55 protein-coding genes and 4 tRNA genes (1 of these 59 only partly in view) are annotated in these 55,798 nt (G+C 63.4%); 14 read left to right on the top strand and 45 right to left on the bottom strand.

What is annotated here, in order from left to right; genetic code table 11:
- Positions 1 to 373, bottom strand: the 5' portion of a protein-coding gene (locus tag PQR08_RS15180; RefSeq protein ID WP_238215386.1) for an RlmE family RNA methyltransferase. Its footprint begins 290 nt before the window's first position; 373 of the gene's 663 nt are visible here — the first part of the coding sequence; the start codon lies at positions 371 to 373; its stop codon lies beyond the left edge, outside the window.
- Positions 374 to 657: 284 nt separating this feature from the next.
- Between PQR08_RS15180 and PQR08_RS15175 the strand changes: the two genes are divergently transcribed.
- Entirely contained in the window at positions 658 to 1,194 is a 537-nt protein-coding gene (locus tag PQR08_RS15175; RefSeq protein ID WP_408161700.1) for a YhbY family RNA-binding protein, read from the top strand.
- A 57-nt stretch (positions 1,195 to 1,251) separates the two neighbouring features.
- Here PQR08_RS15175 and PQR08_RS15170 read toward each other — a convergent pair whose 3' ends face one another.
- From PQR08_RS15170 to gloB, 7 genes are all read right to left on the bottom strand, one after another.
- On the bottom strand, positions 1,252 to 1,767 hold the full coding sequence (locus PQR08_RS15170; protein ID WP_035501636.1) for a DUF4149 domain-containing protein: 516 nt from the start codon (positions 1,765 to 1,767) through the stop codon (positions 1,252 to 1,254).
- A complete protein-coding gene (gene greA, locus PQR08_RS15165) occupies positions 1,767 to 2,243 on the bottom strand; it encodes a transcription elongation factor GreA (RefSeq protein ID WP_035501637.1) in 477 nt (158 codons plus the stop codon). The genes PQR08_RS15170 and greA overlap by 1 nt, the downstream gene beginning before the upstream one ends.
- Before the next feature lie 113 nt (positions 2,244 to 2,356).
- Complete coding sequence (gene carB, locus PQR08_RS15160) at positions 2,357 to 5,611, bottom strand: carbamoyl-phosphate synthase large subunit (RefSeq protein ID WP_187605765.1); 3,255 nt, start codon at positions 5,609 to 5,611, stop codon at positions 2,357 to 2,359.
- Between the two features lie 30 nt (positions 5,612 to 5,641).
- Complete coding sequence (gene carA, locus PQR08_RS15155; protein WP_408161697.1) at positions 5,642 to 6,784, bottom strand: glutamine-hydrolyzing carbamoyl-phosphate synthase small subunit; 1,143 nt, start codon at positions 6,782 to 6,784, stop codon at positions 5,642 to 5,644.
- 344 nt (positions 6,785 to 7,128) lie between these two features.
- Positions 7,129 to 8,376 carry an MFS transporter gene (locus tag PQR08_RS15150; RefSeq protein ID WP_408161696.1) on the bottom strand — a complete coding sequence of 416 codons (1,248 nt, stop codon included), beginning with the start codon at positions 8,374 to 8,376 and terminating at the stop codon, positions 7,129 to 7,131.
- Between the two features lie 109 nt (positions 8,377 to 8,485).
- Entirely contained in the window at positions 8,486 to 10,141 is a 1,656-nt protein-coding gene (locus PQR08_RS15145) for a transglycosylase SLT domain-containing protein (protein WP_408161694.1), read from the bottom strand.
- A gap of 161 nt (positions 10,142 to 10,302) precedes the next feature.
- Positions 10,303 to 11,136 (bottom strand): hydroxyacylglutathione hydrolase, encoded by an 834-nt coding sequence (gene gloB / locus PQR08_RS15140; RefSeq protein WP_408161693.1) that lies wholly within the window; start codon positions 11,134 to 11,136, stop codon positions 10,303 to 10,305.
- 27 nt (positions 11,137 to 11,163) lie between these two features.
- Here gloB and PQR08_RS15135 point away from each other — a divergent pair, with 27 nt between their 5' ends.
- The 4 genes from PQR08_RS15135 to PQR08_RS15120 all read left to right on the top strand — a co-directional run bounded on the left by PQR08_RS15135 (position 11,164) and on the right by PQR08_RS15120 (position 13,358).
- Positions 11,164 to 11,997 (top strand): class I SAM-dependent methyltransferase, encoded by an 834-nt coding sequence (locus PQR08_RS15135; protein WP_187605770.1) that lies wholly within the window; start codon positions 11,164 to 11,166, stop codon positions 11,995 to 11,997.
- The gene (gene rnhA / locus PQR08_RS15130; RefSeq protein WP_408161691.1) at positions 11,997 to 12,458 is read left to right on the top strand and encodes a ribonuclease HI; all 462 of its coding nucleotides are present in this window, start codon (positions 11,997 to 11,999) and stop codon (positions 12,456 to 12,458) included. Before PQR08_RS15135 ends, rnhA begins: the two co-directional genes overlap by 1 nt.
- 18 nt (positions 12,459 to 12,476) lie before the next feature.
- Entirely contained in the window at positions 12,477 to 13,214 is a 738-nt protein-coding gene (dnaQ, locus tag PQR08_RS15125; protein ID WP_187605772.1) for a DNA polymerase III subunit epsilon, read from the top strand.
- A 69-nt stretch (positions 13,215 to 13,283) separates the two neighbouring features.
- Positions 13,284 to 13,358 (top strand) — tRNA-Val (locus tag PQR08_RS15120).
- Between the two features lie 91 nt (positions 13,359 to 13,449).
- On the opposite strand, the gene PQR08_RS15115 is transcribed toward PQR08_RS15120, so the two are convergent.
- The 3 genes from PQR08_RS15115 to PQR08_RS15105 form a co-directional block, all read right to left on the bottom strand.
- Positions 13,450 to 13,923 carry a DUF2214 family protein gene (locus tag PQR08_RS15115; protein WP_238215400.1) on the bottom strand — a complete coding sequence of 158 codons (474 nt, stop codon included), beginning with the start codon at positions 13,921 to 13,923 and terminating at the stop codon, positions 13,450 to 13,452.
- Positions 13,924 to 13,986: 63 nt separating this feature from the next.
- Positions 13,987 to 14,817 (bottom strand): hypothetical protein, encoded by an 831-nt coding sequence (locus PQR08_RS15110; RefSeq protein ID WP_187605774.1) that lies wholly within the window; start codon positions 14,815 to 14,817, stop codon positions 13,987 to 13,989.
- Positions 14,818 to 15,036: 219 nt separating this feature from the next.
- Positions 15,037 to 16,101, bottom strand: a complete 1,065-nt coding sequence (locus tag PQR08_RS15105; protein ID WP_238215405.1) for a glycosyltransferase family 4 protein — start codon at positions 16,099 to 16,101, stop codon at positions 15,037 to 15,039.
- Between the two features lie 835 nt (positions 16,102 to 16,936).
- Between PQR08_RS15105 and PQR08_RS15100 the strand changes: the two genes are divergently transcribed.
- The gene (locus PQR08_RS15100) at positions 16,937 to 18,817 is read left to right on the top strand and encodes an ABC transporter ATP-binding protein (protein ID WP_408161688.1); all 1,881 of its coding nucleotides are present in this window, start codon (positions 16,937 to 16,939) and stop codon (positions 18,815 to 18,817) included.
- A gap of 56 nt (positions 18,818 to 18,873) precedes the next feature.
- Here PQR08_RS15100 and otsA read toward each other — a convergent pair whose 3' ends face one another.
- Together otsA and otsB are read right to left on the bottom strand one after the other, a co-directional pair.
- Positions 18,874 to 20,259: an alpha,alpha-trehalose-phosphate synthase (UDP-forming) gene (otsA, locus tag PQR08_RS15095; protein ID WP_408161687.1), complete on the bottom strand. Its 1,386-nt coding sequence runs from the start codon at positions 20,257 to 20,259 to the stop codon at positions 18,874 to 18,876.
- Positions 20,256 to 21,008, bottom strand: a complete 753-nt coding sequence (gene otsB, locus PQR08_RS15090) for a trehalose-phosphatase (protein WP_187605778.1) — start codon at positions 21,006 to 21,008, stop codon at positions 20,256 to 20,258. Before otsB ends, otsA begins: the two co-directional genes overlap by 4 nt.
- A gap of 264 nt (positions 21,009 to 21,272) precedes the next feature.
- On the opposite strand from otsB, the gene PQR08_RS15085 reads away from it, so the two are divergent.
- Entirely contained in the window at positions 21,273 to 21,902 is a 630-nt protein-coding gene (locus PQR08_RS15085; protein WP_408161685.1) for an SCO family protein, read from the top strand.
- Positions 21,903 to 21,904: 2 nt separating this feature from the next.
- A complete protein-coding gene (locus PQR08_RS15080; RefSeq protein WP_408161683.1) occupies positions 21,905 to 22,783 on the top strand; it encodes a cytochrome c oxidase assembly protein in 879 nt (292 codons plus the stop codon).
- On the opposite strand, the gene PQR08_RS15075 is transcribed toward PQR08_RS15080, so the two are convergent.
- From PQR08_RS15075 to uvrC, 6 genes are all read right to left on the bottom strand, one after another.
- A complete protein-coding gene (locus PQR08_RS15075) occupies positions 22,778 to 23,272 on the bottom strand; it encodes a GNAT family N-acetyltransferase (protein ID WP_408161681.1) in 495 nt (164 codons plus the stop codon). The genes PQR08_RS15080 and PQR08_RS15075 overlap by 6 nt on opposite strands.
- Positions 23,273 to 23,388: 116 nt before the next feature.
- Positions 23,389 to 23,462, bottom strand: a tRNA-Cys gene (locus PQR08_RS15070).
- A gap of 78 nt (positions 23,463 to 23,540) precedes the next feature.
- Positions 23,541 to 23,616: transfer RNA gene (locus tag PQR08_RS15065), tRNA-Gly, on the bottom strand.
- Positions 23,617 to 23,702: 86 nt separating this feature from the next.
- Positions 23,703 to 23,778: transfer RNA gene (locus PQR08_RS15060), tRNA-Gly, on the bottom strand.
- Positions 23,779 to 23,932: 154 nt separating this feature from the next.
- The gene (gene pgsA, locus PQR08_RS15055) at positions 23,933 to 24,529 is read right to left on the bottom strand and encodes a CDP-diacylglycerol--glycerol-3-phosphate 3-phosphatidyltransferase (protein WP_035501650.1); all 597 of its coding nucleotides are present in this window, start codon (positions 24,527 to 24,529) and stop codon (positions 23,933 to 23,935) included.
- 110 nt (positions 24,530 to 24,639) lie between these two features.
- Positions 24,640 to 26,733, bottom strand: coding sequence for an excinuclease ABC subunit UvrC (gene uvrC / locus PQR08_RS15050; protein ID WP_408161679.1), 2,094 nt, complete (start codon positions 26,731 to 26,733; stop codon positions 24,640 to 24,642).
- A gap of 103 nt (positions 26,734 to 26,836) precedes the next feature.
- Here uvrC and earP point away from each other — a divergent pair, with 103 nt between their 5' ends.
- The 4 genes from earP (at position 26,837) to PQR08_RS15030 (ending at position 30,973) form a co-directional block, all read left to right on the top strand.
- Complete coding sequence (earP, locus tag PQR08_RS15045) at positions 26,837 to 27,994, top strand: elongation factor P maturation arginine rhamnosyltransferase EarP (RefSeq protein ID WP_408161677.1); 1,158 nt, start codon at positions 26,837 to 26,839, stop codon at positions 27,992 to 27,994.
- A 253-nt stretch (positions 27,995 to 28,247) separates the two neighbouring features.
- Complete coding sequence (efp, locus tag PQR08_RS15040; RefSeq protein WP_035501653.1) at positions 28,248 to 28,805, top strand: elongation factor P; 558 nt, start codon at positions 28,248 to 28,250, stop codon at positions 28,803 to 28,805.
- 263 nt (positions 28,806 to 29,068) lie between these two features.
- Entirely contained in the window at positions 29,069 to 29,419 is a 351-nt protein-coding gene (locus PQR08_RS15035) for a BON domain-containing protein (RefSeq protein ID WP_187605784.1), read from the top strand.
- 159 nt (positions 29,420 to 29,578) lie between these two features.
- Positions 29,579 to 30,973 (top strand): sigma-54-dependent transcriptional regulator, encoded by a 1,395-nt coding sequence (locus tag PQR08_RS15030; protein WP_035501655.1) that lies wholly within the window; start codon positions 29,579 to 29,581, stop codon positions 30,971 to 30,973.
- 54 nt (positions 30,974 to 31,027) lie between these two features.
- Here PQR08_RS15030 and nagZ read toward each other — a convergent pair whose 3' ends face one another.
- The 22 genes from nagZ to PQR08_RS14920 all read right to left on the bottom strand — a co-directional run bounded on the left by nagZ (position 31,028) and on the right by PQR08_RS14920 (position 50,963).
- Positions 31,028 to 32,056 (bottom strand): beta-N-acetylhexosaminidase, encoded by a 1,029-nt coding sequence (gene nagZ / locus PQR08_RS15025; protein WP_408161675.1) that lies wholly within the window; start codon positions 32,054 to 32,056, stop codon positions 31,028 to 31,030.
- Between the two features lie 39 nt (positions 32,057 to 32,095).
- Complete coding sequence (gene acpS / locus PQR08_RS15020; RefSeq protein WP_238288555.1) at positions 32,096 to 32,500, bottom strand: holo-ACP synthase; 405 nt, start codon at positions 32,498 to 32,500, stop codon at positions 32,096 to 32,098.
- 7 nt (positions 32,501 to 32,507) lie between these two features.
- Entirely contained in the window at positions 32,508 to 33,281 is a 774-nt protein-coding gene (gene pdxJ / locus PQR08_RS15015) for a pyridoxine 5'-phosphate synthase (protein ID WP_408161673.1), read from the bottom strand.
- A complete protein-coding gene (gene recO, locus PQR08_RS15010; RefSeq protein ID WP_238288553.1) occupies positions 33,278 to 34,168 on the bottom strand; it encodes a DNA repair protein RecO in 891 nt (296 codons plus the stop codon). Before recO ends, pdxJ begins: the two co-directional genes overlap by 4 nt.
- 3 nt (positions 34,169 to 34,171) lie before the next feature.
- On the bottom strand, positions 34,172 to 35,071 hold the full coding sequence (gene era, locus PQR08_RS15005) for a GTPase Era (RefSeq protein ID WP_408161670.1): 900 nt from the start codon (positions 35,069 to 35,071) through the stop codon (positions 34,172 to 34,174).
- Positions 35,072 to 35,130: 59 nt separating this feature from the next.
- Entirely contained in the window at positions 35,131 to 36,252 is a 1,122-nt protein-coding gene (gene rnc / locus PQR08_RS15000) for a ribonuclease III (RefSeq protein WP_408161668.1), read from the bottom strand.
- Positions 36,253 to 36,415: 163 nt separating this feature from the next.
- Entirely contained in the window at positions 36,416 to 37,309 is an 894-nt protein-coding gene (lepB, locus tag PQR08_RS14995; protein ID WP_408161667.1) for a signal peptidase I, read from the bottom strand.
- Between the two features lie 45 nt (positions 37,310 to 37,354).
- On the bottom strand, positions 37,355 to 39,145 hold the full coding sequence (gene lepA / locus PQR08_RS14990) for a translation elongation factor 4 (RefSeq protein WP_035501666.1): 1,791 nt from the start codon (positions 39,143 to 39,145) through the stop codon (positions 37,355 to 37,357).
- Between the two features lie 134 nt (positions 39,146 to 39,279).
- Positions 39,280 to 39,540 (bottom strand): glutaredoxin family protein, encoded by a 261-nt coding sequence (locus tag PQR08_RS14985; protein WP_408161666.1) that lies wholly within the window; start codon positions 39,538 to 39,540, stop codon positions 39,280 to 39,282.
- 4 nt (positions 39,541 to 39,544) lie between these two features.
- Positions 39,545 to 41,089 (bottom strand): DegQ family serine endoprotease, encoded by a 1,545-nt coding sequence (locus PQR08_RS14980; RefSeq protein ID WP_408161665.1) that lies wholly within the window; start codon positions 41,087 to 41,089, stop codon positions 39,545 to 39,547.
- 22 nt (positions 41,090 to 41,111) lie between these two features.
- Positions 41,112 to 42,155: a MucB/RseB C-terminal domain-containing protein gene (locus PQR08_RS14975; protein ID WP_187605794.1), complete on the bottom strand. Its 1,044-nt coding sequence runs from the start codon at positions 42,153 to 42,155 to the stop codon at positions 41,112 to 41,114.
- A 4-nt stretch (positions 42,156 to 42,159) separates the two neighbouring features.
- Positions 42,160 to 42,795, bottom strand: coding sequence for a sigma-E factor negative regulatory protein (locus PQR08_RS14970; protein ID WP_238215444.1), 636 nt, complete (start codon positions 42,793 to 42,795; stop codon positions 42,160 to 42,162).
- A gap of 79 nt (positions 42,796 to 42,874) precedes the next feature.
- Positions 42,875 to 43,474, bottom strand: a complete 600-nt coding sequence (gene rpoE, locus PQR08_RS14965; RefSeq protein ID WP_035501673.1) for an RNA polymerase sigma factor RpoE — start codon at positions 43,472 to 43,474, stop codon at positions 42,875 to 42,877.
- Between the two features lie 95 nt (positions 43,475 to 43,569).
- A complete protein-coding gene (locus PQR08_RS14960) occupies positions 43,570 to 44,037 on the bottom strand; it encodes a protein YgfX (RefSeq protein ID WP_408161663.1) in 468 nt (155 codons plus the stop codon).
- Positions 44,038 to 44,068: 31 nt separating this feature from the next.
- Complete coding sequence (gene fabF / locus PQR08_RS14955) at positions 44,069 to 45,307, bottom strand: beta-ketoacyl-ACP synthase II (protein ID WP_408161661.1); 1,239 nt, start codon at positions 45,305 to 45,307, stop codon at positions 44,069 to 44,071.
- A 140-nt stretch (positions 45,308 to 45,447) separates the two neighbouring features.
- A complete protein-coding gene (gene acpP, locus PQR08_RS14950; protein WP_004197638.1) occupies positions 45,448 to 45,687 on the bottom strand; it encodes an acyl carrier protein in 240 nt (79 codons plus the stop codon).
- A gap of 249 nt (positions 45,688 to 45,936) precedes the next feature.
- Entirely contained in the window at positions 45,937 to 46,677 is a 741-nt protein-coding gene (gene fabG, locus PQR08_RS14945) for a 3-oxoacyl-ACP reductase FabG (RefSeq protein WP_408161659.1), read from the bottom strand.
- Between the two features lie 11 nt (positions 46,678 to 46,688).
- On the bottom strand, positions 46,689 to 47,621 hold the full coding sequence (fabD, locus tag PQR08_RS14940; RefSeq protein WP_408161657.1) for an ACP S-malonyltransferase: 933 nt from the start codon (positions 47,619 to 47,621) through the stop codon (positions 46,689 to 46,691).
- Between the two features lie 131 nt (positions 47,622 to 47,752).
- Complete coding sequence (locus tag PQR08_RS14935) at positions 47,753 to 48,742, bottom strand: beta-ketoacyl-ACP synthase III (protein ID WP_035501680.1); 990 nt, start codon at positions 48,740 to 48,742, stop codon at positions 47,753 to 47,755.
- Entirely contained in the window at positions 48,742 to 49,902 is a 1,161-nt protein-coding gene (gene plsX / locus PQR08_RS14930) for a phosphate acyltransferase PlsX (RefSeq protein WP_187605798.1), read from the bottom strand. The genes PQR08_RS14935 and plsX overlap by 1 nt, the downstream gene beginning before the upstream one ends.
- Before the next feature lie 138 nt (positions 49,903 to 50,040).
- Positions 50,041 to 50,220: a 50S ribosomal protein L32 gene (gene rpmF / locus PQR08_RS14925; RefSeq protein WP_035501683.1), complete on the bottom strand. Its 180-nt coding sequence runs from the start codon at positions 50,218 to 50,220 to the stop codon at positions 50,041 to 50,043.
- Between the two features lie 119 nt (positions 50,221 to 50,339).
- Positions 50,340 to 50,963, bottom strand: a complete 624-nt coding sequence (locus PQR08_RS14920) for a DUF177 domain-containing protein (RefSeq protein ID WP_187605799.1) — start codon at positions 50,961 to 50,963, stop codon at positions 50,340 to 50,342.
- 299 nt (positions 50,964 to 51,262) lie between these two features.
- Here PQR08_RS14920 and PQR08_RS14915 point away from each other — a divergent pair, with 299 nt between their 5' ends.
- Positions 51,263 to 51,880, top strand: a complete 618-nt coding sequence (locus PQR08_RS14915; RefSeq protein WP_250483880.1) for a Maf-like protein — start codon at positions 51,263 to 51,265, stop codon at positions 51,878 to 51,880.
- The gene (locus tag PQR08_RS14910; RefSeq protein WP_250483881.1) at positions 51,877 to 52,596 is read left to right on the top strand and encodes an SAM-dependent methyltransferase; all 720 of its coding nucleotides are present in this window, start codon (positions 51,877 to 51,879) and stop codon (positions 52,594 to 52,596) included. The genes PQR08_RS14915 and PQR08_RS14910 overlap by 4 nt, the downstream gene beginning before the upstream one ends.
- On the opposite strand, the gene PQR08_RS14905 is transcribed toward PQR08_RS14910, so the two are convergent.
- Genes PQR08_RS14905 through rluC form a run of 4 tightly spaced genes read right to left on the bottom strand, consistent with a single transcriptional unit; the run spans position 52,597 to position 55,627 of the window.
- Positions 52,597 to 53,559: a S49 family peptidase gene (locus PQR08_RS14905; protein WP_187605802.1), complete on the bottom strand. Its 963-nt coding sequence runs from the start codon at positions 53,557 to 53,559 to the stop codon at positions 52,597 to 52,599. It abuts the gene before it with no gap.
- A 26-nt stretch (positions 53,560 to 53,585) separates the two neighbouring features.
- The gene (locus PQR08_RS14900; protein WP_035501689.1) at positions 53,586 to 53,972 is read right to left on the bottom strand and encodes a Rieske (2Fe-2S) protein; all 387 of its coding nucleotides are present in this window, start codon (positions 53,970 to 53,972) and stop codon (positions 53,586 to 53,588) included.
- Positions 53,969 to 54,628 carry an HAD-IA family hydrolase gene (locus PQR08_RS14895; protein WP_187605804.1) on the bottom strand — a complete coding sequence of 220 codons (660 nt, stop codon included), beginning with the start codon at positions 54,626 to 54,628 and terminating at the stop codon, positions 53,969 to 53,971. Before PQR08_RS14895 ends, PQR08_RS14900 begins: the two co-directional genes overlap by 4 nt.
- Positions 54,629 to 55,627, bottom strand: coding sequence for a 23S rRNA pseudouridine(955/2504/2580) synthase RluC (rluC, locus tag PQR08_RS14890; protein WP_250483882.1), 999 nt, complete (start codon positions 55,625 to 55,627; stop codon positions 54,629 to 54,631).
- Between the last annotated feature and the right edge of the window lie 171 nt (positions 55,628 to 55,798).

Genomic DNA, 55,798 nt, shown 5'->3' with positions numbered 1-55,798 from the left:
GCTCGCCGACGATTTCAGCGAGTTGCGCGAGCACCTCGTCCTCGCGGAAGTCGCCCTGAATGAACGTGACGTCCGCAATCGGGTCCATCGGCAGAATATCCAGCGCGATGATCGTGCCGTCGATGCCGCCCTCGCGTTCGGCGTCCCGCTTCGCGCCCTGCGCAAGCTTGTTGCGCGCGTACTGGCTCCAGCTGCCGGGCGTCGAGCCGAGATCCACGATGACCTGCCCCGGCTTGATGAGCTTGTCCTGCTCGTCGATCTCCTTCAACTTGTATGCGGCGCGCGCGCGGTAGCCCTCGCGCTGCGCCATCTTCACGTAAGGATCGTTGATGTGGTCGTGCAACCACGAATGATTAAAACGGTTCTTTGCCATTCAAACTGAGCTCATGTGGCGCGCTGACAGCGCGCCCGGTGCGGATTTTGCTGCATCGCGCGATGCTTTTAGCGGATAATACGCGTCTTGTCGGCCGGACCGGCCCTCGGACGCTCATGTGCGCCGAAACCCGGCATCCGGCCTGTTCTGTTTCTGGTGGGCGGTGGCGCGATCGATGCGCCGCAGATCCGGCGCGAAGCCATGCGCTTTCGCTTCAGCGTGTTCAAACCGCCTCGCGAGCTCACCTCACGCCGCCCACATTTTAGTCGAGTCACAAATTTCTCATGCCAGCTCTTAAACTCTCCCCCGCCGAGCGCGCCGATCTGCGCTCCCAGGCCCATGCGCTCAAGCCCGTCGTGCTCGTCGGCGCGGAGGGTCTGACCGATGCCGTGCTGAAAGAGATCAACGTCCACCTCGAAGCGCACCAGCTCATCAAGGTTCGCGTATTCGGCGACGAGCGCGAAGCGCGTGTCGAGGTCTACGACGAAATCTGCGATCGCCTTAACGCCGCGCCCATCCAGCATATCGGCAAGCTGCTCGTGATCTGGAGACCCGAGGGCGCCGCGCCGAAAAGAAGCGCCACCCGCACGCGCAGCACGATGCCGCCGAGCGCGGGCGAAGCCGCCGAACATTCGGCCAAGGGCCGCGCGCCTCGCACCGTCAAGGCCGTGAAGATCACGCGCGATGCGCCCGCCTTCAAAAAGCCGAAGAAGACCACGCTGAAAGTGCTGGGTAACGAACGCGTGACGGCCGGCGGTAACGTGAAGCGCGCGAAGAAGCGTCAGACCGGCTCGAAGCGCCAGCATCAAGCCGTGAAATGATCGAACGGCGCGTGCGTTGCCGACGTAACGCACGCGCCGTTCCGTAACCACCGCGATTCAGCTGCGCGCTCGTTTCGCCGCCACCTTGGCAGATTTGCCCTTCGGCACGACCTTGACCGGCGCCGCACCCGGCAGGCGCCAAACCAGCGCGATACCGAACAGGCATTCGATCAGATAGATCGCGCTCGATATGCCGTGCAGCACCCCGAACTCCTTCGCATACGGAGAGCTGGCGAGATCGGTGCCCGCTTCCTGCGCGGCCATGCGCAGCGAGTTCATGAACGGCTGCAGCGCGAAGTAGCCGACCAGCACGCACAGAAGCATCACCGCGACGATCCACCGAACGCGCTTGTAATCGACGATGCCGCTTTTCACGAAGCGATTGCCGATCAGAATCAGCACGAGCGCACTGACCACGCCGATGATCGCCTCGATCCTGAAGAGTTGCGCCGCCACCGAGCCCGCCGACGTGCGGTCGAGCATCGAGAAAAGGACGGGCGCGGCGACGAGGCCCAGGGTCAGCAAGCTGCCGACCCAGACCATGCTGATGGTGCGAAAGAGCCGGTGCTCCATCAGACGTAACGTACCGCGATGATTTCGTATTCGCGCGCGCCGCTCGGTGCCTGCACCGACGCCACGTCGCCTTCCGATTTCGCGATGAGCGCGCGCGCGATCGGCGAGCTCACCGAGATGAGACCGTGATCGATATTCGCTTCGTCATCGCCGACGATCTGATACGTCACCATGTCGCCCGACTCCAGATCCTCCAGTTCGACCGTCGCACCGAACACCACGCGGCCTTCGGCCTCGACTTGCGTCGGATCGATCACTTGCGCGGCGGCGAGCTTCGACTCGATCTCGGCGATGCGGCCCTCGATGAATCCCTGCTTTTCTTTTGCGGCGTCGTATTCCGCGTTTTCCGACAGGTCGCCTTGTGCGCGGGCCTCCGCGATCGCAGTGATGACCGCCGGACGCTCCACGGCCTTCAGGCGTTGCAATTCGTCGCGCAGCAACTCCGCGCCGCGCTTCGTCAAAGGAATCGTGCTCATAGACCACTCACAAACAATTTCGTCAAAAAAATTACCGCGGTTAAGCGCATCTCCCGATCAAAGGAGACGCCGCTTAACCGCGGCTCGTGATGCTTAGACTTGTAATCGAAGCCTTAGTTTAGGCGAGCATGCAGCCCTTGTAAATCATAGACTTCCAGATCGCGGAGATAACGCAGGCCCTCGACGGCCGCGCGCGCGCCCGACATGGTCGTGTAGTACGTGACCTTGTTGGCCTGCGCGCTCATGCGGATCGAACGCGAATCGGCGATGGCGGCGCGCGTTTCATCGACGGTCGTGAAGACGAGCGCGATCTCGCCGTTCTTGATCATGTCGACGATGTGCGGACGGCCGTCCTTCACCTTGTTCACGACCTTCACCGGCACGCCCGCCGCCGCGATCGCGGCCGCCGTGCCCTTGGTCGCGACGATCGGATAGCCGAGTTCGTGCAGCATCTGCGCGACTTCGACGGCCTTCGGCTTGTCCGCGTCCATCACCGTCAGCAGCACCGTGCCCGATTCCGGCAGACGCGAGCCGGCCGCGAGTTGCGACTTGAAGAGCGCTTCGCCGAAGGTGCGGCCCACGCCCATCACTTCGCCGGTCGAGCGCATTTCCGGTCCCAGCACCGGATCGACCGCCGGGAACTTGACGAACGGGAACACGGCTTCCTTCACGCTGAAGTACGGCGGAATGACTTCCTTCGTGACGCCTTGCTGCTTCAGTTTCTGACCGACCATCGCGCGCGCGGCGATCTTCGCGAGCGGCAGGCCCGTCGCCTTCGACACGTACGGCACCGTGCGCGATGCGCGCGGGTTCACTTCCAGCACGTAGATGACGTCCTTCTTCGAACCATCGTCTTGCGGTACTTGCTGAATCGCGAACTGCACGTTCATCAGGCCGACGACGTTCAGCGCCTTCGCCATCGCGGCGGTTTGCCGCTTCAGCTCGTCGACGGTTTCCTTCGACAACGAATACGGCGGCAGCGAGCAGGCCGAGTCGCCCGAGTGCACGCCCGCCTGTTCGATGTGCTCCATGACGCCGCCGATGAACACGTCATCGCCATCGGAGATGCAGTCGACATCGCATTCGATCGCGTCGTTCAGGAAGCGGTCGAGCAGCACCGGCGAGTCGTTCGATACCTTCACGGCCTCGCGCATGTAGCGTTCGAGATCGCGCGGCTCGTGAACGATTTCCATCGCGCGGCCGCCCAGCACGTAGGACGGACGCACGACGAGCGGATAGCCGATCTCTTCGGCGAGCTTCAACGCTTCATCTTCGGCGCGCGCCGTGCGGTTCGGCGGCTGGCGCAGGTCGAGATCTTTCAGAAGCTGCTGGAAGCGTTCGCGGTCTTCGGCGGCATCGATCATGTCCGGCGACGTGCCGATGATCGGCACACCGTTCGCTTCGAGATCGAGCGCGAGCTTGAGCGGCGTCTGTCCGCCGTACTGCACGATCACGCCGACCGGCTTTTCGAGATCGACGATCTCGAGCACGTCTTCCAGCGTCAGCGATTCGAAGTACAGACGATCGGACGTGTCGTAGTCGGTCGACACGGTTTCAGGGTTGCAGTTGACCATGATGGTTTCATAGCCGTCCTCGCGCATCGCGAGCGCGGCATGCACGCAGCAATAGTCGAACTCGATGCCCTGCCCGATCCGGTTCGGGCCGCCGCCGAGCACCATGATCTTCTTCTTGTCCGTCGGATTCGCTTCGCACTCTTCCTCGTAGGTCGAGTACATGTAGGCGGTCTTCGTCGCGAACTCGGCCGCGCACGTGTCCACGCGCTTGTAGACCGGGCGCACTTTCAGTTCGTGGCGCTTCTTGCGCACATCGTCCTGCGTCGAGCCAGTCAGCTTCGCCAGACGGCGATCCGAAAAGCCGCTCTTCTTCAGATACAGCAGTTCGTCTCGCGTGAGGCTCGCGAGCGTGCGGCCTTCGAGCGCCTTTTCCTTCAGGATGATCTGTTCGATCTGCGCGAGGAACCAGGGATCGATCGACGTCTCTTCGAAGATCTCTTCCATCGTCAAGCCGAGACGGAACGCGTCGCCGAGATACCAGATACGGTCCGGGCCCGGCTCGCCGATTTCGCGGATGACTTCGTCGCGGCTCGCGGTCTTTTCATCGAGACCATCGACGCCCACTTCCAGACCGCGCAGCGCCTTCTGGAACGATTCCTGGAACGTGCGGCCCATCGCCATCACTTCGCCGACGGACTTCATCTGCGTCGTCAGGCGCGAATCGGCTTCGCGGAATTTTTCGAACGCGAAGCGCGGCACCTTCGTCACGACGTAGTCGATCGTCGGCTCGAACGATGCAGGCGTCTGTCCGCCGGTGATTTCGTTCTTGAGTTCGTCGAGCGTGTAGCCGCACGCGAGCTTCGCGGCGACCTTCGCGATCGGGAAGCCCGTCGCCTTCGATGCCAGCGCCGACGAGCGCGACACGCGCGGGTTCATCTCGATGACGACCATGCGGCCATCGACAGGGTTGATGGCGAACTGCACGTTCGAGCCGCCCGTATCGACGCCGATCTCGCGCAACACCGCGAGCGACGCGTTACGCAGCACCTGATACTCCTTGTCGGTGAGCGTCTGCGCGGGCGCGACGGTGATCGAATCGCCCGTGTGCACGCCCATCGGGTCGAGGTTTTCGATCGAGCACACGATGATGCAGTTGTCCTTCTTATCGCGGACGACTTCCATCTCGTACTCTTTCCAGCCAAGCAGCGATTCTTCGATCAGCAGTTCGCGCGTCGGCGAAAGATCGAGGCCACGACGGCAGATTTCTTCGAACTCATCCTTGTTGTACGCGATGCCGCCGCCCGAGCCGCCCAGCGTGAACGAAGGACGAATGACGGTCGGATAACCGCCGCTGCCCGTCGCCTCGGCGATCTGCGCCTGCACGGCGAGCGCTTCTTCCATCGAATGCGCGATGCCCGACTTGGCCGAACCGAGGCCGATCTTCGTCATCGCGTCCTTGAACTTCTGGCGGTCTTCCGCCTTGTCGATCGCTTCGGGCGATGCGCCGATCAGTTCGACGTTGTACTTCTCCAGCACGCCGTGATGGAACAGGTCGAGCGCGCAATTGAGCGCGGTCTGTCCGCCCATGGTCGGCAGGATCGCATCCGGGCGCTCCTTCGCGATGATGCGCTCGACCACTTCCCACGAAATCGGCTCGATGTAGGTGACGTCGGCCGTGTTCGGATCGGTCATGATCGTCGCCGGATTGCTGTTGACGAGGATGACCTTGTAGCCTTCCTCACGCAGCGCTTTACAGGCTTGCGCGCCCGAATAATCGAACTCGCACGCCTGGCCGATGATGATCGGACCCGCGCCGATGATGAGGATGCTCTTGATGTCTGTGCGCTTCGGCATAACTGCTCTCGATATATATGTTCGGTACTTTTAAGCGGCGACCTTCGCCGCCTCCATCAGCTTGATGAAGCGGTCGAACAGATACGCGATGTCGTGCGGGCCGGGCGACGCTTCCGGGTGACCCTGGAAACAGAACGCGGGCTTGTCCGTGAGCGCGAAACCTTGCAGCGTGCCGTCGAACAGCGAGACGTGCGTGACCTTCGCGTTGGCGGGCAGCGTCGATGCATCGACCGCGAAGCCGTGGTTCTGCGACGTGATCACCACGCGGCCGTCTTCCATGTCCTTCACCGGATGGTTCGCGCCGTGGTGGCCGGTCTTCATCTTCATTGTCTTCGCGCCAACGGCGAGACCCATGATCTGATGGCCGAGGCAGATGCCGAACGTCGGAATGCCGCGCTCGATGAACTCGCGCGTGGCGCGGATCGCGTAGTCGCAGGGTTCCGGATCGCCCGGGCCGTTCGAGAGGAAGATGCCGTCCGGATTGAGCGCGAGCGCGTCAGCGGCGCTCGATTGCGCCGGCAGCACCGTCACGTGGCAACCGCGCTCGGCCAGCATGCGCAGGATGTTGAACTTCACGCCGTAGTCGAACGCGACGACGCGAAACTTCGGCGCTTCCTGCTTGCCGTAGCCGCTGCCGAGACGCCATTCGGTCTGCGTCCATTCGTAGTTCTCTTGCGTCGACACGACCTTCGCGAGGTCCATGCCCGCGAGACCCGGAAACGAGCGCGCGAGGCCGAGCGCCTTCGCTTCATCGTCGGTGCCGGCGAGAATGCATCCGTTCTGCGCGCCCTTCTCGCGCAGGATGCGCGTGAGCTTGCGCGTGTCGATGCCCGCGATGGCGACGACGCCTTGCGCCTTCAGATAATCGGAGAGCGATTGCTCGGAGCGGAAGTTCGAAGCGAGCACCGGCAGATCACGAATGATGAGGCCGGCGGCATGGACTTTGGTGGCTTCGACGTCTTCGGCGTTCACGCCGTAGTTGCCGATGTGCGGATAGGTCAGCGTGACGATCTGGCGGGCGTAGCTCGGATCGGTCAGGATTTCCTGATAACCGGTGATGGCGGTGTTGAACACCACTTCGCCGATCGTCGAACCGGGCGCGCCGATCGATTGACCACGAAAGACCGTGCCGTCGGCAAGTGCGAGGAGTGCGGGGGAAAATGACGGCAACACGGGAAGCTCCTTGGGGAACACCCTGTTACCGACCTGTCTGTCCGAAATTCAGGCTTGGCCTCCCGTCGCTCGAAGAACGAGGGTTTCCTTCGCAGTGAAAGCGGCGGCTCGCTGTGCGCGCATCGTGGCTCGAACCGGCACGCTTGCGCGTGGCATCGACGAATTCAAGCGGGCGATCGGCACCGTGCGGCGCGCAGTTCATGCGCAGCGAACGACGGTGAATGGGAGGTAGGCGCTAGGGTGCGGGTTGATATGCTCAAACCTTCGAATTATAGCGCGAAAACGTCGCATTCGCCAGATTTCGGAAGCGTCCGCTTGCGTACCGCCTGCCTCGCGCGTGCCGGTCAGTGCGCCGTGCGCTCTACTTTTCGATCGGACTTGTGCAGCACGCGGCTCGGAAAAACGTACCAGACTGCACTCGCGACTTGCAGCCCAATCAGCACGATCCACACCGTCAGATGCGCCGACGCCGGGTAGCGTCCGCCATCCGACGGCCAGAGCGAAAGCATCGCACCGACACCCACCTGGAAGCCGAAAATCAACAGGAAAATCACGAGCGTGAGCGTCGTGTGCGCGCGTCCGATCATGTGCGACGGAAAATACTCGGCGGCGACTGCGTAGCTCAGAATGCCCGTCCCGCCGAAAATCCCGTATGCGGTAATCAGCACGGACGGCGGCAGCGGCACGCGCAGCACCATCAACACTTGCGTCACGACGAACAGCACCATGCCGGCGCCGCAGAACGCATACACCGAAACGCCGCGCCGCTCCATGCCGCGCGCCGCGGCGCCGAAGCCGACGCAGCCGAACATCATCGCGAACCCGAGAACCGACACGAGCGCTGCGGCGTGAGCGGGCGCGAGATTCATTACATCGAGCAAATAGGGGCGAATCCATAGCGATTGCATCGCATAGAAAACGCCTTGCGTGACGACAGAAAACGAAGCGATCTTCCAGAACACGCCGCTTTTCAGGATGAGCCACGTACCCTTGAACTGGGTGACGACGTCCGCCCGATGATGCGGCTCGGCCTCCGCCTTGCGCGGCGCGAACAGGACGATCGCGGCAGCGACGGCGAGCGTGAACACGCCCAGTCCCACGCACACTTGCCGCCAGCTCGCGACATGCAAAAGCGATGCGAGCGGCGATCCGACCACGACGCCGCCCAGTCCGCCGACGGCCATCGTGAGTCCGTTGATGAGCGGCAGGCGCGCGAGCGCGAAATGTTGCGCCGACGCCTTGAAGGCCGCGCTCAGACACACCGATACGCCGACGCCGATCAGGAACCGGCCGATCATCAGCCCCGCGAGCCCGTGGGATGCGCCGAACACCCAGATGCCGGCCGCCGCGAACAACAGCATGCTGGCCGTTACGCGGCGCGGGCCGAAATGATCGAGCAACACGCCCACCGGAATCTGCGCCAGCGCGAAGCCGATGAAGTACAGCGAGGTGAGAAGACCCAGATCGGCCGCGGACAGACCCAGCTCGTGCGTGATGAGCGGCGCGAAGCCGAGATTGACCCCGCGGAACACGTACGAGACGAAGTATCCGGCGGCGAACAGGAGAAAAACACGGAGACGTGTGGAAGGCATGTGAAACGGACGCTTCATTCTTATGGACCGCCAGTTTAGCGGCGTCGCCAAAAGAAAACGCCGTCACCTTGGTGACGGCGTGGGATAGCGCTTCGCCGAAACGCCGGGCTTATTTCTTCTTGCTGGTCTTCGTCGATGCGGCCGGCTTCACGGTCTTGGCCGTGGCGGCGGGCTTTGCCGCATGCGATGCCGTCGAAGCCGACACTTTCGTCACCTTGCCCGACGAATGCGCGGTTGCCTTGCCACCGCGCGAAGACTTCGATTCCGGCACGCGCGTGCCGATCTTCGACACGCCGCCCGACGAACGGCTCGACGCCGCCACCGTCTCCAGGCGCGCCGGACCCGGCTCGGCCGGCACCGGACGGCCATAAGGCACGTGCAGGACAACCACCTGGCCCGGCATGATCATATCGCCGTGAGTACGGTTCCACGCGCGCACCTGCGCCGGCGACACGTTATAACGGTCCGCCAACGTGCTGACGGCCTGCTTGCGGCGCACGCGTATCACGAGTCGGCGCGTGTCGGGCACGTCGCGCTCGATCGCGAGCATCGCGTTTGCGGCGACGTCGGCGCTGATGTCTTCATCGTCGTCGTCCGTACGTGGCACGACGATCGTCGAGCCAGGCTTCAGACGCATGCCCGCCGGAATGCGATTGACCGACATCAGCGTGTCCGCGTCCACGCCGATTTTCTCGGCGATCGCCGCCGGGCGTGATCGCTCGGTCACGGTGTACGTGGTCCACGACGACAATGCGCCCGAATACGACGAGAGATTGCGCTGGAACGAAGCCGCGTTGTCGAACGGCAGCAGGATCTGCGGATTGGTCGCGCCGAGAATCACCGGCTTCGAGAACGACGGATTGAGCGAGCGGAATTCTTCCACGCTCATGGCGGCGAGCTTGGCGGCCATCGTCACGTCGATGTCGCGCGCGGTCGTGACCGTCACGAAATACGGGTGATTCGGGATGTCCGGCAGCGCGAGGCCGTACATCTGCGGATTGCTCACGATGTTCTTCACGGCCTGCAGCTTCGGCACGTAGTTACGCGTCTCGTTGGGCATGCGCAGATTTTCGTAGTCGGTCGGCAAGCCCGCCGCCTCGTTGCGCGCGATCGCGCGCTGCACATTGCCCTCGCCCCAGTTGTAGGCAGCGAGCGCGAGATGCCAGTCGCCAAACATGTCATGCAGACGCGAGAGATAGTCGAGCGCGGCGCTCGTCGATGCGAGCACGTCGCGGCGCTCGTCCTGCCACATGTTCTGCTTGAGGTTGTAGTCGCGGCCCGTGCCCGGCATGAACTGCCACATGCCCGCGGCCTTCGCGACCGACAGCGCCTGCGGGCTGTAAGCCGATTCGATGAACGGCAGGAGCGCGAGCTCGGTCGGCATGTGCCGCTGCTCGAGTTCCTCGACGATGTGATAGAGGTACTTCTGCGAGCGCGTGGTCATGCGCTCGACGTAGTCCGGGCGCTGCGCGTACCAGTTGACCTGCATGTCGACGAGATCGCTTTGCAGATCGGGAATCTGGAAACCGCCACGAATGCGGTTCCAGAGATCGGACGATCCCGCGAGCGAGGTCACGGGCGTCTTGTCGACGTCGATGGTTTCCTTGGCTGCTGCGGTGCGGCGGATGGTGTCGGCGACTTGCTGCTGCTGTTGCTGCGAAGCGGCGGTAGTGGCTGAAACTGATAAAGGATCTGACGCTGTAGGTCCCTGGCTCGCGCACGCGGCGAGCATCAGGACGGACAGCGCGCTAAGGGTTAGTCGCATGGAACGTCTCTGCTTCCACAAAATAATGCTTGGAAATTTGCAGCCGATAGTACGGAACAGCACCTAAGACGTCAATAAGAATGCGCGCAAAACCCCTGCAAAATCCTGCATCTAACGGCGATTCCAACGTTTCGGTTGAAGTTATCCCTAAAAGCGTTCGGTTAGCGGAACTTATCCTTCCAGCCTCGCATCATTCGAAACGCTTCGAGACGGTCGGAAATCGGGGTGCCGAACTGTGACGAAAGTGTCGCGTGAATCGCCGGAACGTCCGAGCGCAAGAACGGATTTACCGCCTTTTCGTGGCCGATGGTCGTCGGCAAGGTCGGCTTGCCTGCGGCGCGCAGCGTCTGCGCGTCGTCGCTCCAGCGCACGAGCGCGGCGTTGTCCGGCTCGCATACGCGCGCGAATTTGATGTTCGACAGCGTGTATTCGTGCGCGCAGTGAACCTGCGTGTTTTCGGGCAACGCGGCGAGCGCGTCGAGCGAGGCGAGCATCTGCTGCGGCGTGCCTTCGAAAAGACGGCCGCAGCCACTCGCGAACAGGGTGTCGCCGCAAAAGAGATGCGGCGTGCCGCCCGGATCGCCTGCCTGAAAGTAAGCGATGTGACCGGCCGTATGTCCCGGCACGTCAATCACGGAAAGTTCGAGCGCCGGATGCGCGATGCGCACCGTATCGCCGCCCGTGACGCGCTGGGTCAGATGCTCGATACGCTCGCTGGCCGGGCCGTAGACGGGAATGCCGCCCTCTGCCGATCGGCTATCGAGGAGCGCTTTCACGCCGCCGACGTGGTCCTGATGATGGTGCGTGAGTAAAATAGCGGTCAGTCGCCAACCGCGCCTGGCGAGATACGCCTCCACGGGCGCGGCGTCACCGGGGTCGACCACGACCGCATCGCGCGAGTCCGATACGAGCCAGATGTAGTTGTCCTCGAACGCCGGAACCGGCACGTATTCGAGTGCATCCTGAGCAGATAGATTCTTGGCAAGCGAATTCATGGCGATTTTCTATGCGGCAATTCGAACATGTCTGACCGACCGATTATAGACTGGCCCACCTGGACGAGCTCGGCGCCCGGACGCTACGTGCTCGAATGGGAGCAGGCGCAGCTCGATCACGTGGTGTCCGACATCTTCGGCTATCACGCGCTGCAGCTCGGCATGCCGCAACTCGACGCGTTGCGTGAAAATCGCATGACCGGCCGCGCGCTCGTGCTCGACGCGGAAAGCGCATCGAGTGCGCCCTACACGCCGCCGCGCGCCACGACGCCCGGCGTGAGCGCGCTACCCGCGGCGAGCGCACCTGACGGCCGCAGCACCGTGTGGTGCGATCTGCTCGACCTGCCCTTCGAAGCACAAAGCGTCGATCTGCTCGTACTGCCTCACACGCTCGAATTCTCGCCGGACCCGCATCGGCTCTTGCGTGAAGCCGAACGCGTGCTCGTGCCCGAGGGCCAGTTGATCATTCTCGGCTTCAATTCGCTGAGTCTGTGGGGCGCGCGGCAATCGCTCGGCAAGGTGGCGGGCCGGCCGTTCGTCCCATCGGCGCACGAAATGATTGCGTTCACGCGTATCAAGGACTGGATCAAGCTGCTCGGATTCGATCTTGAACGCGGGCGCTTCGGCTGTTATCGTCCGCCGCTCGTCACGGACAAGTGGCTGCAACGCTATGAATTCATGGAAGCCGCCGGCGACCGCTGGTGGCCCATCTTCGGCGCGGCGTACATGATCACGGCGGTGAAGCGCGTGCGCGGCATGCGCGTCATCGGCCCCCGCAAGCTGAAAAAAACCGCGCTCGCGCCTGGCCTCGCGCCGGTCGCGGCTCCGCACACGCGCAACGAGACTCGCAACGAGCATTGATGACTCAAGAACCCGCATCGAACAAGGTAATCGACATCTACACGGACGGCGCCTGCAAAGGCAATCCCGGGCCCGGCGGCTGGGGCGCCCTGCTTCGCTTCGGCACGCAGGAAAAGGAACTGTTCGGCGGAGAAGCCGCGACTACCAACAACCGCATGGAACTGATGGCCGTGATCTCCGCGCTCGAGGCGTTGAAGCGCCCGTGCCACGCGATCATCCACACCGATTCGCAATATGTGCAAAAAGGCATCAGCGAATGGATCCACGGCTGGAAGAGAAAGAACTGGATGACCGCCGCGAAGACGCCCGTCAAGAACGCCGATCTCTGGAAGCGGCTCGACGGCCTCGTCGCTCAGCATGAAATCGAGTGGCGCTGGGTCAAGGGCCACGCCGGACATCCCGAGAACGAACGCGCCGATGCGCTCGCCAATCGTGGCGTGACCTCGCTCGCGGACAGCTAATCAAACTACACGTCATCTATGCGCCAACTGATACTGGATACCGAAACTACCGGCCTGAACGCGAGGACGGGCGACCGGATCATCGAAATCGGCTGCGTCGAGCTGATCAACCGCCGGCTCACCGGCAACAATCTGCATCTCTACGTGAACCCGGAGCGCGACAGCGATCCCGGCGCGCTCGCCGTGCACGGTCTCACGACCGAGTTCCTGAGCGACAAGCCGAAGTTCGCGGAGATCGCCGCCGAGTTGCGCGATTTCATCGCGGACGCCGAGTTGATCATCCATAACGCGCCCTTCGACGTCGGCTTTCTCGACACGGAGTTCGCGCTGCTCGGATTGCCGAAGGTCTCCGAAACATGCGCTGGCGTCATCGACTCGCTCGCGCAGGCCAAGCAGATGTTCCCCGGCAAGCGCAATTCGCTGGACGCGCTGTGCGACCGCTTCGGCATCAGCAACGCGCATCGCACGCTGCACGGCGCGCTGCTCGACTCGGAGTTGCTCGCGGAGGTCTATCTCGCGATGACGCGCGGCCAGGAAAGCCTCGTCATCGACATGCTCGGCGATCAGCCCGCGTCGGGCTCGGTCTCGACGTCGCGCATCGCGCTCGACGATCTGGATTTGCCGGTGATCGTCGCGAGCGTTGAAGAGCTCGCCGCGCACGAAGCCGTGCTGACCGATCTCGACAAGGCGCTCAAAGGCACGAGCGTATGGCGCACGGAACCGGCGCCGGCCGAAGGCGATGCCGTTCCCGCATAATTTTTTCGAATTCGGCTTAACAGGGTCTTTACGAAACGCGAAACGCCTGACATAATCTCGTTTCTCTTCGGGTGGTTAGCTCAGCGGTAGAGCACTGCCTTCACACGGCAGGGGTCACTGGTTCGATCCCAGTACTACCCACCAGAATTCTGGTGTTGGTAAAGACAAGCACCGAAGAACAAAGGGCCCAAGTCTCACGACTTGGGCCTTTTTCATTTTCCGTCACCGAATGCGGTTACGACGCCCATACGCCCCGCGCCATCCCGCTCGCGGCGATCACCATCACCATCACGAGCCCAGCTTCCAGATCGCTCATCCACGCAAAACGCCGCGCGCGCGTCAGATCGATCGCCCCGCCCTGCGCGAGCGCGATGCGCCAGCGAATCAGCGCGAGCATCGGTGAGACTTCGATCAGCAGAATCGCGACGAGCACCGTCATCTTCAAATGGAAAAGCGGCTCGTGCAAATAATACGCGGCCCCTTTTTCGAACCCGCCGAACGCGCGCGTCACGCCTGTCACGATCAGCACGATCGCGGTGACGCCCCACACCGAATCCGAGCGGAACACGTCGCGCAACCGCAGTTCGTTCGCCTGAATGGACTGCGTGGCATCGAGATGCCGCAACGCGCGGGCGCGCGCGAGCACCGAGCCGAGCGCGAAACCGAAAGCAAGAAGATGAAGCGCGGCCAGCGTCCAACGTATCAGCATCCTTTCCTCCCTGAAGAGACAGGAACGACGTGCACGGCAGTTCGGCTTGCGAAGGCGAACGATTCAGATCTGACGCAGCGTCACATCGAGCGCGCGCGCCGCGTTGCGGTCGCCCTCGCTGGCGAGCGGCGCGCGGAACACGGTGGTGCGATTATGTCCGGCCGCGGCGGGCGAGTCCCACAACAACTCGACTTTCGGCGGCCGCGCGAACACGCCCCGCCGCACTTCGCCGCTTGCGCGAATCGACGGGCCGGCGGGCTCGGTAGCCGGCGTGAGCATCGTCGTTGACGGCGATACATCCGGCGACGGCGCCGGCCATTTCACCGACAGCTCACGCGCATCGTACTGGCCGAGCTTGCGGCTCTCCGCCCAGACGACCGCGGTCCGCGTGACGGGATCGAGCGAGATCGCATAGCGGCCGATCGCGAAACGCCGCGCGGCGACGTTGGTGCGCCAGAGCGCGCGCGGCCTGCAGATCCACATGACGACCGCATAGAGCGCCGGGCCGACGACAAGCCAGCCGTTGGTCTCGGCGAGCGCTTGCGTAAAGCGCCGCCATCCGGAACTCCAGATGAACGCGCCGACGGAAAACATCGCAAAGCCGAATGCCAGGAGCGCGATGAAGCGCAAGGCCTGCCGCAACCACTGCGGCAGCGGATGCAACGGGCGCTCCATGCGCGCCTTCGCGCCCGGCAGCACGATCAGGAGAAAAATCAGGACGAGGTTCACGCACGCCCACGGCGACGACGTCATCGCGCGCAGCGAGGACAAATAGCCCATCTGCGACATCGAGAACGCCCAACGCGCCGCAAGCACCAGTCCGATCGCACGCAATGCGAACACGGTGCCGGCGCCCGGAACCGGGCTCGCGCTGATTTGCTTGGGTCTCGCCAAAAGAACACTCCTGTCCACGAACATTGCATGCCGCTCCGCGCATCGCGAAGCCCGGTCATTATAGGGAGATTACGGATGTCGTCAGAGGTTTGACAACCGTAGCGCGGCCTGGCGCGCGAAAGGCAGACCCAAGTGTGCTATTACGACAACGCCCCGCGTGCCTTGAGGCACGCGGGGCGTTGTTTTACAGCCGATGCCGCGCGACGCGGCAAGACTTACTTAGCTCGCGTTGACTTCGCGCAGAACGGTGCGGCGCTTCTGGCGCAGCAATTCTTCGTACACGTTGACGTAATTCTTCGCCATCACCTTCGACGAGAACCGCGATTCGAACGCGCCGCGGACCTTCTCGCGCGACAACGTGTCGAGTCGCTTGACGGCGGCGATCGCCGAGAGTTCGTCTTCAACGACGAAACCCGACACGCCGTTTTCGATCACTTCCGGCACCGAGCCGCGGTTGAACGCGATCACCGGCGTGCCGCAGGCCATCGCTTCGATCATCACGAGACCGAAGGGCTCCGGCCAGTCGATCGGGAACAGCAGCGCGTGCGCATTGCCGAGGAACTCGGTCTTTTCGGCTTCGCTGATTTCACCGATGTATTCGACGTGCGGCAGCGCGAAGAGCGGCTTGATCTCTTCTTCGTAGTACGCGCGGTCGGCCTTGTCGAGCTTCGCAGCGATCTTGATCTTCATGCCCGCGGCCTGCGCGATGCGGATCGCGCGGTCAACGCGCTTTTCCGGCGAAATGCGGCCGAGGAACGCGAGGTAACCGGGCTTCACGTTCGGGATCGGCTTCAGCAGGTTTTCCGGCAGACCGTGGTACACCGTCGAGAGCCAGTGCGCCTGCGGCAACGGCTGACGCTGGTTGTCCGAGATCGAGATGACCGGCACGTCGTTGAACGTGTTGAAGATCGGCTGGAGCTCGGGCAGGTCGAGACGGCCATGCATTGTCGTCAGGAACGGCACCGGCTGGCGCGCGAACAGCGAGAACGGGTAGTAGTCGATGTGGAAGTGCAGCACGTCGAACTCGTCCGCGCGGCGGCGAACTTCTTCCAGCAGAAGCATGTGCGGCGCCATCGTGTCGCGGATGGTCGGGTCGAGGCGCAGTGCCTGCGGCCAGAATGCTTCGAGCTTGGCGGACGTCTGCGAATCACCGCTCGCGAAGAGCGTGACATCGTGTCCAGCATCCACGAGTGCCTCGGTCAGATAAGACACCACGCGTTCCGTGCCGCCATACAGCTTCGGCGGAACAGCCTCGTGGAGGGGCGCGATTTGAGCGATTCGCATGTCGTGAAACTCCTAATGAAAGATCAGGCAAGTACTACAGTCATGTTGACGTTGGAGAGCGAATCGCTCGGCTCGGGCGAAGCTTCCCGCGGCGCGGTGGCCGCGGCGCTATGGCTGATGCTCGAGTGAAAAAGCGGGGTCGCTGATCACCGGTTTGTCGCGCTGGCGTTCGGACCAAGCAAGTGCGGTTCCACATCTCGAAAATCGCCGCGCGCCAGCAATTAACGCGCGTCTGCTTCGGCGGTTGACGGGAACTTGCAAAAACCTGTCGGAAACCTAAGGGCAAACCCGGATCGGATTATGGAGCTTTTTACAGAGTCACAAGGGCAGTCATTTCAACTTATTTACCTTGTTACACGGGGGATACATTTTGCAAACCCCTGTTTATTAAGGTTGTTCTACATTGGAGCACGGGCTTGTCGCGGCATGCGCCCGTCGCCGCGGCAAACAATGGCGTCTGATCGATTGCGCCTGCCAAGCCCGAAGGCTGGCGCGTCGCGTGCTCTTCTGACTGCTGCCGGATTGCAGTAGCGGAGATGTCCGCCTGCCCGGCGAGCGTTTCATCGCAAAAAGGTGCGCAATATGCTTACAATGCGCGCCCATGCCGTCAGCCGTGCGTCCGGCAGGCCTGAAGGCCGGGCGGCAACCCAATTTTCGCCACGGGCGACGTTCGGATGACCACATAGGCCGAACGTCATATGCCCGAGAACGCGTTGCCCCGCCGCGATACTGGCTACAATTCGTGATGGAGACGGCGCAGCGTCGCCTCGCTTGACGTCAGTCGCGCCGGATCGGGCGACGCATCGCATGCCGGTTGCCGCAGTCGACACCGCGCATGGCACTGCCCGAAGGCGCAACATACGCTCAACCGCTCTACGACCAAAAAAGACCATTGGACCAACTCACCGTCTCCCAGCGTAACGCGCACAACGCGAAGCTCTCGAGCTACGCGCATCGGCCGCTCGCGTTTCTGCTCCGCTACATTCGCCGGCATCCCGTCGCGCATGCCATCGTGCTCTTCAGCGTATTCGCCGCCGTCGGCTGCGCCCTCGCCTCCCAGTACGCGATCAAGCATCTGATCGATGTCCTCGGGCAAGGCCGCGGGCATCCTGGGCCGCTCTGGGGCGCGTTCATGATCCTCGTCGGACTGATCGCCGCCGACAACCTGCTCTGGCGGGTCGGCGGCTGGGTCGGCGCGCACGTATTCGTGATCGTCACCGGCGACTTGCGCAAGGATCTGTTCTCGTACCTGTCCGGCCATTCGCCGACCTACTTCTCCGAGAAACAGCCCGGCATGCTCGCGAGCCGGATCACGGCCACGTCGAACGCGATCTACACCTCCGAAAACGTGATGGCGTGGAACGTCCTGCCGCCGTGCATCGCGGTGCTGGGCGCGATCGTGATGATCGTTTCCGTCAATCCGCTGATGGCCGCCGGCCTGATGTCGGCGTCGGTGATTCTCGCGCTGATCCTCTATCGCCTGGCGAAGCGCGGCTCGGCACGGCATCACAGCTTCGCGTCGAAGGCGGCGTCGGTCGATGGCGAGCTCGTCGACGTGATCGGCAACATGGCGCTCGTGCGCGCATTCGGCATGACGTTCCGCGAGCAAAAGCGCTTCGGCTCGACGGTGAAGGCCGAAATGGTCGCGCGCCAGCAGAGTCTTCTGTACCTCGAAAAACTGCGCCTGTTCCATGCGGTCGTCACGGCAATTCTCTCCGCCGGCCTGCTCGGCTGGGCGCTGTGGCTGTGGTCGCAAGGGCGCGCGACTTCGGGCGATATCGTGCTCGTCAGCTCGCTCGGCTTCACGATTTTGCATGGCACGCGTGATCTGGCGGTCGCGCTCGTCGATGTCACCCAGCACGTCGCACGTCTTGCCGAAGCCGTCCAGACGCTGCTCGAGCCGCACGGCATGCCGGATCGCTCGGACGCGACCGAACTCGTGCCGCAAGGCGGCCGCGTCGACTTCGACAACGTCACGTTCGCGTATCCGCGCCGCCGTCCGATTCTCGACAACTTCCATCTGCATATCGAGCCGGGTCAGCGCGTGGGTCTGATCGGCAAATCGGGCGCGGGCAAGTCGACCGTGCTCGCGCTGCTGCAACGGTTCTACGAGACGCAGAAAGGCAGCATCAAGATCGACGGCCAGGATATCGGCGCGATCACGCAGGACAGCCTGCGCCACGCGATCGCGCTCGTACCGCAGGATATTTCGCTGTTCCACCGCACCGTGTTCGAGAACATCGCTTACGGCCGTCCTGAAGCGAGCCGCGAGGAGGTGCTCGCCGCCGCGCGCGAGGCGCGCTGCACGGACTTCATCGAAGCGATGCCGGAAGGTTTCGACACGATCGTCGGCGACCGGGGCGTGAAACTGTCGGGCGGCCAGCGCCAGCGGATCGCGATCGCCCGCGCGATCCTGAAGAACGCGCCCATTCTCCTGCTCGACGAAGCGACCTCTGCACTCGACAGCGCATCCGAAGAAGCGATCCAGCAGGCGCTCGACCGTCTGATGGTCGGCCGCACGGTGATCGCGATCGCGCACCGTCTGTCGACGCTGCAGAACTTCGATCGCATCATCGTGATGAGCGCGGGCAAGGTCATCGACGACGGCTCGCCGCAGGAATTGCGCGATCGCCCGGGGTTGTATCGCGAGTTGCTGGCGAAGCAGCACGGCAAGCTGCCGTCGACCGTCGCGACGCCGCACAAGCAGCCCGCCTGAACGCAACACCCGTCGAGAAAGCCGTGTTTTCGTGAGGAAACACGGCTTTTTTGCGTCTACGCGCCGGCTTTCAGATCGCGCAGAAAGTTGTCGCGCCAGACGGAGACGTTGTTCTCGCGAAGCTGCTGCATCATCTCGCCGTAGCGCGCCTTGCGTTCGTCGAGCGGCATCTTGAGCGCGGTGGCGAGGGCATCGGCCATATCGTCGATGTCGAGCGGATTGACGATGAGCGCGGCCGTCAGCTCGCGCGCCGCGCCCGCAAACTGCGACAGCACCAGCACGCCGGGATCGTCCGGATCCTGCGCCGAGACGTATTCCTTCGCGACGAGATTCATGCCGTCGCGCAACGGTGTGACGAGGCCGACGTGCGCCTCGCGGAACAGCGCCGCGAGCACCGGCCGCTCATATTGACGATGGATATACCGAATCGGCGTCCAGTCGAGCTCGGCGTATCGGCCGTTGATGCGGCCCGATTCCGCTTCGAGCTGGAAGCGCATGTCGCGATAGGCATCGACATCGGAACGTGTCGGCGGCGCGATCTGCAGAAACGACACGTTGTTGCGCTGACGCGAATCGTGCTCGATCAGCCGCTCGAACGCGCGAAATCGCTCGACGAGGCCCTTCGAATAATCCAGGCGATCGACGCTCATCACGAGCTTGCGATGATGCAGCGTCGCCTTGACGATCTCGACGTCACGTCCGCTTTCGCCGTCTTTCGCGAGCGCGGCGATCTCGTCGGGATAGACGCCGATCGGATACGCCGCCGCGCGCAGCGTCTGGCCGAACGCGCGCACCTCGACCGGCTTCGCGCCGTCGCGCCGTAGCGAGCCGCCCGCTTCGGTTTCGATGTAATCGCAGAACGCGCGCAGATCGGGCTCCGTCTGAAAACCGAGGAGATCGAACGCGCACAGCGCTTCCACCAGTTCGCGATGGCGCGGCACGCTCAACAGGATCTGCGCCGCCGGAAACGGAATATGCAGAAAGAAGCCGATGCGATTTTTGACGCCCAGCGCGCGCAACGCCTGCGCGAACGGAATCAGATGATAGTCGTGCACCCAGATCACATCGTCGGGTCTGAGCAGCGGCGCGAGCTGCTCCGCGAGCCAGCGGTTCACGCGGCAATAGCCGTCGTATTCTTGGCGATCGAACTCGATCAGATCAGGCCGATAGTGAAACGCGGGCCACAAGGTCGCGTTGGAAAAGCCGCGGTAGTACTGGTCGTAGTCGCGCCGCACGAGGCCGATGGTCGCGAAGGTCACCGGCCCGTGTTCTTCCAGCTTGATGCCTTCGGGATGAGACGTGAGCACGTCTCCGCTCCAGCCGAACCACATGCCGCCGGTTTCCTTCAACGCGTCGTACACGCCGACCGCGAGACCGCCCGCCGCGGGGCCGCCTTCGGAAATCGGCGCGACGCGGTTCGAAACGATGATCAGCCGGCTCACGCGTGCTTCCCGGCCGTGCCCGCGATCACCTGCAGCCAGTCCAGCAGCAATTCGACCGATTCGATACGCGAGCGCGCCACCGTGTCGCCCGGACCGATCTTCACCGAAAGCCCGTCGAATTCGTTGACCACCGCGAAGCCCTTCTCATCGGTGAGATCGTCGCCGATAAACACCGGTTTGCGGCCCGTGAACGGCGGCTCGCTCATGTACGCGCGCACGGCGCGGCCCTTGTCGACGTCCTTCGGCTTGATCTCGTAGACCATCTTGCCGGGTTGCAGCACGTAGGCGTCGGCGTATTCCGCGACCAGCTTCTCGGTGGCCGCGCGCGCGGCCGGCTCGCGGTCGGGCGCGTTGCGGTAATGCAGCGCGAGCGCTGCGCCCTTGATTTCGAGCAGCATGCCCGGATTCGCGCTAACCACCTTCTCGAGCGCGTGCTCCATTCGCAGCAGGCGCTCATCGTTGAAGCCAATGCGCTGCACGTCGCCGTTCGAATCGCGCCGTTCCGCGCCGTGCATGCCCGCGACGGGCAGATCGGGCATCTGCAGGAACGAGTCGATATTGTCGATGCCGCGCCCCGATACGACCGCCACCGCGCCGTTGGTCGCGCGCCTGAGCGCGGCCAGGATGTCGGGCACCGAGCGCGGCACGAAGATGCCGTCGGGCGTGGACGCGAGCTCGACGAGCGTGCCGTCGAAATCGAAGAAGAAGGCGGTCTCGGCAAGAGACAGGGAATCGGGAAGATTTGGCATCGATCTTGGGCCTGTGGTTTGCCTGTGATGTGGCGCGCGCCCGCTTGGGACGTCGCAATGCGTGCGCATCTTACCGCGCGAACGCTTTCGGGTAAGAAAGCTCCTAGCTTACAACCTTCGCTCCAAGCCCTTTCAGCGCGCCCGAGTCATGCGGCAAATCGTCTCAAAAATAGTCTAATGGCGACATGATGCGCTGGCAGCGCAGCAAAAGGCGTGTATTTTGCGACGGAGTTCATATCGAATCATCCTGCAACGCAATCTCCGATGCACGCTTCGTTCCTCCATCTCGCCGCGCGGTCCATGCGACTCCGGCGCTTCATCGCCCTTCTCTCGCTGTGCGCGCTCGCCGCGTGCTCGAAGCCCGCCGAGCCGTGGCAATTGACCGATATATCGGGCCATTTGCCAGACCTGGACTTCTCGCTCGTCGACGATGGCGGCGCGCCTGTTACCGGACAATCGTTCGCGGGCAAAACAACGCTCGTCTACTTCGGATACACGCATTGTCCCGACGTCTGCCCCGAAACGATGGCGCGGCTCATGCAGGTGCTCCAGCGCGTGGGCGCGGACGCGGACAGGACGCGCATCGTGTTCGTCTCGGTCGATCCGGCGCGCGACACGCCCGCGCTCCTGCGCTCCTACGTGCGCGCGTTCGACGACAAACACGCCGTCGGCCTGACCGGCACCGAGCGCGCGATCGAATCGGTCGCGCAGCGCTATCGCATCGCGTATCAGATGGAAAAGCGCGACCCGAACGGCGAATACGAGGTCACGCATAGCTCGGCCGTCTATATCTTCGATGCCGCCGGTCACGCGCGCCTGCTCGCGACCGACCACGACTCCATCGACGCCATCGCGAACGATCTGAAGCGCGTGATCCACGCGAAGGACGCGTGACGATGAGCGCGCTTCTTTACTGGCTCGATCCGTGGGAGCCGTCGCCGACGGTCGTCATCGCCGTGCTCGTCGCGGGGATTCTGTTCGCGCGCGGCGCGCGACATGCGCGCGTGTCGATGTCGCGTCGCATCGCGTTCTGGTTCGGCCTGATCGCCCTTTATGTCGCGCTCCACACGCGCCTCGATTATTTCTTCGAGCATGAATTCTTCATGCATCGGCTGCAGCATCTCGTGCTGCATCATCTCGGACCGTTCCTGATCGCATTGTCGTATCCCGGCGCGGCATTGCGCGCGGGCGTTCCGTTCGCATGGCGGCAACGCTGGCTGCGCCCGGCCGCGCAGAGCCGCGTGGCGCGCGTGTTCTTCGATATCGTGTTCAATCCCGTGATCGCGGTCGCGCTGTTCGTCGGGCTGATCTACTTCTGGCTGCTTTCGCCGATCCACTTCAAGGCGATGCTCGATTACCGGCTCTACCGCGTGATGAACTGGAGCATGGTGATCGACGGCCTGCTGTTCTGGTGGCTGATTCTGGATCCACGCCCGGCGCCGCCCGCGCGGCTCGCGCCCGGTCGACGCGTTCTCGTCGTGATCGCCGCGATTCCGCCGCAGATCATTCTCGGCGCTTATATCTTCTTCACGCCGCACGAGTTGTATCCGATCTATTCGATCTGCGGCCGCGCGTTCACGTGGATCACGCCGATGCGCGATCAGCAGATCGGCGGTCTCTTGCTGTGGATTCCGGGATCGATGATGAGCGTCATCGGCGCGCTGATCGCGCTACGCCACTGGTTGCGGCTGTCGGCGCGATCGCGGCTGAGAAAGGAACGTGTCGGACGCGGCGCGGGTGCGCCGGTCAACGGCCCGAAGGCCACGACTTCATGAACCGAAGCCGGGGCGGCGCATCCATACGTGCGGAATGCCGTCTTCGTCATGCAGACCCGACGACGGCACGAAGCCGAACGCGCCGTAAAAGCGCTGCAGATGCGCCTGCGCATGCAGGCTGACCGGCTGATCCGGCCATTGCTTCAGGATGTGCTCAAGCGCGCGCTCGAGCATCGCGTTGCCGAGCTTCAGACCGCGAAAGTTGGCCGTCGTCAGCACGCGGCCGATGCGTACTTCCTTCTCGCTCTCGTCCGGGTGTCCCGGCAACAGCACGCGCAGGTAGCCCGCGAGCGCGGGACGCTTCTCGCCCTTGCCGTAAGCGAAAAGGTGCCACGCATCGACATCGAGTCCGTCGATGTCGCCATACACGCAATTCTGCTCGACGACGAACACGGCGCTACGCGCGGCGAGCATGTCGTAGACCTCGGTGGTCGTCAGGTCGTCGAAGCGCTTCCAGCGCCATTCGAGTTCGGAGCGTTGGTCGGTCATTTGGATTTGTGTGGCAGAAGTATGGCAATTATGCCGTGCCGCGACGGGGACGCAGAATCGGCTGGATGCCGGCGTGCCGAAAAGAAAAAAGCCCTGACGGATCAGGGCTTTTCAAGTGGAGGCGCGGACCGGAGTCGAACCGGTCTAAACGGCTTTGCAGGCCGCTGCATAACCGCTTTGCTACCGCGCCACAAGCGGTTTTGGTGCTTACCGGCATGATGCCGGCTGAATCACCAAACAAAAAGGGAAGCTTGGCTTCCCCTTTGACTGGAGCGGGAGACGAGTCTCGAACTCGCGACCTCAACCTTGGCAAGGTTGCGCTCTACCAACTGAGCTACTCCCGCAATATCCTGCAATGCTGAAACTGCCGGTTCCGATGCCCCGTTGCGCTTCGCCAATTCAGCGCCGATGACATCAAACCTTCAAAATCTGGAGCGGGAGACGAGTCTCGAACTCGCGACCTCAACCTTGGCAAGGTTGCGCTCTACCAACTGAGCTACTCCCGCATTTACTGCTGCTCTTTTGCTGTTGCTTCGCTTATTGCGTCGCGCCGTGCATCAGAGAAACGAGATTATGTAGAAGCCAAAGAGGGCTGTCAACTGTTTTGTGAGAGGAATTTTTCGGCTCGGCGCAATTTCTGCAATGTGCCGTTCGCTCGTCTCAAAGCATGCCGCCGCGCTCGCGAATCTGGGGCCACGCGAGCTTCATGTAGTAGAGCATCGACCAGACGGTGAGGAACGCCGCGACGTAGATGAGCCACAAGCCCCACACGCGCGTGTCGATCATCCACGGCGTGCCGGCGATCTTCAGCGGCCCGTAGAAAAGCAGCATCGGAATCGCGACCATCTGACATACGGTCTTGAACTTGCCGAGCTGATTCACCGCGACGCTCTTCGATGCGCCGATCTGCGCCATCCATTCGCGCAGCGCGGAAATCGTGATCTCGCGTCCGACGATGATGAGCGCGATCACCGCATTCAGCCGCGACAGCTGCACGAGCACGAGCAGCGCGGCCGTGACCATCAGCTTGTCGGCGACCGGATCGAGGAACGCGCCGAACGAAGACGTCTGATTGAGCTTGCGCGCAAGAAAGCCGTCGAACCAGTCGGTGAGTGCGGCGAGCACGAAGATAAGCATGCCGAGCAGGTTGCGATGCTCCGGGCTCATCATCATGTCCGGCAAATAGAACACGCCCACCACGAGCGGAATCAGCACGATTCGCAGCCACGTCAGGAAGATCGGTAGATTGAACGGCATGGGCGAAAGCGCTTGATGGACGTGTAAGGAAGCCGCCATTGTGCCGCGTCGACTCCGCGCTCACAAGGCGCGCCGCCCGCGCAGCGCGCCTCGCAGCCGGCTCTCGCGGCTCAATGCAACTGACGATAAATCTGCTGCGCGAGCGCAAGCGAAATGCCTTCGACGCTCGCCAGGTCCTCGACGCTCGCCGCCTGCACGCCGCGCAAACCGCCGAAGCGCGACAGCAGCCGCTGACGCCGTTTCGCACCGACACCTTCCAGCTCTTCCAGTCGCGAAGTCTGTCGCGCTTTCGCCCGCTTCGCGCGCATGCCGGTGATCGCGAAGCGGTGCGCCTCGTCGCGGATCTGCGCGACGAGCATCAGCGCCGCGCTTTCCTTGCCGAGCTCGAGCGCGCTGCGGCCGTCGGCGAACACCAGCGTTTCGAGCCCCACCTTGCGCCCTTCCCCCTTCGCAACACCGACCAGCATGCCGTGATCCAGCCCGAGCTCGGAGAAAACCTGCCGCGCGATCTCGACCTGCCCCTTGCCGCCGTCGATCAGCACGATGTTGGGCAGCGTGCCGCCCGCGGCCACGGGTTCGGCGGCATCGGGCGTGACGTTGGGATCGGCGGCATCGTCGGGTTGCAGGGTCGCCGCTTCGTCGTTCGCGTTCGCGGCTGCCTGCGCGACCATCTTCTCGTAGCGGCGCGTGAGCACCTGGCGCATCGCCGCGTAGTCATCGCCGGGCGTGATGCCGTTGATGTTGTAGCGCCGGTATTCGCCCGACTGCATCTTGTGATGGTGATACACGACGCACGACGCCTGCGTCGCCTCGCCCATCGTATGACTGATGTCGAAGCACTCGATGCGCAGTTGCGCGAGATCGTCCATCTCCATCGAGAGCGTCTCCGCGAGCGAGCGCGTGCGCGCCTGCTGCGAGCCTTGCTCCGACAAAAGCCGCGCGAGCGCGAGCTTCGCGTTGTTTTCGGCCATCGAGAGCCACGCGCGTTTCTGGCCCTGCGGCTGACGCAGCAGCGTGACCTTGTGGCCCGCCTGTTCCGTCAGCAAATCGACGAGTTCGCGGCTCGACGGCGCATGACTCACGACGAGCACCGGCGGCACGCGATTGCCGATGTAATGCTGCGCCATGAAGGCTTCGAGCACTTCGGATTCGAGCGCGCCTTCGCGCGGCTCGGGTTCGGTTTCCGGATCGGCTTGCACCGGCTCGACGCTCGTCTGCGCGGAAGTCTCAACTGCAACGGGCGCGCCCGATTCCGCTTCGTCGACTTCGGGGAGATCGACGACATCGGGGAGATCGTCTTCATCGTCCAGCGCTATCGCGCTTTCGACGTGCGCCGGGAAATACGCCTTGTCGCCGAGATGCCGGCCGCCGCGCACCATCGCGAGATTCACGCAGACCTTACCGCCGAGCGCGACGACCGCGAGGATATCGACGTCGCTCTCGCCGCCGACTTCGATCGCCTGCTGGTGCAGCACCGTCGACAGCGAGCTCATCTGATTGCGCACCGCCGCGGCCTGCTCGAATTTCAGATCGGCGGCGAACGCGTGCATCTTCTGCTCCAGCTCCTTCATCACTTCGCCCTGACGCCCGAGCAAAAAGCGCGATGCGTTCGACACATCGCGCGCGTAGTCCTCTTCCGTGATGAGTCCCGTGCACGGCGCCGTGCAGCGCCCGATCTGATGCAGGAGGCACGGCCGCGTGCGGTTGTTGAAGACCGAGTCCTCGCACGTGCGCAACTGGAATACGCGCTGCAGGATCTGGATGCTCTCGCGCACCGCCCACGCGCTCGGAAACGGGCCGAAGTACTGGTTTTTCTTGTCGACCGCGCCGCGATAGTAGGCCATGCGCGGAAACTTGTGGCCCGTGAGCTTGAGAAACGGATACGACTTGTCGTCGCGAAAGAGAATGTTGTAGCGCGGCGCGAGCGCCTTGATGAGATTGTTCTCGAGCAGCAGCGCTTCGGCTTCCGAACGCGTGACGGTCGTCTCGATCTTGCGGATGCGCGTGACCATCATCGCGATGCGCGGCGAATGCAGCGTCTTCGTGAAGTAGCTCGACACGCGCTTTTTCAGATTGCGCGCCTTGCCGACGTAGAGCACGTTGCCGTCGCCGTCGTAATAGCGGTACACGCCGGGCAGATGCGGCAATTGCGCGAGCGTCTTCTTCGGGTCGAAATGCGGTTGGGGGGCGTCGGTGTCGGTCATGCAGCAAGGGTGACGGAAAAGCATCGGCACGACGGTGAGCCGTGCCAGGCGCGTTATCTTAGAATCGCCAGTTTAGAACATTAAACCGCGCGCCTTCATCCTCATGACTCCACATCCCGCCGACCCGGAACTCGCCTGCGACATCTTCTGCGCAGTCGTCGACAACTTCGGCGACATCGGCGTGTGCTGGCGTCTCGCGCGGCAGTTGCGCGCGGAGCACGGCTGGCGCGTGCGTCTTTTCGTCGACGACCTGAAGGTCTTCCATGCGCTCTGCCCCGAAGTCGACTCGGCGCTTTCGCGTCAGGATGCGATGGGCGTCGCGATCGAGCGCTGGCACGCGCCGTCGCACGCCGGCGATACGCTCGCCATCCCGGATGTCGTGATCGAGGCGTTCGGGTGCGAGTTGCCGCACGCGTACATCGCCGCGATGGCGCGCCGCGAGCCGAAGCCCGTCTGGATCAATCTCGAATATCTGAGCGGCGAGGACTGGGTCGCCGATTTCCACATGCGGCCGTCTCCGCACCCGCGTTATCCGCTCGACAAGAGCTTCTTCTTTCCAGGTCTCGGCAAGGGCACGGGCGGCGTGCTGAAGGAGCGCGATCTCGATACGCGACGCGAGCACTTCGATGCGCACGCATGGTGGCGCGAGCGCGTCGGCATCGCGCGGCCGGGCGATGGCGAAACGGTCGTGTCGCTCTTCGCCTATGAAAATCCGGCGGTCGACACGCTGCTCGCGCAATGGCGCGACGGCGACGCGCCCGTCGTCCTGCTCGTGCCCGAAGGCCGCATTTCCGGCGCACTCGCGCGCTTTTTCGGCTTGCCGAACTTTGCGGCCGGCACGTCGGCGAGTGCGGGCGCGTTGCGGGCGCACGCGCTCGGCTTCGTCGAGCAGCCGCGCTTCGACGAGTTGCTCTGGGCCGCCGACATCAACTTCGTGCGCGGCGAGGATTCCTTCGTGCGCGCGCAATGGGCGCACAAGCCGTTCGTCTGGCAAATCTATCCGCAAGCCGACGACGCCCATCTGCCGAAACTCGACGCCGCGCTCGCGCATTACACAGGCACGCTCGATCCGTCCGCCCGCGAGGCCGTCGCGCGCTTCTGGCACGCGTGGAACGGCGCGAGCGCGCCCGACTGGGCCGATTTCTGGCGTCATCGGCAGAAGCTGGAGACGTGCGCGGCGCGCTGGGCGAAGGAACTGGCGGGCGTCGGCGATCTGGCGGGCAATCTCGTCGCCCATGCGGCCTCGCGTCTGGGCCGATGAGCATCGACTCACGGCGTTTCCCGCCGCGCCATGCGACTGGCCAAACAAGCAAAAAGTCAGTTAAAATAAGCGGTTATCCGAGGAAGCAGGTCGCAGTTTCATCATTACGCCGCGCGGGACCGCCCGAAGGCGAGTCTCTCCCTCGTTAGCCAGAACTCTCGCACGGTGGCGGCAATAAAAACCGGCAGCGCCGCCGTCCGATCGATTCATTCCAGGCATTCAAGCCAAATCCTTTTGTACAGGACCTAGTTTTATGAAGACCGCACAAGAACTCCGCGTCGGCAACGTCGTCATGATCGGCAACGATGCCATGGTCGTGCAGCGCGCCGAGTACAACAAATCGGGCCGCAACTCCGCGGTCGTCAAGATGAAGTTCAAGAACCTGCTGACGGCCGCCGGCATGGAAACCGTCTACAAGGCGGACGACAAGTTCGACGTCGTCGTGCTTGACCGCAAGGAAGTGACGTACTCGTACTTCGCGGACCCGATGTACGTCTTCATGGACGCCGACTACAACCAGTTCGAAGTCGAAGCCGAAATGATGGGCGACGCGCTCAACTACCTCGAAGACGGCATGGCTTGCGAAGTCGTGTTCTACAACGAGAAGGCCATCTCGGTCGAACTGCCGACCACGCTGGTTCGCGAGATCGTCTACACGGAACCGGCCGTCAAGGGCGACACGTCGTCGGGCAAGGTGCTGAAGACCGCCAAGCTGAACACCGGTTTCGAACTGCAAGTGCCGCTCTTCTGCAACATCGGCGACAAGATCGAAATCGACACCCGCACGAACGAATATCGCAGCCGCGCGTAAGCCTCGCGCCGCCGCATCGTAAGCAGAGCGGCCGCCGCAACGGCTCGCCGCCATTCCAAAAAAGCGCCCCTTCGCGGGCGCTTTTTCTTTTGCATGAATTTTTTGACAAATTCAGGCAAACTTTACCGGTCGCGCCCCGATAAGTTTTGTCGACAATTCACGCAAGCATCCGCGCCCGGCCCGCGCGATTCGCTTCCATCGGCAAAATTAACTGCTTGGCACGATTTCTGCTCGAACGTGCAAATCCAGAATTCAGAACCGACATGCACAGCACGCCTTTCATCCAGAGCCGGTTTCTGATCGTCGCGGCGCTCGCACTGCCCGCCTTCGCTTTCACTGCCGGCTGCAAGTCCACCCCGGCGACATCGGCGAACACGAACGGAGGCAGCGATATCGCCACCGACGACGCAGCGCTTGCCGCGCGTGTGAAAGCCGCGCTCGTCGCGGATCCGGCGCTCAAGGTCTTGCCGATGAGCGTCGCGACCTATCGCGGCGTCGTGCAGTTGTCGGGATATGTGGATTCGGAGGTACAGATTCAAAAAGCGCTCGCCGTGGCGCGTGGCGTGCCGGGCGTGCAATCCGTCAGCAACGAATTGCATCTCAGGCCGCAATGACGCGCGCAGCACCCCGAGATGACGAACGAGTAACGCAGGACGAAAACCGCAGCGGGTGACGCGCCAGACGCCGGAACGAGGCGCCGTTTCCCGCCCACGAACCGCCCGATCCCACGCGGAGACGGCGCACTACAGTCCACTTTGATACGTTGGTCCGCCATGCCACACGCACTGATTGTCGAAGACGATCCTAATAGCCTCTCCGGCCTGTCCGCGATCCTCACGGCAGACGGCTTTTCCGTCGATACAGCGACGACGCTCGCCGAGGCGCGCTCCGCGCTGACCCGCTTCATTCCGGATGTCGTGCTGATCGACCTGAATCTTCCGGACGGCTCCGGCCTCGACCTGTTGCCGAGCCTGCCCTCGCAACCACCCGATGGCGCGTTGCCCGTCATCGTGATGACCGGCAATGCGACGGTCGAAAGCGCGATCGAAGGTCTGCGGCACGGCATCTGGGACTATCTGCTGAAACCGGTGAACATTCCGCGTCTGCGCAGCCTCCTCGCGCGCATACCGCGGCCGTACGAGCTCACCGAGGAAGTCCAGGCGCTGCGTTCGACGTTGCGCGAACTGGGCCATTTCGGCGACATGATCGGCCGCAGCGCCGCGATGCAGCACGTCTACGATCTGATCGAGCACACCGCGCCGACGGAAGCCGCCGTGCTGATCTGCGGCGAGCCGGGCACGGGCAAGAAGATCGCGGCGCGCACGATTCATCAGCTGAGCCGTCGCCGCAAAGGCCCGTTCGTCACCTTCGATTGCTCCGCGAGCCGCAATAGCGACGGCTCGCAGCGCTCGATGGAAAGCATCCTCTTCGGCCACGAGCGCAACGCGTTCGCCGGCGCGGAGAACCGCGAGCCGGGCCTGCTCGAACAGGCGGGCGGCGGCACGCTGTTCCTCGACCAGATCGATTCGCTGCCTCCCGCTCAACAGGAAGCGCTCTTGCGCGCGCTCGATTCGCAGACCTTCATGCGCGTAGGCGGCAGCAACCGCATCATGACGGACTTCCGGCTGATCGCCGCGTCGCGCCTGCCGATGCGCGAGGCGGTCGCGAGCGGCGCGATGCGCGAGGATCTGTTTCAGCGCCTGTCGGCGTCGTCGATCATGTTGCCGCCGCTGCGCGATCGCGACGACGACATCGCGTTGATCGCGGAAACGCTCGTCGATGAACTGAACCGCGAGAATCACATCGCCGGGATCACGAGCGGCTCGCCGAAGCGCATCAGCCCGGCGTTCATTCGCGAGTGCATCACGAGCGAATGGCCGGGCAATGTGCGCGAAATGCGCGAGCGCGTGCGGCGCGCGTATCACGCGTCGGGCGAAACCATCGAGACATTGCGCGTCGATGAGCCGGGCGGCCTCGGCGGACGCGGCCTGAACGGCAGCAGCGTGCAGGTGACGGTCGGCACCGCGCTCGCGGATGTCGAAGACATGCTGATCCGCGCGACGCTCGAAGCGGTCGGCGGCACGCGTCATCGCGCGGCGACGCTGCTCGGCATCAGCCCGAAGACCCTCTACAACAAGCTGCAGAGGATGAAGCTGGAATCGTCGTGATTCACGGCGGCGCCAAAAGCAAAACGCCACGATTCGAGTCGTGGCGTTTTCGTTTTAGCCGAGCATCTCTTTGACGAGTGCGCGCGCCGCCTGATAGTCGGCGTGCGCCTGCAGCTTGCTCCAGCGCAGCGCCTTGCCGCGCGGACGCATCTGCCTCAGGCGTTGCTCCGATGCCTTCGGCGGCGTATAGCGCAACTGCTCCAGCACCTTGCCCGCCTCGTCCGGCTGATTGCAGATCAGCACCATGTCGCAGCCCGCCGTCAGCGCGGCAGTGGCCGCTTCGGTGAGCGTGCCGCCCGCGCGGGCCGCTTCCATCGACAGATCGTCGCTGAAGATCGCGCCGTTGAAGCCGAGCTTGCCGCGCAGGATGTCCTGCAGCCAGATGCGCGAGAAGCCGGCGGGCTTATCGTCGACCTGCGTGTAGATGACGTGCGCGGGAATCACCGATGACAGCGACATGCCGAGCCAGTCGTACGGACGCGCGTCAGTAGCGAGGATTTCTTCGAGCGTGCGATCGTCGGTCGGCAGCGCGACGTGCGAATCGGCTTCGGCGAAACCGTGACCCGGAAAGTGCTTGCCGCAGTTCGCCATGCCGGCGAGCGCGAGGCCGTGATTCAGGCTCTTCGCGAGCATCGTCACGACGCGCGGATCGCTGTGCAGCGCGCGATCGCCGACGACCTTCGACTGTCCGTAATTCAGATCGAGCACCGGCGTGAAGCTCATGTCGATGCCGCACGCGCGCAATTCCGCTGCGAGCACGTAGCCGAACGCGGTGGCGGCTTTCGTCGCGGCGAGCACGTCGCGGTCCCACAGTTCGCCCAGCTTGCCCGGCGCGGGGAGCACCGTGAAGCCGTCGGTGCGAAAGCGCTGCACGCGCCCGCCTTCGTGATCGACGGCGATCAGGATATCGTCGCGCACCGCGCGGATCGCATCCGTCAGCGCGACGAGCTGAGCGCGGTTCTCGAAATGCCGCGCGAACAGAATGATGCCGCCGGTCATCGAATGGGTGAGGCGCTCGATATCCGCGTCGTTCAGCGTCGTGCCGGCGACGTCGAACATGACGGGCCCGGGAGTGCGTTTCATCGGATTCAATTGGTTTCTTGTGTGTAAATTGGATTGATCTCAGGCCTGATCGGGCACTTCCGCGATGACGAACGACACCGCGTAGTCACGCTCGTCGCTGACTGTCACCTTCGCCGTGATGCCGCGTTGCGCGAGCCATTCGGCCAGCTCGCCGGACGCGGCGATCATCGGCTTGCCGCTCGGCTCGTTGAGCGTCTGCAGCGCGCGCCAGGTCATCGGCCAGCGCATGCCGAGGCCGATCGCCTTCGAGAACGCTTCCTTGGCCGAAAAGCGCGTCGCGAGAAACGCGAGGCCGCGTACTTCCGAGCGCGCGTTGCGCGCGTGATAGATGCGCAACTCGTCGGGGCCGAGCACCTTTTCGGCGAAGCGTCCTTTCGTGCGCCGCATCACCGCCGCGACGCGGCTCACCTGCACGACGTCCGTGCCGATTCCGTAGATGGCCATGACGTGCTCAGCGAGCGTGGATCGACGCGAGGCGCGACGCGACCATGATCGCCTTCATCTCGCGCACGGCGTTGTCCCAGCCCGCGAAAATCGAGTGCGCGACGATCGCGTGCCCGATGTTCAGCTCGACGATGCCCGCCAGCGCGGCGATCGCCTGCACGTTCGTGTAGTGCAGTCCGTGGCCCGCGTTCACCTTGAGCCCGAGCGAGTTGCCGAAATCGACGCTCGCCGCGACGCGCTCGAACTCGCGCTGCTGTTCGGCTTCGTCGTGGGCTTCGGCATATCGACCCGTGTGCAGTTCGATCACCGGCGCGCCCGCTTCGTGCGCCGCGCGAATCTGCGTCTCGTCCGGATCGATGAAGAGCGAAACGCGCGCGCCCGCGTCGGCAAGCTGCCGGCACGCGGCCTTCACCTCCTCGAAGCGGCCCGCGACATCGAGGCCGCCTTCGGTCGTCACCTCCTGGCGCTTTTCCGGCACGAGGCAGACATCGTGCGGCCTGATCTCGCACGCGATGTCGAGCATCTCGCGCGTCACCGCGCACTCGAGATTCATGCGCGTTTTCAAAAGCGGTCGCAGCGTGCGCACATCGGCATCCACGATATGGCGGCGATCTTCGCGCAAGTGCAGCGTGATGACGTCGGCGCCCGCTTCCTCGGCGGCGAGCGCCGCGCGGATCGGATCGGGATACGACGTGCCGCGCGCATTGCGCAACGTGGCGACGTGATCGATGTTCACGCCCAGATCGATCACGCTCGCTGGCGATGAGAGAAAGAAGCTCATAGTTTTTGCAGGTCGATCAATATCTGACGGGTGGCGAGCGGCGTGCCGCCCAGGTAATGGTTCAGCAGGAAGCGCATCAGCGTTTTGCTCTGCGCGGCCGTCTGCGGACTGGTGTAGTCGTCGCGCTCCATGTCGATGAGCGTCTGCCCCGAAATCACCGGCCAGGGTGCGGGAAGATCGTCGGACGCTTCGCGCACGCCGCGGTCCGGATCGAACACATAACGGCCTTCGGCCACGACCGGCTGGCGCGTGACGGTGCGCGTGAGATTCATCGCATAGCCGGTTTCGCGCAGAAGCACGCGCTCGAACGAACGCAACACTTGCACGGCGGGCTCGTCGTGCGCGAGGCGAGAGAGCGTCAGCACGTAATGATTGAAGAGCGCCGGATGCGCGTCTTCGCGCGCGCAGAACTTGACGAGCAACTCGTTCACGTAGAAGCCGCAAAGCAACGCGTCGCCGGCCAGCGGCAGCATGCCGCCGACCCATTCGGCGGTCGTCAGCGTGCGGACTTCGCCCTTGCCGGACCAGGAGAGGCCCAGCGGCTGAAACGTCTGCAGCACGCCGCGCAACGCGGAATGCGGGCGTTTCGCGCCTTTCGCGACGAGCGCGACGCGGCCGAAATCGCGCGAAAACACGTCGATGATGAGGCTCGTCTCGCGATACGGATAGCTGTGCAGCACGAAGCCCGGCTGCTCGGCGATACGAAAGTCGGAGCGCGGCGCGGCGCGCGGCCGCTTCTCGCCGCTCCCGGCAACGGACGATGACGACGATGTCCGCCTGGACTTCGGCACGGCGCGCGCGGCCGGGCGCTCGTCCGCGTCGAAATCGTCGGCGGGACGATCATCGGCGGGTGGAATCATCCGGGCGTCGTTCGAGCCGTCGTCCATGCATCACTCGTAGCCGTATGCGCGCAGGCCCGCTTCGTTGTCTGCCCAGCCGCTCTTCACCTTGACGAAGGTCTCGAGATACACGGGGCCATCGAAGAGCTTCTCCATGTCGAGTCGCGCTTCCGTGCTGATCTGCTTCAGCTTCGCGCCCTTCTGGCCGATGATCATCGCCTTATGGGTGTCGCGGTCGACGAGAATCGTCGCGAAGACGCGGCGCAGACGCCCTTCGGTTTCGAACTTTTCGATGAGCACCGTGCTCGTGTACGGCAACTCGTCGCCGGTCCAGCGAAAGACCTTCTCGCGCAGGATTTCGGCCGCGAGGAAGCGCTCGCTCCGATCGGTCAGATCGTCCTCGCCGTAGATCGGCTCGCCTTCCGGCAGATAGGGCTTGATGACCGACATGAGCCGCTTGATGTCCTCGGGATGCTTGGCCGACAGCGGCACGATCTCGCGGAAGTCACGCAGCGCCGACATCTGCTGCATGAAGGGAAAGAGCGAATCCTTGTCGCCGACGCGATCGAGCTTGTTCGCGATCAGCAGCGTGGGCGTGCCGGCCGGAATCAGGTCGAGCACTTTCTGGTCGTCGGGACCGAAACGGCCCGCTTCGATCACGAAGAGAATCGCATCGACGGAAGTCAGCGTCGACGTCACCGCGCGGTTCAGCGAGCGGTTGAGCGCGCCGCTGTGGCGCGTCTGGAAACCGGGCGTATCGACGAAGATGTACTGCGCGTCCTCGAACGTATTGATGCCGGTGATGCGATGGCGAGTGGTCTGCGCCTTGCGCGAGGTGATGCTCACCTTCTGACCGACGAGCGCGTTCATCAGCGTCGACTTGCCGACGTTGGGACGGCCGACGATCGCGACCATGCCGCAGCGGAAACCAGAAGAAGTAGGAGCGTTCATAGATGTGTGCGGCAATAAATCGTTGGGGCGCGTGTGCGCGATAGGCGCGGCGGCACGCGTCAGTGGCCGGCGTCGGCGGCGCGCACGACGTGGCTGGTCGCATCGGGGCCCGCGGCGTTACTCGTTTCGGTGTCGGCTGCGGAATCGTCTTCGCGATCGCCGGAAGGTGCGGGCTTGTCTGCGTTCGCGCTACGCTCGGACGGCTCCGTCGAATCGCTCTTCGCTGCTTTTTCCGGCTTGTGGATCACGGCGCGTTCGGTTTTGTCGGCGGCTGCGTACGCGCTCGCGGACGGCTCGACATGCGTCGCGCGGATCACGGCGAGCGGCGCGGTGGCCGGGCGTTCCTGCGCAGCGGATTGCGCGCCGTGCGGACCATGATGGCGCTCGCGCCGGTCGGGAGAACGCAGATCGAGCGCCGTCTGGATACCGGTCACGCCGGGCACCACTTCCGGTTCGACCAGCTTCGCGGCGCGCGCGCCCTTGCGCTTCGGCTTCACGCCGAGCGTCGGCGCGGCGGCCGCCACTTCGTCGAGCGCTTTTTTGGCGGCGGCCTGTTCGGCGGCGCGGCGGCTCGCGCCGGAACCCGACACCTTCACGTCGAGCTTCGGCACCGTGCATTCGACTTCGAACTGCTGATTGTGCGCGGCGCCGTGAGTCGCGATGACCGTGTAAGTCGGCAGCGCGATCTTGTGTCCCTGGAGATATTCTTGCAGCAGCGTCTTCGCATCCTTGCCGATGGTGCGCGGATCGATGTGATCGAGCACCGGCGTGTAGAGCCGCTTGATGACCGTGTACGCAGCGTCGAAACCGCCGTCGAGGAAGATCGCGCCGAAGATGGCTTCGAGGGTATCGGCGAGAATCGACGGACGGCGGAAGCCGCCGCTGCGCAGTTCGCCTTCGCCGAGCCGCAGGCCCTCGGACACGTTGAGTGCCTGCGCGATTTCGTAAAGCGACTGCTGTTTGACCAGATTCGCACGCACGCGCGACAGGTCGCCTTCGTCGAGTTTGCCGAATCGTTGGAACAAAAGCGCCGCCACCACGCAATTTAGAACGGAATCGCCGAGAAATTCGAGCCGTTCATTGTGCGTGGCGCTGTGACTGCGGTGGGTCATCGCCTGGCGCAGTAATTCCGCATTGCGAAATTCGTACCGCAGCCGGCTTTCCAACGGAGAAGATGGCATGGAGAGAGTATAACGCGGGCGCGCGGGCGGACGATTCCGCCGGTCCACGCCGGAAAACGCGTGGCGAGACGGTGTTAGCCGCGCTTCTTCACGCCGTTTCGAAGCTTGTTTTTATCAAGACGAACGCCGGCTGTCTTATCGGGACGAGCCGGCGTTGCGCATATCACTGGAAGGAGCCGATGCGCTTCAGGTTGCTGAAGTTCATCCAGATGAAGAACGCGCGCCCGACGATATTCTTGTCCGGCACGAAGCCCCAGTAGCGGCTGTCCGCGCTGTTGTCGCGGTTATCGCCCATCATGAAGTAGTTGCCCGGCGGCACCTTGCATGTGACGCCCTGCGCGTTGTAGTTGCAGTTGTCGCGAAACGGGAAGTCGTCCGCGCCGACGACGAACGGCGGCACCTGCGGATTGTTCAGGATCGCGTTCTTGCGTCCGTCGAGGTCTTCCTCGAACTGTTTCGCGTAACCGATGCGCTCGTCGTCGAAATAGTCGGGCAGCGGGGTTTCGGGCACCGGCTTGCCGTTGATCGTGAGCTTCTTGTCTTCATACGCGACCGTGTCGCCCGGCAGACCGATCACACGCTTGATGTAGTCGACCGATTCGTCCTTCGGGTAGCGGAACACCACGACGTCGCCGCGCTTGAGCGGGCCGCCGTTTGTCATCTTCGTGTTGGTGATCGGCATGCGCAGGCCGTATTCGTACTTGTTCACGAGGATGAAGTCGCCGACGAGCAAGGTCGGAACCATCGAGCCGGACGGAATCTTGAAAGGCTCGATGATGAACGAGCGCACCACGAACACCGCGAGAATCACCGGAAAGAAGCTCGCCGTGTATTCCAGCCACCACGGCTGGCGGAGTTTGTCATCGCGCAGGCGGGCGCGCGTCTGCGTGGCGTTTTCATCGGCGAAACGCTCGCCGACGCGCTCCTGCTGGCGATCGAACTCGACCACCGCGGCCTCGGCGACGCGCCGCCGTTGCGGCAGAAACACCAGTTTGTCCAGCACCCATGCAATACCCGTCAATACGACGAGAATCAAAAGAATCAATGCGAAATTCATCAATCGCTTCCGGTTGTTATCGTTGTTTGCCTCGCGGCGCCAGCGTCATTCATCGACGCGCAGAATCGCCAGGAAAGCCTCTTGCGGGATTTCGACCGAACCGACCTGCTTCATGCGCTTCTTGCCGGCCTTCTGCTTTTCGAGCAGCTTCTTCTTGCGCGATATGTCGCCGCCGTAGCACTTCGCGAGCACGTTCTTGCGCAGCGCCTTGATGTTCTCGCGCGCGATGATGTTCGAGCCGATGGTCGCCTGAATCGCCACGTCGTACATCTGACGCGGAATCAGCTCGCGCATCTTCGAAGCCACTTCGCGGCCACGATGCTGGCTTTGCGAGCGGTGCACGATGACCGACAGCGCATCGACCTTGTCGCCGTTGATGAGCATATCCACCTTGACTACATCGGCCGCGCGATATTCCTTGAATTCGTAGTCCATCGACGCATAGCCGCGCGACGTCGACTTCAGGCGGTCGAAGAAGTCCAGCACGATTTCCGCCATCGGGATTTCGTAGGTCAACTGCACCTGACGGCCGTGATACTGCATGTTGATCTGCTGGCCGCGCTTGTTCGTGCACAGCGTGATGACCGAGCCGACATATTCCTGCGGCATGTACAGGTTCACGGTGACGATCGGCTCGCGCACTTCCTCGATCTTCGGCGGCTCCGGCATCTTCGCCGGGTTTTCGACGGAGATGGTCGTGCCGTCGCGCTGCACGACCTGGTAGATCACCGTCGGCGCCGTGGTGATGAGGTCCATGTCGAACTCGCGCTCGAGCCGCTCCTGCACGATTTCCATGTGCAGCAGACCGAGAAAGCCGCAGCGGAAACCGAAGCCGAGCGCCTGCGACACTTCGGGCTCGTATTGCAGCGAGGCATCGTTAAGCTTCAGCTTTTCGAGCGACTCGCGCAGCGCGTCGTACTGATTCGCCTCGACCGGATAGAGGCCGGCGAAAACCTGCGGCTTCACTTCCTTGAAACCCGGCAGCGGCGCTTCGGCGGCGCGGGTCGAGAGCGTGACGGTATCGCCCACTTTCGCGGCCGTCAGTTCCTTGATGCCCGCGATTACGAAGCCCACCTGCCCCGCCGAAAGCTGCGCGAGGTTCGTCGACTTCGGCGCGAAGACGCCAACGTGCTCGACCGGGTATTGCGCGCCGGTCGCCATCATCTTGATCTTGTCTTTCGGCTTCAGCGTGCCGTTGACGATGCGCACCAGCATCACGACGCCGACGTAGTTGTCGAACCACGAATCGATGATGAGCGCCTGCAGCGGCGCTTCCGTATCGCCCTTCGGCGGCGGCACCTTCGCGATCAGCGATTCGAGCACGTCCTCGACGCCCAGACCGGTCTTGGCGCTGCAATGCACGGCGTCGGTCGCGTCGATGCCGATCACGTCCTCGATTTCGGAGATCGCGTTCTCGGGATTCGCCGCCGGCAAGTCGATCTTGTTCAACACCGGCACGACCTCGACGCCCAGCTCGATCGCGGTGTAGCAGTTCGCGACGGTTTGCGCCTCGACACCCTGACTCGCATCGACGACGAGGAGCGCGCCCTCGCACGCAGACAGCGAGCGGCTGACTTCGTAGGAGAAGTCGACGTGCCCCGGCGTATCGATCAGGTTCAGGTTGTAGACCTTGCCGTCACGCGCCTTGTAGGTGAGCGCCGCAGTTTGCGCCTTGATCGTGATGCCGCGCTCGCGCTCGAGGTCCATCGAATCGAGCACCTGCGCTTCCATCTCACGGTCGGACAAGCCGCCGCACAACTGGATGATGCGGTCGGCGAGCGTCGACTTGCCGTGGTCGATGTGCGCAATGATCGAGAAGTTACGAATATGGTCCATTCAGTGCCGCAAGCCCGAAAAAAGCGAAAAAGGCGCGCCCTCACCAACGCGGAGCACGCCTTGAAAATTTGGGGAAAACTTCAGCATTTTAGCCGAAAACAGGGTTGCCCCGGCGGATTTCGCCTCTGCCGGACTCACGGCTCACGCGCGCCGAGCGCCGCGTACACGGCGCGCGGGTCGAGCCGGTACTGGCACAACTCGACGCCGTCGAGCGTGAGCACCGGTACGCGCTCGTCGTAGCGCGCCTCCAGCAGCGGATCTTCATCGATGTCGATCCATTCGACGCCCCGGCCGTGCCGCGCGGCGATCGGCTCCAGTTCGGCCCGCATGTCCTCGCACAGATGACACCAGGCGCGCCCGTACAGGACAAAAGGCGCGCCCGAAGCCGAAATCATGCGCTTACTTCTGCGCCGGCACGCGCGGGCGCAGCGGCACGAACTGCGTGTTGTCGCCGCGACGCACGAGAATCGCGACCATCTTGCTGGCGTCCAGACCTTGCGCGACTTCCTGGAACTGCTTCGCGCTCGTGATATCCGTATCGCCGATGCGCATGACGATGTCGCCCTTCTGGAAGCCCGCGCGCGCCGCCGGCCCTTCGACGGCATCGACCTGAACGCCGCTCGACAGCTTGAGCGCCTTCTTCTGATCCGCCGGAATGTCGCTCACCGCCATCCCGAGCGAATTGCTCGCGCGCTCCTTCGGTTGCGGCGCCTTCTTCTGCTCGGTCTTCGCGACCTTGTCCGGCTGCATCTCGGCGATCGTCACCGACAGATCGCGCGTCTGGCCCTTGCGCCAGATCGTCAGCGTGGTCTTCGTGCCGGGCTTCGTGTCGCCGACCATGCGCGGCAGATCGGTCGCGGTCTCGACATTCTGGCCGTTGAACTTCAGGATGATGTCGCCCGGCTGCACGCCTGCCTTATCGGCCGGACCGCCCGATTCGACGCTCGACACGAGTGCGCCCTGTGCCTTCGCCAGACCGAGCGAATCGGCGACGTCCTTCGTCACTTCGCCGATCGCCACCGCGATGCGCCCGCGCACGACCTTGCCCGACGTCTTCAACTGATCCGCCACGCGCATCGCTTCATCGATCGGAATCGCGAACGAAATGCCCATGAAGCCGCCTGTGCGGCTGTAGATCTGCGAGTTGATGCCGATCACCTCGCCCGCCATGTTGATGAGCGGACCGCCCGAGTTGCCCGGATTCACGGCGACATCCGTCTGGATGAACGGCAGGTAATCGCCCGTGTCGCGCCCCTTCGCGCTGACGATGCCCGCGGTCACCGTGTTGTCCAGGCCGAACGGCGAACCGATCGCGAGCACCCATTCGCCGACGCGCACCTTGTTCGAATCGCCGATGGTGATAGCCGGCAGATTCGTCGCGCTGATCTTCACGACGGCCACGTCCGTACGCTCGTCGACGCCGACGAGCCGCGCCTTGAACTCGCGCTTGTCGGTGAGCGTGACGTAGATGGTGTCCGCATCGTCGACGACGTGCGCATTGGTCATCACGTAGCCGTCGGTCGACAGGATGAAGCCCGAGCCGACGCCGCTGCTCTGCTCCGAGTTGTCCTGGTTGTCGTCCGGCGCGCTGCGGCTGCCGCCCTTGCCCTGGTCGCCACCGTTGCCGCCGCCATTGTTGCCGCCGCCGCCGCCACCACCGCCGCCGCGCGGAGGCTGGCCGGGCATCGGAATGCCGAAGAAGCGGCGAAAGAACTCGGACATGTCGCCTTCATCGAGACCCGGCGGCAGGCCGCGCAGATCGCTGCTTGAACCCACGCGCGAGGTCGTGCGAATGTTCACGACCGAGGGCCCCACCTTGTCGACGAGCGTCGTGAAGTCCGGCAGGTTCACCGTGGGCACCGCCGACGCAGATTGCGATACGAACGGCAGGCACACGGCGAGCGCCGCGGCCGCGATGAACTTGCGCAGCGAGAAGTTGCTCATATGTTGGAGGCCGGGATCTGGATTACTTGGAAGGCTTGTATTCTATGGTAGAAGCAAATTGCTGCAATGTGGCTTGCGGCACTTCACCCAGCAAGGTGATCCAGAAATCCCCACGGCGCTTCACCAGAACATGCGTGGCGCCACTATTGCCCGCGCCTTCCTTGCGCGTATTTTTCTCGACCGGCTCGACAAAAACGGAGATCGTCGCGAGTCCGTCGGAAAACACGGCCTGATCGACCGGAATCGGCGGCTGACCCTGCTGACTCGACGCCATCGGACGGCGAAGCTCGCGAATCTTGCGAAAGCCCGCGATATTCGGCGTCAGTTGCCAGCCTTGCGCTTCCATGTCGACGGGCTGCACGGGCGGCCGCACGATGGTCCAGCCCGACGTGCCGCGAATGCCGTTCGCGATCGGCGTCTTGTCGATCGGCCCGCCGATGCGCACTTGCGAGAACGAAAGCTGCTCGAGCACCTGACCGTCCGGATCGAGCGTCTGCGCGCGCAGCAGCAAGCCGGTCTTCGCGTCGGCCCAGAGCTTGTAGGCGAAACGATAGGAATCTTTCGGATCGAGTTCCAGCACCTGGCTTTCGACGCCCGCGACGCGATCGTTGCCCAGAAGCTTCGGCTCGTAAACGGAAAGCACCTGGTCGCCGCTGGTCGAAAGCAGCGCCGGGAAGGAATCCCGGTTTTGCCGATGCTCGACGACTAGAAGATGTCGCTCGGGTACGAACGTGAACATGTCGTCGTCGTGACGCAGCATCTTGCGCTGCGCGCCATCGAGACTTTCGAGCGATTCGTATTCGCCGTCGCCGCGAGTGGCGACGTGCGTGATGCGCGACGATTGAACCGTCGCGCCGCGTTGATAGACGAAGGTGCCTTCGTAATTTTGCTGCTGGGCCGCTTCGTGAATGCGGTTGAGCAGGCTGGCGGCTGTCTTGCGAACGGCGGCGGGATCGTCTCCCTGAGCATAGGAGCTAGTTGCCGCTGTCAACAACGCGGCTGCGCAGAGCATCAATGCCGGCAGCCGCCCCCAGTAACTTTTTTTATTCAACCGCACATTCAGCATCAAATTATTGGCCCTGCGACGTAGCCGCCGCGCGAATCAAAGGCATGGAGCCGGGCATCGCGGGCTGCTGGGAGAATTGCTGATGCGCTTCGAGGTATTGATCGAGATCGGCGTCGCGGATGATGTTCGCTTCCACGATCGGCGAGCGCGTGGTTGCTGCCGGCACCGACGCGAGCGCGACGCGCTGCATCGAATCCACCGGTGCGACGCTCGCCACCTGCGTGCCGGAGCGGCCGCCCACACCTTGCAGTTGCGGTACGACGATCCACGTCAATGTGGCGGCCGCCGCCGCTACCGCGAAGGCCGGCATCACGCGACGGCGCAGCATGCCACCACGCGCTTTCGCTGCTGCGGCGGGCAGCGCCGCTGGCGCCAGCACATGCGCTTCGGCCTCGAAGCGCTCTGAGAATGCGGCCATGAACGCACTGCTGCGCGCCGGGCTGACCGCGAGATCGTCCGAACGCAGAGCGTCGCCGATCAAGTGATAAGCCGACCAAGCCGCGCGTTCGCCGTTTTTCAGTTCCGCGAGAAACTGGCTGACGTCACCCATTTCATCGAGCGATTCACCATCGACGAACGCCGACATGCGCTCGCCGCGCGAACCCGTCTGTGTTTGATTCTGCATCGAGACCGACCCCATGATGCTCCCCATCTTTGACCACACCCCGTTGTGACACCACCAACCCAGATATCGCGTCCCTGCCCCGAGGATTCCGCCGCTACCAGCGCTTGCCTTCGGGAGTGTCCAACAACGGACGCAATTTTGCCGCAATGGCTTCGCGAGCACGAAAAATTCTCGATCTGACGGTGCCGATCGGGCAATCCATCATTTCGGCGATTTCCTCGTAACTCAGACCTTCAATTTCCCTGAGCGTGATGGCAGTGCGCAATTCCTCCGGCAACAGCGCCATCGCAGCATTGACCGTTTCGGCGATCTGCTTGCTCATCAACATCGACTCGGGCGTGTTGATATCCCTTAGTTGGTCCGCGTCGGAGAAAGTTTCCGCTTCTTCTGCATCGGCCTCGGTAGAAGTGGGAGCACGGCGGCCCTGTGTCGCAAGGTAGTTCTTTGCGGTGTTGACCGCAATCCGGTAGAGCCAGGTATAAAACGCCGATTCGCCGCGAAATTGGGGCAGCGCGCGATAGGCCTTGATGAAGGCGTCCTGGGCGACGTCTTCGACTTCGGCGGGGTCGCGCACGAGGCGCGAGATCAGTCGAATGATCTTGCGGTGGTATTTGGCGACCAGCAGTTCGAACGCGGCCTTGTCACCTTTCTGGACACGCTCGACCAGCAATTGGTCGATTTCTTTTTCGCTCACCTGTGAAATCCGTTTAACTTGGGGTGTTGCGCGGAGGGCTATTGTAGCGTTACCGCCTGTAAGGCAACCGGTACGCTCATGCGCCGTTACAGTCGTTACAGGTGGGAAGCCGCGGCGCGGCGCGCCTGTACGGCGAGTTGCCGAAAGGTGCCGGCATCGACCGAATCGGCTGCGACGACGAGCGTTTCGCGCCGCTCGCGCGCGTCCAGAAGGGTCAGTACGAGGAGCCGACCGCTCCATTGCGCGCATCCCGCGATACGCGTGTACCGCACCGCCCCCGTCCGGTTCCAGATGGCGATGCCGTCCGGCAGCGAACGGATGGCCGAAGGCTGAGCCCGCACCCATCGATACGACGCGAGCCCGAGCACCGCCAATGTCGCCGCGCACGCCACGAATGCATGCCCGGCGTGTTCCGCTTGCGCGAGGACGCACTGAAACACCGACGCGCCCGCAACGCCCGCGAATCCGAGCATCGCGCCGAGCATAAAACGCGACGGCCGCATCGCGACGCCCGGCGCGGAGCCGGTTTCCCGATGCGGCCGATCCACGCACGCGCCCGTCATATCGACCCCCGTGATGACGAGCGCGCCGTGCTCAGTGGCGCTTGAAGACGAGCGAGCCGTTCGTGCCGCCGAAGCCGAACGAGTTTTTCACGGCCACGTCGATCTTCATTTCCCGCGCCGTGTTCGCGCAGTAATCCAGGTCGCACTTCGGATCCTGGTTGAAGATGTTGATGGTCGGCGGCGACACCTGATTGTGAATGGCCAGCACGGTGAAGACCGATTCCAGCCCGCCCGCGCCGCCCAGCAAGTGGCCGGTCATCGACTTGGTGGAGTTCACGACGACCTTTTTCGCCTGATCGCCGAGCGCACGCGTGATGCCGATCGTCTCCGCGATATCGCCGAGCGGCGTCGACGTGCCGTGCGCGTTGACGTAATTCACCTCGTCCGCGTTGATGCGCGCGTTTTTCATCGCGTTGACCATCGCACGGCGGCCGCCGTCGCCGTCTTCCGGCGGTGCGGTCATGTGATACGCGTCGCCGCTCATGCCGTAACCGAGCACTTCGGCATAGATCTTCGCCCCGCGCTTCTTCGCGTGCTCGTACTCTTCGAGCACCATCACGCCGGCGCCTTCGCCGAGCACGAACCCGTCACGGTCGGTATCCCACGGACGGCTCGCCGTCGCGGGATCGTCGTTGCGCTGCGAAAGCGCGCGCGCCGCCGCGAAGCCGCCGATGCCGAGCGGGGAAACCGTGGCTTCCGCGCCGCCGGCGATCATGACGTCCGCGTCGCCGTATTCGATCAGACGCGACGCCTCGCCGATGCAGTGCAGGCCGGTCGTGCAGGCCGTCACCATCGACAGGTTCGGGCCCTTCAGGCCGAAGCGGATCGACAAATGGCCGGAGATCATGTTGATGATCGACGCGGGCACGAAGAACGGCGAAATGCGGCGCGGACCGCGATTGAGCAGCTCGGTCTGCGTGACTTCGATCATCGGCAGACCGCCGATGCCCGAGCCGACCACGACGCCCACGCGCTCCGAGTTCTCATCGGTGATCTCGAGGCCGCTGTCCTGCACGGCCTGGACGCCCGCGGCGAAGCCGTAATGGATGAAGGTATCCATATGGCGCGCCTCTTTGGCGGGCATGTAGTCTTCGATGTTGAAGCCCTTCACCTCGCCGGCGAAACGCGTGGAAAAGTTCGTCGCATCGAACTTCGTGATATTGGCGATGCCCGACTTGCCCGCGACCAGATTGGCCCAGCCGTCGGCAACAGTATTGCCGACAGGCGAAACGAGCCCCAGGCCTGTAACAACAACTCGACGACGGCTCACGGTAACCCCTTATCCATAAAATGACGAAAAACAAAAGCCACAGCGGCCACAGGAAACCGCCCTGTGTGCCCTGTGGCTGTCAAATCGGTTTACAGCGACGATCAAGCTGGTTGAGCGATGAGTCGCTGGCGCGTCCGGCCTCAGGCCTTGACGTTCGCGCGAGCGTAATCGATCGCTTGCTGAACCGTGGTGATCTTTTCGGCCTCTTCATCGGGAATTTCCATGCCGAATTCGTCTTCCAGCGCCATCACGAGTTCGACCGTATCGAGCGAGTCAGCGCCCAGATCGTTCACGAACGAAGCTTCGTTCTTGATTTCGGCTTCCGCCACGCCCAGTTGTTCGGCGACGATCTTCTTCACGCGCTGTTCGATGTTGTCCATGCAGCCCTCCGAGGGAAAAAAGTTCAAAAATACGAGTGCGCGCATTTTATCAGGTTTGGACCCGCAAAATACGGCGCGTCAGTTCCATGCTCCGTCGTCCGGCGCCCTTCATCAAGAGGGCTGCCGCTGACGTCGCACTAATTTGTTACTGCCGCGCTGAAGCGGTGCGCACGAAGCTCTTTTGAGCATTTCGCGCGCCCGTCCCGGCGCGGATATTAAGCGAAATTCCGCGAAATGCCTATTAAGGCCTTACATGTACATGCCGCCGTTCACGTGCAGCGTCGTACCGGTGATGTAACCGGCAAACGGCGATGCCAGGAATGCCACAGCATGCGCGATATCTTCCGGCGCGCCCAGTCGGCCAAGTGGGATAGACGTCGTGAGCGCGGTCCGCTGCTCTTCCGGCAGGACCTTGGTCATGTCCGTATCAATGAAACCCGGCGCGACGCAGTTCACTGTGATGCCGCGGCTGCCGATTTCGCGCGCGAGCGCGCGCGTCATGCCCGCGACGCCGGCCTTCGCGGCGGCGTAATTCGCCTGACCCGGATTGCCCGACGAACCGACCACCGACGTAATATTGATGATCCGGCCGCCGCGCGCTTTCATCATCGGGCGCAGCACGGCGCGCGACAGACGGAAGACCGCGCGCAGGTTGGTGTCGATGACGGCGTCGAATTCGTCGTCCTTCATGCGCATCGCGAGCTGATCCTTCGTGATGCCCGCGTTGTTGACGAGCACGTTCAGCGCGCCGAATTCCTTCACGATGCCGTCGATGAACGCGTCCGCCGCGGCCGCGTCGTTCACGTTCAGCACCGCGCCGCGGCCCTTGCCGCCCGCCTGCTGCAACGCCTCGCCGATGCCGGCCGCGCCGCTTTCGCTCGTCGCCGTGCCGATGACCGTCGCGCCCTGCTTCGCGAGTTCGAGCGCGATCGCGCGTCCGATGCCGCGCGACGCGCCCGTGACGATTGCTACTTGATTCTGGAGACTCATGTCGTTGTTCCTCAGCCAGCGATCAGTTTGCGCGTTTCCTCGAGCGAAGCCGGATCGAAGATCGAGCCGCCGACGAGATTGCCGTCGATACGCTTCGTCAGACCCGCGAGCACCTTGCCGGGACCGCATTCGATGACGTGCGTCACGCCCTCTTTCGCCATCGCCTGCACGCATTCGACCCAGCGTACCGGACCGGCCGCCTGACGCACGAGCGCGTCCTTGATCGCGACGGGATCGGAAACGATCGCGACATCGACGTTATTGATCAGCGGAATCTGCGGCGCCTTGATCTCGACCTTCGCGAGATAGTCGCGCAACTTATCCGATGCGGGCTTGAGCAGCGACGAATGGAACGGCGCGGACACCGGCAGCGGCAGCGCGCGCTTCGCGCCCTTCGCCTTGGCGACTTCGCACGCTTTCTCGACGGCCGCCTTGGAACCCGCGATCACCACTTGCGCGGGCGCGTTGAAGTTCACCGCTTCGACGACACCCGCCGACGACGCCTCGGCGCACACGGCGCGCACGGTGTCGTCATCGAGGCCGAGGATCGCGGCCATGCCGCCTTCGCCCACCGGCACGGCGCTCTGCATCGCCTGCGCGCGGAAACGCACGAGCGGCACGGCGTCCGCGAATGCGAGCGCGCCGGCCGCGACGAGCGCGGTGTATTCGCCGAGACTGTGGCCCGCGACGAGCGCCGGCTTCAAACCCGTTTCCTTTTCCCATACGCGGTAGATCGCGTAGGCCGCCGTCAGCATGACGGGCTGCGTGTTCGTCGTCAGGTTCAACTCTTCGGCGGGGCCTTCGGCGATCAGCTTGCCGAGATCCTGGCCGAGCGCGTCGGATGCCTGCTGCACCGTGTCGCGCACGATGGCGTGATCGGCGAATGCGTTGAGCATGCCGATCGACTGCGAGCCCTGTCCGGGGAAAACGAACGCAAATTTCATATCGTCCTCGTTGATTGGAATGATCCGCGATGTCGTCGGTGTCTGTGCACGCGCCTCGCGCGCATGTGGCGCGCGGCGGCTATCGTGACGACGGGATCAGTTGCGAATGAGTAGAGGGTATCGATAAACGATCAGTAGCGGATGACCGACGCGCCCCACGTGAAGCCGCCGCCCACGCCTTCGATGAGCACGTTGTCGCCGCGCTTGATGCGGCCGTCGCGCACCGCGACGTCGAACGCGAGCGGAATCGATGCCGCCGACGTGTTGCCGTGCTCGCCGACCGTCACGACCATGCGCTCCGGCGGCAGATGCAGCTTGCGGCAGGTGCTCTGCATGATGCGGATATTGGCCTGATGCGGGATCAGCCAGTCGATGTCTTCCGGTGCGAGCTTCGCCTTGTCGAGCGCTTCGAGCGCGACCTTTTCGAGCACGTTGACCGCGAGCTTGAAGACGGCCTGACCGTCCATATGCAGGAACGCGCGGCCTTCCACCACGCCGCCGTTCACATTGCCCGGCGTGCAGAGAATGTCGGAATAGCTGCCGTCCGCGTGCAGCGCGCTCGACAGCACGCCCGGCTCTTCGGACGCCTGCAGCACGATTGCGCCGGCGCCGTCGCCGAACAGCACGCACGTGGTGCGATCGTTGAAATCGAGGATGCGCGAGAACGTCTCCGCACCGACGACGAGCGCGGTGCGGTTCATCCCGCTGCGAATGAAGCTGTCGGCCGTCGCGACACCGTACGCGAAACCGGAGCACACGGCCTGGACGTCGAAGGCCGCGCCGTTGTTCTTGATGCCCAGCTTGTTCTGCAGCAGGCAGGCGGTGCTCGGGAACACGAAGTCCGGCGTGGACGTCGCGACGATGATCAGGTCGATCGATTGGGGATCGACGCCCGCCGCTTCGATCGCTCTCTGCGATGCGACGAGCGCGAGATCGCTGGTCGTCTGGTTCGGAGCGGCAAAGTGGCGCGCGTGAATGCCGGTGCGCGCAACGATCCATTCGTCATTCGTCTCGACGCCCTGCTTCGCGAGACGGTCCGCCAAGTCCTGATTCGTGACGCGCTCGGACGGCAGGTAGCTGCCGGTGCCCAGCACGCGAGAGTAAAGATTGGAATGAGCCATTATGCCTTCGAATGTAGCGCAGTACCGGACTCGCCCGGCGGGTTCGGCTGCGAGTTGGGCTGTGAGTTGAGCGGTGCAGCAGGCGGCTGGATCGATTGATCCGCCGCAACCGGCGCGCTGGACGCGGGAGCGTTCGCGCCGGCCTCGCGCGCGGCGGGCGCATTCTCTTCCATCGCGCGCACCAGGCGTTCGAGCACGCCATTTTTGACCGCATCATACCCGCGTTTGATAGCCCACTCAAACCCGAAGGCCTCGGCGGAACCGTGACTCTTGATGACCAGCCCGCGCAGGCCGAGCAATGCCGCGCCGTTATATTGCGCGGGATCGACACGCTTCTTGAAGCGCTTAAGCACGGGCAGTGCGACGAGCGCCATCAGCTTCGAGGCGAAGTTGCGGCTGAACTCTTCCTTGATGATGTCGGCGAGCATCTTCGCGAGGCCTTCCGAAGTCTTCAGCGCGACATTACCGACGAAGCCATCGCACACGACGACATCGGTCGTGCCTTTGTAGATGTCGTTGCCTTCCACGTTGCCGTAGAAGTTGAGCGTGCTCGCGCGCAGGAGCTCGCCCGCGCGCTTGATCGTTTCGTTGCCCTTGATGACTTCTTCGCCGATGTTGAGCAGGCCGATGGTGGGCCGCTCGCGGCCTTCGATCGCCGACACGAGCGCGTGGCCCATTTCCGCGAACTGCAGCAGATGCTCCGGTTCGCAATCGACATTGGCGCCGAGGTCGAGCACGGTGGTGTAGCCCTTCTGGCTCGGCATCGCGAACGCGATGGCGGGACGCTCGATACCGGCGAGCGTCTTCAGCACATAGCGCGACACCGCCATGAGCGCGCCGGTATTGCCGGCGGAAATGCAGGTCTGCGCCTCGCCTTCCTTCACGAGGTTAAGCGCGACGCGCATCGAGGAATCTTTTTTCTTGCGCAGCGCAACTTCGACCGGATCGTCCATCGCGACGACTTCGCTTGCGGGAACGATGGTCAGGCGCGGGTCGTCGAGAGCCTTCGACTTCTTCAACTGCGCGCGAATGGGCTGCTCGAGACCGACGAGCATCAGGTGCGCGTCGGGATGCGAGCGCACGAAATTGACGGCAGCGGGAACGGTCACGGCTGGACCGTGGTCGCCTCCCATGCAGTCGATGGTTATCTTTACAGTCATGGAACGCGACGAATTTCGGGCACAAAAAAGCGGCAGTGAAATGCCGCCTTCTCGTCGTACCGGGAAAGTGTCAAGAGCGAGTTGCGCCCGCGTGCCCGCAAAACGGTTCTGACGGGCGCATCAAGCGTCGACGAACGCTTAGTCGTTCTTCGTCTTGATGACTTTCTTGCCACGATAGTAGCCGTTCGGGCTCACGTGGTGGCGCAGATGCACTTCACCCGTGCTCGGCTCGACAGCCAGCGGAGCCGTCGTGAGGAAGTCGTGGGAACGGTGCATGCCGCGCTTCGACGGCGACTTCTTGTTTTGCTGAACTGCCATGATTACTCCAGAAAAATTTTGCGAATTCTAACACAGCCCGATCCGCCGACAGCCCTCGGCCGTTCGGCCATCGGGTGCGCACATCGCGCTACCAGTTTGTTGCGTGCTACAAAACCATTTCAGTGCTTCTTGTCGTCGGGTCCGCTTTGCTTCAGCTTCTCCAGCACGGCAAAAGGATTCGGCTTGTCATCCTCTTCCTGCGCACCGCTTTCATCCGACTCGTCGTCCGCATCGCCCGGGAGCAAACTTTCGTGGATCTCGGGACACACGTTGTGCTTGGGCACGAGCGGCAAGGACAGCAACAATTCCTCTTCGATCAAGTCGACGAGATCGAACTGGCGCGAGCCTACGATCACTTCGACTTCATCGTCGTCGAGCGGAAATTCGTCCGCTTCTTCCTCCGTCGCCACGATCCGATACGTTGCATCGACATCGAGATGTTGCGAATACGGCTGAAGACAGCGTTGACACATGAGCCACACCGAGCCGTGCACCGCGAGACGCAGATACGGCTGCGGCGCCTCCGTGCCGTCGTTCTGCAGTTCCGGCTGGGTCGAGCCCTCGCCCTGCCACGTGAACACGGTGTCGCGATCTGGCGCTTCAGCCGGGACTTCGGCTAACATGCGCGGCATCTGCGACAAGCGCAGCGCGCCGGCCGCTTGCCTGCCGCTTTTGGCGAAGTCGTAAATGTCGAGCGCGCGCAGATCGGCGGGGCTCACAGGTTTGCCAGGATTCTGAGTCATGTGCGCTCCTGCTTGGCCTTGCTTGGTTAGTGCTTCCGGTGAATGCTCAGTATGCACCGCGATGCTACATCGAGGAACGCGTGGCTTGCCCGAATTTGCATCGAGCCGACATTCGTGCTTCTTGGCAAAGCCTGGCTGAAGGCCTTCTTCCACCGGCTCATCGGCACAAGGAGACGGCTTCGCCGCGCAAGTACCGATGAAAAGCCCAAAATCATATCGGCTTTATTCTTTCGAGTCAAATACTTAAGGGCGGACCCGCCGCCCGTCGTTTTTACACCCATTTTTGCCGGATTCGCTCCATGTCCGAAGCTTCAAAAACGCCGCCGCGCCTGATCCTGGCGTCCAGTTCACCTTATCGGCGCGAGCTGCTCGCGCGCTTGCGCATGCCTTTCGACGTCGTCTCGCCCGATATCGATGAGACGCCGCACGCCGGCGAAACGCCCGAAGCGACCGCCGTGCGGCTGTCGATCGCCAAGGCGCGCGCCGCCGCCGAGCGCCTCGACGGCCATGCGAGCGCGCTCGTGATCGGCTCCGATCAGGTCGCGACCTTCGACGGCAAGCAGATCGGCAAGCCCGGTACGCACGAAAACGCCGTCGCGCAGCTACGGGCGATGCGTGGACGCAGCGTCGAATTCCATAGCGCGCTCTGCCTGTTCGACAGCCGCACGGGCGACGTGCAGTCCGCCGACATCGTCACGCGCGTGCGATTTCGCCGCTATTCGGATGCGCAGATAGAAACCTATCTGCGCGCCGAAACGCCGTATGACTGCGCCGGCAGCGCGAAGGCGGAAGGCCTCGGCATCGCGCTTCTTGAAGCCATCGACTCGAACGACCCGACTGCGCTCATCGGTTTGCCGCTGATTGCGCTGACCGGCATGCTGGTCAACGCCGGATATCCGGTTCTGGAGGCGGCATGAGCGGCGTTCTCTATCTGATCCCGAATACGCTCGGCGAAGGCGATGCCGACGCGCTCGCGCACGTCCTGCCCGAACCGGTGCGCGCGCAGGCGGCGGCGCTCGCGTATTACATCGGCGAAAACGCGAAAACGACGCGCGCGTTCTTGAAGAAAGTGGGCACGGAGCGGCCGATTCAGGAAATCGAAGTGCGCGAGTTGAATGTCAACACGCCGCCCGCCGAAATCGACAAGCTGCTGGCGCCGGTTCTCGCCGGCACCGACGCGGGACTCGTCTCGGAGGCCGGCTGCCCTGCCGTGGCCGATCCGGGCGCGCTGCTCGTGCGGCGCGCGCATCAGCGCGGCGTGAAGGTCGTGCCGTTCGTCGGTCCGAGCTCGATTCTGCTCGCGCTGATGGCCTCGGGCATGAACGGCCAGAGTTTCGCGTTCAACGGTTATCTGCCGGTCGACGCCAGCGAGCGCGGCAAGCGCTTGCGCGAACTCGAGCAACTGTCGCGCAAGGCCAATCAGACGCAGATTTTCATCGAGACGCCTTATCGGAATCGCGCGATGCTCGATACGCTCATCGCCACCTGCGCGCCTTCGACGCTGATCTGCGTCGCCGTCGATCTGACGTTGGCTGGCGAAACCATCGTCACGCGCACCGCGGCCGACTGGAAGAAACAGAGCGCGCCGGAGCTGCACAAGCGTCCGGCGATTTTTCTGCTGCTGGCGTCGTAATCAGCGCAACTGGGGCTTGCCGCCGAGCGTGAGCGCGCGCATGGCGGCATCGCCGACCGAGGCGCCGAAGCGCCGCACTACACGCTCGCTGATGCTCTCCTTCTGCGAGTAGTCGACGATATCCGGCTGCTTGATGACTTCGCGCGCCACGTAGCTGGCGTCGCCGAAACCGTCCGCGAGACCGAGTTCGACGCTCTTCTCGCCCGTCCAGAACATGCCGGAAAAGAGCTCCGGATCGTCTTTGAGACGTTTTCCGCGCCCCAGCTTCACGGCGTCGATGAACTGCGTGTGGATCTGGTCGAGCATGTCCTGCGCGTGCGCGTTCATCGCGGGCGTTTCCGGCGAGAACGGATCGAACGCGCCCTTGTTCGCACCCGACGTGTGGATGCGGCGCTGGATGCCGAGCTTGTCCATCAAACCGGTGAAGCCGAATCCGTCCATCAGCACGCCGATCGAGCCGACGATGCTCGCCCGGTCGACATAAATCTTGTCGGCCGCCGCTGCGACGTAATAGCCGCCCGATGCGCACATGTCGTCGACGACCACGTACAGCGGCGTCTTCGGATATTTTGTGCGCAGCCGCCGGATCTCGCCGTTGATGATGCCCGCCTGCACGGGACTGCCACCCGGGCTGTTGATGCGCAGGATCACGCCTGCCGTGTTTTCGTCCTCGAACGCGCTCTGAAGCGCCCCGTCGATGTTGTCGGCGCTCGCATCGCTATTTGCGGAGATTTCGCCTTGCAAATCGACGAGCGCCGTGTGCTTGCCGGCTTTCGCGACGCGGTCGCCGGTGAAATCGAACACGCCCCACGCGATCAGCGCGATCACGCCAAGAAACACGAAGCGAAAGAAAATGCGCCAGCGCCGCGCGGCGCGCTGCTCGCGGATGGCGGCAAGCGCGATGCGTTCGAGCGCGTCGCGCTCCCAATTGTCGTTGCCGCGCGGCGGAATGTTGTCGGACATGCGTTATGGATGTGATGAGAAGGGAGTCAGGCGGGACGCAACGCGTCGTCGGGGAGCCAGAAGACCGCGCGGCCTTCCGGCGTATCGCGTTCCTCGACGGTCACGGGCCGAAGGCGCGCGCCGCGGCACGGACCGCCGACGCATTTGCCGGTGTCGGGCTCGTAGATCGCCCCGTGGGTCGCGCACATCAAGTATAGGCCCGAGCTTTCGAAGAACTGGCCCTCGTTCCAGTCGAGCTCCATCGGCACGTGCGCGCAACGGTTCAGGTAGCCGTGCGGCTTGCCGTCGTAGCGCACGAAAAAGACAACGGCGTCGCCGCTCGCTTCCGTTGCCGGAACGCGCACACCCGCGCCGCCATCGACGAGTTCTTCCGATGCGCACACGCGAACCGCGTCCCCCGCGGCCGCCGTCACGCGTGCTCCCGCAGCCAGCCCGCCAGCGAAGCGACGCTGTCGGCGCAAAACTGCGGCTTGAGCGCCGCGAGCGAATCCGCCGGATGCGCGCCGTAGCCGACGCCGATGCCCGCCGCGCCCGCGTTGATCGCCATTTGCAGATCGTGCGTGGTGTCGCCGATCATCACCGTGCGCCCGAGATCCTGGCCGAGTTCGCGCGTGAGCTCGTGGAGCATCGCGGGATGCGGTTTCGAGAATGTTTCGTCGGCGCAGCGCGTGCCGTCGAAGAGGCTCGTGAGCCGCGATTCGTCGAGCGCGCGATTCAGCCCGACGCGGCTCTTGCCCGTTGCGACACCGAGGAAATAGCCGAGATCGCGCAGTTCCTGCAGCAATTCGCGCACGCCGTCGAAGAGTTCGGTCTTCTGGCCCATCGTCAGGAAATGAAACCGATAACGCTCGGCGAGGCGCGGATAGTCGGACGGATCGAGCGTCGGCGCGCAGATTTGCAGCGCGTCTTTCAGTCCCAGCCCGATCACGTAGCTCGCGGATTCATCCGCCGGAACCGGCAGCCCTAGGTCGCGGCACGCAGCCTGAATGCTGCGGGTGATGTGGGCGGTCGAATCCATCAGCGTGCCGTCCCAGTCGAAAACGATCAGATCAAATTGCTGCCGCGCCATTTACGCTGTCTCTCGATTTTTCAGTTGCTCGATGACCCGCTTGCATTCGACGGGCAGCGGCGCTTCGAACTGCAACGGCTCGCCCGTCGCGGGATGGGTAATTTTCAGACGATATGCGTGCAAAAACATGCGTTTCAGCGACGGTTTGGCGTTCGGACGGGCCAAATCCCTGTTCAGCGCGAAATCGCCGTACTTGGCGTCGCCTGCAATCGGCAGGCCGATGCTCGCCATATGCACGCGGATCTGATGCGTGCGCCCCGTCTTCAGTTCCGCTTCGACCCACGCGTAGTCGTTCCAGCGCTCGATCAGATTGAAAACCGTGTGTGATGGCAGACCGTTCTCCTGAACGCGCACGCGCCGCTCGCCGTCCGCCGCGACGTATTTGTGCAGCGGCGCCTTCACGATGCGTCGGCGGCCCCAGTCGCTCTGCCAGTCGCCGTGGCCGAGCGCGTAATAACGCTTGTCGATGCGATTCTCGCGGATCTGCTCGTGCAGATTGACGAGCGCGGCGCGCTTTTTCGCGAGCATCAGCACGCCGGAGGTTTCGCGATCCAGCCGATGCACCAGTTCGAGGAACTTCGCGTGCGGCCGCGCATTGCGCAGTTGCTCGATCACGCCGAACGCGACGCCGCTGCCGCCATGCACTGCGACGCCGCACGGTTTGTCGATGACGATCAGATGGTCGTCCTCGAAAAGAATGGGGAATTCGGCGGCGGGCGCATTCGACGAAACGGGCGCCTCGTCCTGCTGCGCGGTGCGAATCGGCGGGACGCGCACGAGGTCGCCCAGTTCGAGCCGGTACGCCGCGTCGATGCGCCCCTTGTTCACGCGCACTTCCCCGCTGCGGAGAATGCGGTAAATGTGGCTTTTGGGGACGCCTTTGCAGACGCGCAACAAAAAGTTGTCGATTCGCTGACCGGCGGCGGTTTCGTCGACTTCGATCATCGACACTTGCTCGCTTGCGACCCGTTTATGGGATGTTTTGCCTAACTCATTCATTCTGAATATAATTTGCGAACAGCCTGAAAAGGTCGACGCTTAAGATCAAGCAGCGGCCGAGATTGATCAGACTGTACAGGTGCAAGCGATAAACCATCATTTTACTTGCGCCCGAGGTCGGTTGCTCACCCGGAAATCGAGAGCGACGAGTTGCACGCACGGCGATATCAC

It is taken from the genome of Caballeronia jiangsuensis (genome assembly GCF_046030135.1).
GTDB classification, from domain to species: Bacteria; Pseudomonadota; Gammaproteobacteria; order Burkholderiales; family Burkholderiaceae; genus Caballeronia; species Caballeronia jiangsuensis.
Note: the sequence above shows the minus strand (reverse complement) of the source record. Positions and strands in the feature narration are given on the sequence as shown.

Bases quoted from the DNA above. Each gene is read 5' to 3' on its own strand.
- rpmF (WP_035501683.1), bottom strand. From the start codon at position 50,220: ATGGCAGTTCAGCAAAACAAGAAGTCGCCGTCGAAGCGCGGCATGCAC.
- plsX (WP_187605798.1), bottom strand. From the start codon at position 49,902: ATGACTGTAAAGATAACCATCGACTGCATGGGAGGCGACCACGGTCCA.
- gloB (WP_408161693.1), bottom strand. From the start codon at position 11,136: ATGAATTCGCTTGCCAAGAATCTATCTGCTCAGGATGCACTCGAATAC.
- PQR08_RS14970 (WP_238215444.1), bottom strand. From the start codon at position 42,795: ATGGGGTCGGTCTCGATGCAGAATCAAACACAGACGGGTTCGCGCGGC.
- PQR08_RS14975 (WP_187605794.1), bottom strand. From the start codon at position 42,155: ATGCTGAATGTGCGGTTGAATAAAAAAAGTTACTGGGGGCGGCTGCCG.
- era (WP_408161670.1), bottom strand. From the start codon at position 35,071: ATGAACGCTCCTACTTCTTCTGGTTTCCGCTGCGGCATGGTCGCGATC.
- nagZ (WP_408161675.1), bottom strand. From the start codon at position 32,056: ATGAAACGCACTCCCGGGCCCGTCATGTTCGACGTCGCCGGCACGACG.
- PQR08_RS15080 (WP_408161683.1), top strand. From the start codon at position 21,905: ATGAGCGCGCTTCTTTACTGGCTCGATCCGTGGGAGCCGTCGCCGACG.
- PQR08_RS15170 (WP_035501636.1), bottom strand. From the start codon at position 1,767: ATGGAGCACCGGCTCTTTCGCACCATCAGCATGGTCTGGGTCGGCAGC.
- PQR08_RS14960 (WP_408161663.1), bottom strand. From the start codon at position 44,037: ATGACGGGCGCGTGCGTGGATCGGCCGCATCGGGAAACCGGCTCCGCG.
- PQR08_RS14920 (WP_187605799.1), bottom strand. From the start codon at position 50,963: ATGACTCAGAATCCTGGCAAACCTGTGAGCCCCGCCGATCTGCGCGCG.
- PQR08_RS15135 (WP_187605770.1), top strand. From the start codon at position 11,164: ATGTCTGACCGACCGATTATAGACTGGCCCACCTGGACGAGCTCGGCG.
- rnc (WP_408161668.1), bottom strand. From the start codon at position 36,252: ATGCCATCTTCTCCGTTGGAAAGCCGGCTGCGGTACGAATTTCGCAAT.
- PQR08_RS15035 (WP_187605784.1), top strand. From the start codon at position 29,069: ATGCACAGCACGCCTTTCATCCAGAGCCGGTTTCTGATCGTCGCGGCG.
- acpS (WP_238288555.1), bottom strand. From the start codon at position 32,500: ATGGCCATCTACGGAATCGGCACGGACGTCGTGCAGGTGAGCCGCGTC.
- PQR08_RS14985 (WP_408161666.1), bottom strand. From the start codon at position 39,540: ATGATTTCGGCTTCGGGCGCGCCTTTTGTCCTGTACGGGCGCGCCTGG.
- PQR08_RS14935 (WP_035501680.1), bottom strand. From the start codon at position 48,742: ATGGCTCATTCCAATCTTTACTCTCGCGTGCTGGGCACCGGCAGCTAC.
- fabD (WP_408161657.1), bottom strand. From the start codon at position 47,621: ATGAAATTTGCGTTCGTTTTCCCCGGACAGGGCTCGCAGTCGATCGGC.
- PQR08_RS15030 (WP_035501655.1), top strand. From the start codon at position 29,579: ATGCCACACGCACTGATTGTCGAAGACGATCCTAATAGCCTCTCCGGC.
- pgsA (WP_035501650.1), bottom strand. From the start codon at position 24,529: ATGCCGTTCAATCTACCGATCTTCCTGACGTGGCTGCGAATCGTGCTG.
- PQR08_RS14895 (WP_187605804.1), bottom strand. From the start codon at position 54,628: ATGGCGCGGCAGCAATTTGATCTGATCGTTTTCGACTGGGACGGCACG.
- efp (WP_035501653.1), top strand. From the start codon at position 28,248: ATGAAGACCGCACAAGAACTCCGCGTCGGCAACGTCGTCATGATCGGC.
- recO (WP_238288553.1), bottom strand. From the start codon at position 34,168: ATGGACGACGGCTCGAACGACGCCCGGATGATTCCACCCGCCGATGAT.
- PQR08_RS15115 (WP_238215400.1), bottom strand. From the start codon at position 13,923: ATGCTGATACGTTGGACGCTGGCCGCGCTTCATCTTCTTGCTTTCGGT.
- PQR08_RS15085 (WP_408161685.1), top strand. From the start codon at position 21,273: ATGCACGCTTCGTTCCTCCATCTCGCCGCGCGGTCCATGCGACTCCGG.
- uvrC (WP_408161679.1), bottom strand. From the start codon at position 26,733: ATGACCGACACCGACGCCCCCCAACCGCATTTCGACCCGAAGAAGACG.
- rnhA (WP_408161691.1), top strand. From the start codon at position 11,997: ATGACTCAAGAACCCGCATCGAACAAGGTAATCGACATCTACACGGAC.
- PQR08_RS15105 (WP_238215405.1), bottom strand. From the start codon at position 16,101: ATGCGAATCGCTCAAATCGCGCCCCTCCACGAGGCTGTTCCGCCGAAG.
- carB (WP_187605765.1), bottom strand. From the start codon at position 5,611: ATGCCGAAGCGCACAGACATCAAGAGCATCCTCATCATCGGCGCGGGT.
- PQR08_RS15145 (WP_408161694.1), bottom strand. From the start codon at position 10,141: ATGCGACTAACCCTTAGCGCGCTGTCCGTCCTGATGCTCGCCGCGTGC.
- pdxJ (WP_408161673.1), bottom strand. From the start codon at position 33,281: ATGAGCTTCTTTCTCTCATCGCCAGCGAGCGTGATCGATCTGGGCGTG.
- lepA (WP_035501666.1), bottom strand. From the start codon at position 39,145: ATGGACCATATTCGTAACTTCTCGATCATTGCGCACATCGACCACGGC.
- acpP (WP_004197638.1), bottom strand. From the start codon at position 45,687: ATGGACAACATCGAACAGCGCGTGAAGAAGATCGTCGCCGAACAACTG.
- PQR08_RS15100 (WP_408161688.1), top strand. From the start codon at position 16,937: ATGGCACTGCCCGAAGGCGCAACATACGCTCAACCGCTCTACGACCAA.
- dnaQ (WP_187605772.1), top strand. From the start codon at position 12,477: ATGCGCCAACTGATACTGGATACCGAAACTACCGGCCTGAACGCGAGG.
- rluC (WP_250483882.1), bottom strand. From the start codon at position 55,627: ATGAATGAGTTAGGCAAAACATCCCATAAACGGGTCGCAAGCGAGCAA.
- fabG (WP_408161659.1), bottom strand. From the start codon at position 46,677: ATGAGTCTCCAGAATCAAGTAGCAATCGTCACGGGCGCGTCGCGCGGC.
- greA (WP_035501637.1), bottom strand. From the start codon at position 2,243: ATGAGCACGATTCCTTTGACGAAGCGCGGCGCGGAGTTGCTGCGCGAC.
- PQR08_RS14980 (WP_408161665.1), bottom strand. From the start codon at position 41,089: ATGAGCAACTTCTCGCTGCGCAAGTTCATCGCGGCCGCGGCGCTCGCC.
- PQR08_RS14905 (WP_187605802.1), bottom strand. From the start codon at position 53,559: ATGTCCGACAACATTCCGCCGCGCGGCAACGACAATTGGGAGCGCGAC.
- earP (WP_408161677.1), top strand. From the start codon at position 26,837: ATGACTCCACATCCCGCCGACCCGGAACTCGCCTGCGACATCTTCTGC.
- PQR08_RS15075 (WP_408161681.1), bottom strand. From the start codon at position 23,272: ATGACCGACCAACGCTCCGAACTCGAATGGCGCTGGAAGCGCTTCGAC.
- lepB (WP_408161667.1), bottom strand. From the start codon at position 37,309: ATGAATTTCGCATTGATTCTTTTGATTCTCGTCGTATTGACGGGTATT.
- PQR08_RS14915 (WP_250483880.1), top strand. From the start codon at position 51,263: ATGTCCGAAGCTTCAAAAACGCCGCCGCGCCTGATCCTGGCGTCCAGT.
- PQR08_RS15150 (WP_408161696.1), bottom strand. From the start codon at position 8,376: ATGCCTTCCACACGTCTCCGTGTTTTTCTCCTGTTCGCCGCCGGATAC.
- PQR08_RS14910 (WP_250483881.1), top strand. From the start codon at position 51,877: ATGAGCGGCGTTCTCTATCTGATCCCGAATACGCTCGGCGAAGGCGAT.
- PQR08_RS15175 (WP_408161700.1), top strand. From the start codon at position 658: ATGCCAGCTCTTAAACTCTCCCCCGCCGAGCGCGCCGATCTGCGCTCC.
- otsB (WP_187605778.1), bottom strand. From the start codon at position 21,008: ATGCCAAATCTTCCCGATTCCCTGTCTCTTGCCGAGACCGCCTTCTTC.